Source organism: Psychrobacter sp. 1U2 (assembly GCF_051847575.1).
On record NZ_JBPYDC010000001.1, the window covers coordinates 115,343 to 173,013 of the forward strand.

The 57,671-nt window shown below is 44.8% G+C and carries 50 protein-coding genes and 1 pseudogene (2 of these 51 running past the window's edge); 27 read left to right on the forward strand and 24 right to left on the reverse strand.

The features are described from left to right. The 8 genes from ACS8FD_RS00445 to ACS8FD_RS00480 form a co-directional block, all read left to right on the forward strand. Positions 1-1,311: the 3' portion of a TonB-dependent receptor domain-containing protein gene (locus ACS8FD_RS00445; RefSeq protein ID WP_439273928.1), read on the forward strand. 642 nt of this gene lie to the left of the window's left edge; only the last 1,311 of its 1,953 coding nucleotides appear in the window; its start codon lies off the left edge, out of view; its stop codon occupies positions 1,309-1,311. 310 nt (positions 1,312-1,621) lie between these two features. Beyond that, on the forward strand, positions 1,622-3,046 hold the full coding sequence (gene ahcY / locus ACS8FD_RS00450) for an adenosylhomocysteinase (RefSeq protein ID WP_439274043.1): 1,425 nt from the start codon (positions 1,622-1,624) through the stop codon (positions 3,044-3,046). Positions 3,047-3,063: 17 nt separating this feature from the next. Beyond that, positions 3,064-3,957 carry a methylenetetrahydrofolate reductase gene (locus ACS8FD_RS00455; protein ID WP_439273929.1) on the forward strand — a complete coding sequence of 298 codons (894 nt, stop codon included), beginning with the start codon at positions 3,064-3,066 and terminating at the stop codon, positions 3,955-3,957. Positions 3,958-4,081: 124 nt separating this feature from the next. Beyond that, positions 4,082-4,954, forward strand: a complete 873-nt coding sequence (locus tag ACS8FD_RS00460; RefSeq protein ID WP_439273930.1) for a 16S rRNA (uracil(1498)-N(3))-methyltransferase — start codon at positions 4,082-4,084, stop codon at positions 4,952-4,954. A 159-nt stretch (positions 4,955-5,113) separates the two neighbouring features. Next, positions 5,114-6,352 (forward strand): EAL domain-containing protein, encoded by a 1,239-nt coding sequence (locus ACS8FD_RS00465; protein WP_439273931.1) that lies wholly within the window; start codon positions 5,114-5,116, stop codon positions 6,350-6,352. 391 nt (positions 6,353-6,743) lie between these two features. Then, entirely contained in the window at positions 6,744-8,537 is a 1,794-nt protein-coding gene (locus ACS8FD_RS00470) for an acyl-CoA dehydrogenase C-terminal domain-containing protein (RefSeq protein WP_439273932.1), read from the forward strand. Between the two features lie 418 nt (positions 8,538-8,955). Beyond that, positions 8,956-10,740, forward strand: coding sequence for an acyl-CoA dehydrogenase C-terminal domain-containing protein (locus ACS8FD_RS00475; protein WP_439273933.1), 1,785 nt, complete (start codon positions 8,956-8,958; stop codon positions 10,738-10,740). A 300-nt stretch (positions 10,741-11,040) separates the two neighbouring features. Next, positions 11,041-13,545: a site-specific recombinase gene (locus tag ACS8FD_RS00480; protein WP_439273934.1), complete on the forward strand. Its 2,505-nt coding sequence runs from the start codon at positions 11,041-11,043 to the stop codon at positions 13,543-13,545. Positions 13,546-13,629: 84 nt separating this feature from the next. Here ACS8FD_RS00480 and ACS8FD_RS00485 read toward each other — a convergent pair whose 3' ends face one another. The 3 genes from ACS8FD_RS00485 to pdxA all read right to left on the reverse strand — a co-directional run bounded on the left by ACS8FD_RS00485 (position 13,630) and on the right by pdxA (position 16,709). Next, a complete protein-coding gene (locus tag ACS8FD_RS00485) occupies positions 13,630-14,466 on the reverse strand; it encodes a symmetrical bis(5'-nucleosyl)-tetraphosphatase (RefSeq protein ID WP_439273935.1) in 837 nt (278 codons plus the stop codon). Between the two features lie 114 nt (positions 14,467-14,580). Next, the gene (gene rsmA, locus ACS8FD_RS00490; protein ID WP_439273936.1) at positions 14,581-15,450 is read right to left on the reverse strand and encodes a 16S rRNA (adenine(1518)-N(6)/adenine(1519)-N(6))-dimethyltransferase RsmA; all 870 of its coding nucleotides are present in this window, start codon (positions 15,448-15,450) and stop codon (positions 14,581-14,583) included. Positions 15,451-15,599: 149 nt separating this feature from the next. Next, entirely contained in the window at positions 15,600-16,709 is a 1,110-nt protein-coding gene (gene pdxA, locus ACS8FD_RS00495; RefSeq protein WP_439273937.1) for a 4-hydroxythreonine-4-phosphate dehydrogenase PdxA, read from the reverse strand. A 310-nt stretch (positions 16,710-17,019) separates the two neighbouring features. Here pdxA and dnaB point away from each other — a divergent pair, with 310 nt between their 5' ends. From dnaB to argF, 3 genes are all read left to right on the forward strand, one after another. Next, positions 17,020-18,420, forward strand: coding sequence for a replicative DNA helicase (gene dnaB, locus ACS8FD_RS00500; RefSeq protein WP_439273938.1), 1,401 nt, complete (start codon positions 17,020-17,022; stop codon positions 18,418-18,420). Positions 18,421-18,509: 89 nt separating this feature from the next. Next, positions 18,510-19,664, forward strand: coding sequence for an alanine racemase (alr, locus tag ACS8FD_RS00505; RefSeq protein ID WP_439273939.1), 1,155 nt, complete (start codon positions 18,510-18,512; stop codon positions 19,662-19,664). Positions 19,665-19,847: 183 nt separating this feature from the next. Continuing rightward, positions 19,848-20,771 (forward strand): ornithine carbamoyltransferase, encoded by a 924-nt coding sequence (gene argF, locus ACS8FD_RS00510; RefSeq protein WP_439273940.1) that lies wholly within the window; start codon positions 19,848-19,850, stop codon positions 20,769-20,771. A gap of 130 nt (positions 20,772-20,901) precedes the next feature. On the opposite strand, the gene rpiA is transcribed toward argF, so the two are convergent. From rpiA to ACS8FD_RS00535, 5 genes are all read right to left on the reverse strand, one after another. Next, positions 20,902-21,561, reverse strand: a complete 660-nt coding sequence (gene rpiA / locus ACS8FD_RS00515) for a ribose-5-phosphate isomerase RpiA (protein WP_439273941.1) — start codon at positions 21,559-21,561, stop codon at positions 20,902-20,904. Between the two features lie 163 nt (positions 21,562-21,724). After that, positions 21,725-23,035 (reverse strand): arsenic transporter, encoded by a 1,311-nt coding sequence (locus ACS8FD_RS00520; protein ID WP_439273942.1) that lies wholly within the window; start codon positions 23,033-23,035, stop codon positions 21,725-21,727. Between the two features lie 43 nt (positions 23,036-23,078). Then, on the reverse strand, positions 23,079-23,837 hold the full coding sequence (gene arsH, locus ACS8FD_RS00525; RefSeq protein WP_439273943.1) for an arsenical resistance protein ArsH: 759 nt from the start codon (positions 23,835-23,837) through the stop codon (positions 23,079-23,081). Then, positions 23,821-24,231 carry an arsenate reductase (glutaredoxin) gene (gene arsC / locus ACS8FD_RS00530; RefSeq protein ID WP_439273944.1) on the reverse strand — a complete coding sequence of 137 codons (411 nt, stop codon included), beginning with the start codon at positions 24,229-24,231 and terminating at the stop codon, positions 23,821-23,823. Before arsC ends, arsH begins: the two co-directional genes overlap by 17 nt. A 43-nt stretch (positions 24,232-24,274) precedes the next feature. After that, positions 24,275-24,637 (reverse strand): ArsR/SmtB family transcription factor, encoded by a 363-nt coding sequence (locus ACS8FD_RS00535; RefSeq protein ID WP_439273945.1) that lies wholly within the window; start codon positions 24,635-24,637, stop codon positions 24,275-24,277. 256 nt (positions 24,638-24,893) lie between these two features. Here ACS8FD_RS00535 and ilvA point away from each other — a divergent pair, with 256 nt between their 5' ends. The 8 genes from ilvA (at position 24,894) to ACS8FD_RS00575 (ending at position 31,582) form a co-directional block, all read left to right on the forward strand. Further along, positions 24,894-26,447 (forward strand): threonine ammonia-lyase, biosynthetic, encoded by a 1,554-nt coding sequence (gene ilvA / locus ACS8FD_RS00540; protein WP_439273946.1) that lies wholly within the window; start codon positions 24,894-24,896, stop codon positions 26,445-26,447. A gap of 132 nt (positions 26,448-26,579) precedes the next feature. After that, positions 26,580-26,948, forward strand: coding sequence for an excalibur calcium-binding domain-containing protein (locus ACS8FD_RS00545; RefSeq protein ID WP_439273947.1), 369 nt, complete (start codon positions 26,580-26,582; stop codon positions 26,946-26,948). A 116-nt stretch (positions 26,949-27,064) separates the two neighbouring features. Further along, entirely contained in the window at positions 27,065-27,505 is a 441-nt protein-coding gene (locus tag ACS8FD_RS00550) for an RNA-binding S4 domain-containing protein (RefSeq protein WP_025646595.1), read from the forward strand. 295 nt (positions 27,506-27,800) lie between these two features. Then, the gene (locus ACS8FD_RS00555) at positions 27,801-28,298 is read left to right on the forward strand and encodes a low molecular weight protein-tyrosine-phosphatase (protein WP_439273948.1); all 498 of its coding nucleotides are present in this window, start codon (positions 27,801-27,803) and stop codon (positions 28,296-28,298) included. A 208-nt stretch (positions 28,299-28,506) separates the two neighbouring features. Further along, positions 28,507-29,637, forward strand: a complete 1,131-nt coding sequence (gene murB, locus ACS8FD_RS00560) for a UDP-N-acetylmuramate dehydrogenase (protein WP_439273949.1) — start codon at positions 28,507-28,509, stop codon at positions 29,635-29,637. Next, entirely contained in the window at positions 29,627-30,397 is a 771-nt protein-coding gene (locus ACS8FD_RS00565) for a YdcF family protein (protein WP_439273950.1), read from the forward strand. Before murB ends, ACS8FD_RS00565 begins: the two co-directional genes overlap by 11 nt. A 75-nt stretch (positions 30,398-30,472) precedes the next feature. Further along, on the forward strand, positions 30,473-30,703 hold the full coding sequence (gene ccoS / locus ACS8FD_RS00570; protein ID WP_439273951.1) for a cbb3-type cytochrome oxidase assembly protein CcoS: 231 nt from the start codon (positions 30,473-30,475) through the stop codon (positions 30,701-30,703). Positions 30,704-30,778: 75 nt separating this feature from the next. Further along, on the forward strand, positions 30,779-31,582 hold the full coding sequence (locus ACS8FD_RS00575) for a sulfite exporter TauE/SafE family protein (RefSeq protein WP_439273952.1): 804 nt from the start codon (positions 30,779-30,781) through the stop codon (positions 31,580-31,582). Between the two features lie 117 nt (positions 31,583-31,699). On the opposite strand, the gene ACS8FD_RS00580 is transcribed toward ACS8FD_RS00575, so the two are convergent. Both ACS8FD_RS00580 and ACS8FD_RS00585 read right to left on the reverse strand, forming a co-directional pair. Beyond that, positions 31,700-32,854, reverse strand: a complete 1,155-nt coding sequence (locus ACS8FD_RS00580; protein ID WP_439273953.1) for a DEAD/DEAH box helicase — start codon at positions 32,852-32,854, stop codon at positions 31,700-31,702. A gap of 293 nt (positions 32,855-33,147) precedes the next feature. Next, positions 33,148-33,363 carry a cold-shock protein gene (locus tag ACS8FD_RS00585; protein ID WP_025646588.1) on the reverse strand — a complete coding sequence of 72 codons (216 nt, stop codon included), beginning with the start codon at positions 33,361-33,363 and terminating at the stop codon, positions 33,148-33,150. A 421-nt stretch (positions 33,364-33,784) separates the two neighbouring features. Between ACS8FD_RS00585 and aroQ the strand changes: the two genes are divergently transcribed. Together aroQ and ACS8FD_RS00595 are read left to right on the forward strand one after the other, a co-directional pair. Beyond that, complete coding sequence (gene aroQ, locus ACS8FD_RS00590) at positions 33,785-34,279, forward strand: type II 3-dehydroquinate dehydratase (protein WP_439273954.1); 495 nt, start codon at positions 33,785-33,787, stop codon at positions 34,277-34,279. Positions 34,280-34,387: 108 nt separating this feature from the next. Then, complete coding sequence (locus tag ACS8FD_RS00595; protein ID WP_439273955.1) at positions 34,388-35,776, forward strand: ABC1 kinase family protein; 1,389 nt, start codon at positions 34,388-34,390, stop codon at positions 35,774-35,776. Positions 35,777-35,817: 41 nt separating this feature from the next. Here ACS8FD_RS00595 and ACS8FD_RS00600 read toward each other — a convergent pair whose 3' ends face one another. Next, a complete protein-coding gene (locus ACS8FD_RS00600) occupies positions 35,818-36,648 on the reverse strand; it encodes an ion transporter (RefSeq protein WP_439241169.1) in 831 nt (276 codons plus the stop codon). Between the two features lie 227 nt (positions 36,649-36,875). Here ACS8FD_RS00600 and ACS8FD_RS00605 point away from each other — a divergent pair, with 227 nt between their 5' ends. Continuing rightward, positions 36,876-37,628 carry a YebC/PmpR family DNA-binding transcriptional regulator gene (locus ACS8FD_RS00605; protein WP_439273956.1) on the forward strand — a complete coding sequence of 251 codons (753 nt, stop codon included), beginning with the start codon at positions 36,876-36,878 and terminating at the stop codon, positions 37,626-37,628. Positions 37,629-37,724: 96 nt separating this feature from the next. Here ACS8FD_RS00605 and ACS8FD_RS00610 read toward each other — a convergent pair whose 3' ends face one another. Then, positions 37,725-38,312 (reverse strand): methylated-DNA--[protein]-cysteine S-methyltransferase, encoded by a 588-nt coding sequence (locus ACS8FD_RS00610; protein WP_439274044.1) that lies wholly within the window; start codon positions 38,310-38,312, stop codon positions 37,725-37,727. 62 nt (positions 38,313-38,374) lie between these two features. Further along, a complete protein-coding gene (gene ftsY / locus ACS8FD_RS00615; RefSeq protein WP_439274045.1) occupies positions 38,375-39,286 on the reverse strand; it encodes a signal recognition particle-docking protein FtsY in 912 nt (303 codons plus the stop codon). A gap of 924 nt (positions 39,287-40,210) precedes the next feature. Between ftsY and ACS8FD_RS00620 the strand changes: the two genes are divergently transcribed. The 3 genes from ACS8FD_RS00620 to ACS8FD_RS00630 all read left to right on the forward strand — a co-directional run bounded on the left by ACS8FD_RS00620 (position 40,211) and on the right by ACS8FD_RS00630 (position 43,641). Then, entirely contained in the window at positions 40,211-40,402 is a 192-nt protein-coding gene (locus ACS8FD_RS00620) for a hypothetical protein (RefSeq protein WP_439273957.1), read from the forward strand. A gap of 71 nt (positions 40,403-40,473) precedes the next feature. Beyond that, entirely contained in the window at positions 40,474-41,958 is a 1,485-nt protein-coding gene (locus tag ACS8FD_RS00625) for a M16 family metallopeptidase (protein ID WP_439273958.1), read from the forward strand. Between the two features lie 75 nt (positions 41,959-42,033). Then, a complete protein-coding gene (locus tag ACS8FD_RS00630) occupies positions 42,034-43,641 on the forward strand; it encodes a M16 family metallopeptidase (protein WP_439273959.1) in 1,608 nt (535 codons plus the stop codon). 118 nt (positions 43,642-43,759) lie between these two features. On the opposite strand, the gene ACS8FD_RS00635 is transcribed toward ACS8FD_RS00630, so the two are convergent. Continuing rightward, positions 43,760-44,314: a hypothetical protein gene (locus ACS8FD_RS00635; RefSeq protein WP_439273960.1), complete on the reverse strand. Its 555-nt coding sequence runs from the start codon at positions 44,312-44,314 to the stop codon at positions 43,760-43,762. Positions 44,315-44,538: 224 nt separating this feature from the next. After that, on the reverse strand, positions 44,539-45,468 hold the full coding sequence (locus tag ACS8FD_RS00640) for a D-Ala-D-Ala carboxypeptidase family metallohydrolase (protein WP_439273961.1): 930 nt from the start codon (positions 45,466-45,468) through the stop codon (positions 44,539-44,541). Between the two features lie 308 nt (positions 45,469-45,776). Here ACS8FD_RS00640 and rodA point away from each other — a divergent pair, with 308 nt between their 5' ends. Both rodA and ACS8FD_RS00650 read left to right on the forward strand, forming a co-directional pair. Further along, on the forward strand, positions 45,777-46,919 hold the full coding sequence (gene rodA, locus ACS8FD_RS00645; RefSeq protein ID WP_439273962.1) for a rod shape-determining protein RodA: 1,143 nt from the start codon (positions 45,777-45,779) through the stop codon (positions 46,917-46,919). 791 nt (positions 46,920-47,710) lie between these two features. After that, a pseudogene (locus ACS8FD_RS00650) lies at positions 47,711-48,052 on the forward strand (septal ring lytic transglycosylase RlpA family protein); the annotation flags it as partial. Positions 48,053-48,178: 126 nt separating this feature from the next. On the opposite strand, the gene radA reads toward ACS8FD_RS00650, so the two are convergent. The 9 genes from radA to mutL all read right to left on the reverse strand — a co-directional run. Beyond that, positions 48,179-49,621 (reverse strand): DNA repair protein RadA, encoded by a 1,443-nt coding sequence (gene radA / locus ACS8FD_RS00655; protein WP_439273963.1) that lies wholly within the window; start codon positions 49,619-49,621, stop codon positions 48,179-48,181. 229 nt (positions 49,622-49,850) lie between these two features. Then, positions 49,851-50,597, reverse strand: coding sequence for an LPS export ABC transporter ATP-binding protein (gene lptB, locus ACS8FD_RS00660; RefSeq protein ID WP_439274046.1), 747 nt, complete (start codon positions 50,595-50,597; stop codon positions 49,851-49,853). A 175-nt stretch (positions 50,598-50,772) separates the two neighbouring features. Beyond that, a complete protein-coding gene (gene lptA, locus ACS8FD_RS00665) occupies positions 50,773-51,255 on the reverse strand; it encodes a lipopolysaccharide transport periplasmic protein LptA (RefSeq protein WP_439274047.1) in 483 nt (160 codons plus the stop codon). Positions 51,256-51,479: 224 nt separating this feature from the next. After that, a complete protein-coding gene (lptC, locus tag ACS8FD_RS00670) occupies positions 51,480-52,076 on the reverse strand; it encodes an LPS export ABC transporter periplasmic protein LptC (RefSeq protein ID WP_439273964.1) in 597 nt (198 codons plus the stop codon). Positions 52,077-52,082: 6 nt separating this feature from the next. Then, a complete protein-coding gene (locus ACS8FD_RS00675; protein ID WP_439273965.1) occupies positions 52,083-52,658 on the reverse strand; it encodes a KdsC family phosphatase in 576 nt (191 codons plus the stop codon). A 54-nt stretch (positions 52,659-52,712) separates the two neighbouring features. Then, positions 52,713-53,705: a KpsF/GutQ family sugar-phosphate isomerase gene (locus ACS8FD_RS00680; RefSeq protein ID WP_439273966.1), complete on the reverse strand. Its 993-nt coding sequence runs from the start codon at positions 53,703-53,705 to the stop codon at positions 52,713-52,715. Positions 53,706-53,908: 203 nt separating this feature from the next. Further along, on the reverse strand, positions 53,909-54,457 hold the full coding sequence (gene hfq, locus ACS8FD_RS00685) for an RNA chaperone Hfq (RefSeq protein ID WP_439273967.1): 549 nt from the start codon (positions 54,455-54,457) through the stop codon (positions 53,909-53,911). Between the two features lie 223 nt (positions 54,458-54,680). Then, positions 54,681-55,844, reverse strand: a complete 1,164-nt coding sequence (gene miaA, locus ACS8FD_RS00690; RefSeq protein ID WP_439273968.1) for a tRNA (adenosine(37)-N6)-dimethylallyltransferase MiaA — start codon at positions 55,842-55,844, stop codon at positions 54,681-54,683. A 42-nt stretch (positions 55,845-55,886) separates the two neighbouring features. Then, on the reverse strand, positions 55,887-57,671 hold the 3' portion of the coding sequence (gene mutL / locus ACS8FD_RS00695) for a DNA mismatch repair endonuclease MutL (protein WP_439273969.1). Its footprint extends 15 nt past the window's final position; 1,785 of the gene's 1,800 nt are visible here — the last part of the coding sequence; the start codon falls outside the window, past its right edge; its stop codon occupies positions 55,887-55,889.

The window sequence follows — 57,671 nt, forward strand, 5'->3', positions numbered from 1 at the left end:
GGTGTCAGTCGCAATGAAACGGATGGTTTTAATGCGATTGCCAACTCTGACTCTTATGATTACAACGATGATGACGATGGCTTTGAGTCTACTAACGCAAGTTTGGTCTTACAGCATCGGTTCACTGACGAATTAACTGCAGGAGTCAGCGGTTTATACTCAGACTCTACAACTGAGTTTGATTCAGGAGGAAATGCTTTTCCTGATGTTCATTCAGATCAGAAAAATGGCAGTGCTAATGCTTTTGTTCAGTATCAAACTCCATTAACGATTACTAAGCTCAGCTATGGTCAAAGTATAGATAAATCTACCTCTTATGATGCTAATTCCATTGATTACAACGAGGGTAGCCAGTTTGATACTACTCAAGAGCAGGCACGCTTAGAGACTAGCATCAATGCGCAACCTGGCACAGTTATCGTTGGCGCAGAATGGTTATCGCAAAAATTGGATGCCTCAGACGTATTGGTCTATCCCCCTTACCCTGACACTACTCCTCCTGTTCAAACCGCATATAACCCTGATGACAGAAAGGTAAAAAGTGCTTTTGTTGGCTATCAATTAGCAGATACGTATTATGACCTGCAAGCTAACTACCGCGTTGATGACAATTCACAATATGGTAATGAAAGTACTTACAATATAGGCGCGGCTATTCTTCCGTTAGACGGTGTGCGTATTGGTGCTAGCTACTCTACAGGATTTCGCGCGCCAACTTTCAATGATTTATATTATCCCGGCTATAGCAACCCAAATTTGAAGCCTGAAACCAGTAAAAATACAGAAGTGTTTGTCGAATATAACAAAGGCAATCAGGTGTCGCGTCTGACAGGCTATCATACCGATGTTGAAGATTTGATTGGCGGCAATACTAACACTGCTGAAGCAAAAATTAAGGGGTTGAGCCTGACATCAGATTGGCAGGTTAATTCTTTCATTTTTGGCTTGGGCTATGATTACCTAAAAGCAGAGAATAATACCTCGGGAAGTTCTAATAAAGGTAACGAGCTTGTCTACCGTCCCAAAAATAGTGGTTTAATCTATGTTGGTTATCAGCAACCTAGCTATGATTTGCGTCTTGAAGCTAAGCATACTGATGATAGGTTTTCAGACGTAGCCAATCAAACCAAGCTAGATAGCTATACCCTAGTCAACTTGAGTAGTAGTGTTTATATCAATCCTAATCTTCGGGCTAATCTACGTATAGATAATATCACTGATGAGGACTATACCCTTGCCAGTCAATTCGGTAATGAATATGCCACAGAAGGTACTAGTTATTTCACCTCACTAACCTATGACTGGTATTAAGCTTACTTAGCACCGGTTAAAACTTAGTTTATCAAGAATAAAGGCTATCACTCGATAGCCTTTATTTATGCTGGTTAATGCCATAAGCGTTCACTAATTATATCCACCAAAAGGTGACAATCTGCAGCGCATATATTACAATAACGACCTCCGAGAGGTGTTGCACCATAAAAGCTGATTCGTAATTTTAACTTTTAAAACTATGCTAATAGCTCTTTATGTTAGGCTCGGTAGCTTTTTATCAAAAGCATGAACAACGGCACCTGCGTTTTATTTTTTATCATACATCTATTAACAATAGGAGCATATGATGGACGCAGTGTCTAATACCCCATCTGTCCACACCATCGACCCCACTTTCACTGACTATAAAGTGGCTGACATCAGCCTTGCTGATTATGGCCGCCGTGAAATTACCCTTGCCGAAGCTGAGATGCCTGCCCTTATGGGTCTGCGTCGCCGCTATGAGGCCGATCAGCCGCTAAAAGGCGCAAAAATTGCCGGTTGTATCCACATGACCATCCAGACTGCCGTGCTTATCGAGACGCTTACTGCGCTTGGTGCCGAAGTACGCTGGACCTCTTGTAACATCTTCTCGACCCAAGATCATGCAGCGGCCGCTATTGCAGCAGCTGGTATTCCGGTGTTCGCTTGGAAAGGCGAGACTGAAGAAGAGTACGAATGGTGCCTGCGTCAGCAAATCCACGTTGGCGGCGAAGAATCAGGACAGCTTTGGGATGCTAACTTGATCCTAGATGATGGTGGTGACTTGACCGCCCTTGTGCATAATGACTATCCGCAAATGCTAGATATCATTCATGGTATCTCTGAAGAGACCACCACTGGTGTACACCGTTTGGTTGAGATGCTCAAAAATGGCACGCTCAAAGTACCAGCCATCAACGTCAACGACGCGGTTACTAAATCCAAAAATGATAATAAATACGGCTGCCGTCATAGCTTAAACGATGCCATCAAACGTGGTACTGATATGTTTTTGGCGGGCAAACGCGCTCTAGTCATCGGTTATGGCGATGTCGGCAAAGGCTCTGCCCAAAGCCTGCGCCAAGAAGGCATGATCGTACGCGTCTCAGAAGTCGATCCTATCTGTGCTATGCAGGCTTGTATGGATGGCTATGAAGTGCTATCGCCATATATTGATGGCGATAATACTGGTGGTAGCGACAGTATCAACACGCGTCTGCTAGAAGACACTGATTTGATTGTTACCACTACGGGTAACTATCACGTTTGTGACAAACACATGCTAGCGGCACTAAAGCCTGGCGCTTTGGTTTGTAATATTGGTCACTTCGATACCGAAATTGATACCCAGTTTATGCGTGATAACTGGCGCTGGAGTGAGGTGAAGCCACAAGTTCATCAAATTTTCCGCTCGGATGATGAGAACGATTACCTTATCTTGCTTGCTGAAGGCCGCTTGGTCAACTTAGGTAACGCAACCGGTCACCCATCACGAGTGATGGATGGCTCCTTTGCCAACCAAGTATTGGCTCAGATGTATCTATTCGATGAAAAATTTGCGGATCTGCCCGTTGATGAGCGTTTTGACAACTTATATGTCAGAGTATTACCCAAAAAGCTTGACGAAGAAGTCGCCGCTGCTATGGTAGCAGGCTTCAACGGCACGCTGACTAAGCTGACTGAAAAGCAGGCAGAATACTTAGGCGTACCAGTCGAAGGTCCGTTCAAGCCTGAAGAATACAAATACTAAATCCAAGGAATGTGACTATGAGTAAGCCTGCTTTCTCCTTTGAGTTTTTCCCCGCCAAAACTGAGCAGGGACATGAGAAGCTAATCGCTACTTTTGATGAGCTTAACCAGTTGTCACCAACGTATTTTTCAGTGACCTACGGTGCTGGCGGCTCGACTCGTAGTCGCACTTTAGATATAGTACAGGCGCTATGCAAGCGCAGCGATACGCCAGTGGCTCCGCACATCTCTTGTATCGGTGATGATAAGGTAGAGATTGCTGAGCTGCTAGATCTTTATAAAGGTCTAGGTATCAACCGTTTAGTGGCGCTACGTGGCGACTTGCCTTCAGGACAAGTCGGCATGGGCGAGCTACCGTTTGCCTTGGATTTAGTCAAGTTTATCCGTGAGCACTCAGGCGATCATTTTCATGTTGAAGTCGCGGCATATCCGGAGATGCACCCGCAAGCCAAAAGCTTTTTATTCGATATTGATAACTTAGTCAATAAGTATAAAGCGGGCGCTGATACGGCGATTACGCAGTTTTTTTATAACGCCGATAGCTACTTGTATCTGCGTGATGCGCTTGAGCAGCGCGGTATTGACACTACTGCTCAGCCCTTGGTCGCCGGTATTATGCCGATTACCAACTCAAGCAATCTCATACGCTTTGCAGATAGCTGCGGCGCTGATATACCGCGTTATGTGCGCAAACAATTAGCGGACTTTGGCGATGATCGCAAAGCCATTCGCGAGTTTGGTTTTGACGTTGTCTATCGTCTCTGTGAGCGCTTAATAAGTGAGGGCGTACCGGCCATGCACTTCTATAGCATGAACAAGGTTGAGCCAAATAAGCGCTTGGTTGAAGCTTTAGGCCTAGGCTCTGAAACTTTAGGCTCTAAAACCTTGGCCTCTGAGACCGCTAGCGTATAAAGCTATAGATAGGGTCGCTCATTGCTATATTAGCTTAAGCAAGTATAATTACTGGTACTCTTGGAGTGCCAGTTTTTTTTGCTACTTTTTATATCGTATTTTATCCTAACAGGAATCTTTTAGCGTGCGACGTTTTTTTTATGCCACTAACAATAATGAGTATCCAAAGCTTAGCAGCATAGCCGTAGGTCAAAGCCTTGAGCTGACTGAAGCCATCACTCATCATTGGTGCCGTGTACTGCGAGCCAATATTAATGATCAAGGGATACTGTTCGACGGTTTTGGCGGCGAATACCAAGTCCAGCTACAAACCATTAGCAAGAAACAAGCGACAGCTATTCTACTCTCTTATAATGACATCGATCGCACCGCACCAGTAATGACTAAAATCGGCTTGGTTATGAGCCGCGGTGAGCGCATGGATTATGCGATCCAAAAATCAACAGAGCTTGGCGTGAGTGCGATTCAACTGCTCAGCAGTCAGCATGGTGAAGTCACTCTCAAGCCGGCGCAAGTCGACAAGAAGCTGGCACACTGGCAGCAGATTGCTATTGCCGCCTGTGAGCAATGCGGCTTGAATCGTGTGCCACTGATCTTAGCTCCTTTACCTATACAGCAATGGCTAGTACAAAGCGCGGCTGATAACGGTAGCGACGCCGCACAGACGCCTTTATCAGCAGCAGTCAGCGCCAGCGTCTCCACCTTAAGCCAAGATAAGTATTATCAGAAACTAAAGCGCCCAGTAGATTTACGTTTGCAGCTGAGTGTACCTGCTGCCGACCAACCCTCGACGCCAGTGGCACTTAGTGAAGTGTTAGCGACACAAAACCCTTATCTTCAGCTCCTTATAGGCCCTGAAGGAGGGTTAAGCGCAGCGGAATGCCAGCAAGCAGCACAAGTCGGATTTTTGCCATGGCAAATCGGCGCGCGCGTACTGCGTACTGAAACCGCGCCTGTCGTAGCGCTGTCTACTTTGTATGCATTGTCTCAGCCGTAACAGACTTTATCTTAAAGGTATAGACTAGCGTGTTTTTATCACGATAAACCCTTTATGATAAAACAGTATTTCGTTAAATATACAGCAACATCTATAGCGACCTTTTTGCTTATAATGATTATTTAATATAAAGCCTTTGTTTTTATCACGAGATTCGCGATGACTCCCTTTGAGCTTCTCTCCTCTACCTACAAACAACAACTGCTTACTAATTACTATCAGCAGTTAGATCAGGCCGTCTTTATTTTGGATGCTGATAAGCGCTATTTATCGATGAATAGTGCTTATGAGAGGTTAACCGGCTACCGTGAAAACCTGCTGATTGGTTACCCTTTTGGCACTTTTATCACTCAGTGCTTCACAAAACACAAGCCTGAGATTTTAAAAGATTTGGCTGGTCACCTGCAAGATAACAACAGTTATCAAAAGACCTTTGCCTTACCAAATAAAGACCATCAAATCTTACATTATCTTATCGTCTTTCAAAAGTTCACTGTCGACGATAAGGTTTTTTATATTGGTACGTTACAAGATTCTGTCACTGACGTAATTGAAGAGCCGCGATCAGAGTATTTGCTAGATGAAGACGAGATGGAATACTCTTCTATAAATAATAAGCTCTCAGTAAGTCTACCTGATCAAAAGCAACTCTTAGCAAAAGCTATTGCTGATAACCAATTCGTCGCTTATTATCAGCCTAAATTCAATCTAGAGACTAAATCTATTGTTGGTTTTGAGGCTTTAGTACGCTGGCAACATCCGACGCGCGGCCTTTTAAAACCTAAAGACTTTATCGCTGATATTATCAGTTACGGTCTCTCATTCGCACTATTTTCTCGGCTATCAGAACAAGTCGCCCAGATGTTAGTCAAATGGCAGAGTATGGAGTTTGCTCAACATATTTGTATCAATGCTGATGCCGCCGAATTTAGTCATCCTGACTTTAATAAGGTGATTAGCCAGTTATTAACTCGATATCATATCGACTCGCATCGGCTGCATATAGAAATGACTGAATCATCGCTACTGCCTAGTAATAACAATATAAAACAGCGGCTCATCGAGCTCAAAGCACTCAAAGTTTGTTTAGCGCTAGATGATTTTGGTACGGGCTACGCTTCTTTAAGTTATTTACAGCAATACCCTTTTGACTTCATAAAGATCGATAAAAGCTTTGTCTCAGAGCTTGGCTCGAATCAGACTCAGCAAGCTATTGTCCAAGCGATATTAGACTTAGCGCTCGCTTTGGATATGCAAGCGGTCGCTGAAGGCATAGAAACTGAGCAGCATTATGAGCGGCTGCGTGAGATGGGCTGCTTATATGGACAAGGGTATTGGCTAGGCCATCCGGTTAATGCAGAAGCTGCCACTTCGATGCTCAGCGGCTCAAATAACTAGCAAAAGCTGCGCTATGTTAATAAAAAACTGTCGCTAATGCTTATCCTATAAAGGTTGCAAGGCAGGTTGATGACTTATCAGTATTAGCTCAAAACTTGTATAATTGCTTATGAAAGCCTATCTTTTAAGGGTAAGCGTTGAAGGCCGAGTGATGCTTTCACTGGCCTATTTTTCAGACCTCTATTGTTATCATTATAGTTATCCCTCTTTGATGGTTATCGTAGCGATTTTAGAGAGCTGCCATAAGCCTTTTTAGTTGATAATTGGCTGCCTATATCGTCTGCTAAACAGCTTTCAATCAATAGATTTTAATGACCAAAATATAACGACCAAATAACTGTAGCGGCGATAAGCCGTCATTAGTTATACCCAAAAAAAAGGACAGGATACCATGCAATATAAAGCCCCTATTCGTGATATGAAGTTTGTCATGCATGAGCTTCTAGATAGCACCGCCCATTATCAAACTATGGATGATTACTCTCATATCGAAGCGGATATTGTGGATAGCTACTTAGAAACCGCAGCTAGCTTCGCCGAAAATGAGCTATCGCCCTTGAACCAAAGTGGTGACGCTGAAGGTTGTCATTTTGAAAATGGTGTAGTCACTACTCCTAAAGGCTTTAAAGAAGCTTATAAGCAGTACTGTGAGCTTGGCTTTACCTCTTTGACAGCTGAAGAAGAATTTGGTGGGCAGAATATGCCAATGTCGCTTAACTCAGCTATTTCTGAGTTTATGGGTACTGCGAACTGGTCATTTGGTATGTATCCTGGTCTCTCTGAGGGCTGCGTAGCTACTCTTGAGCATCACGGTACTGATGAGCAAAAAAATAAATACCTACCAAAATTAGTCTCTGGCGAATGGACAGGAGTCATGTGTTTGACAGAGCCTCAGTGTGGTTCTGATCTAAACTTAGTGCGTACCAAAGCTGAGCCTAATGATGATGGCAGCTACAATATTAAAGGTAGCAAAATTTGGATCTCAGCTGGCGAGCACGATATGTCTGAGAATATCGTCCATATCGTTTTAGCGCGTCTACCCAATGCTCCAGAAGGCACCAAAGGTTTGTCATTGTTTGTAGTCTCCAAGTTCATGGTCAATGATGACCAAAGCTTAGGCGAACGCAACGCCGTCTCTTGCGGCTCTATCGAGCACAAAATGGGTATCAAAGCTTCAGCGACCTGTGTAATGAACTATGATGGCGCAACGGGCTGGCTCATTGGCGAAGAAAATCGCGGCCTAAACGCTATGTTTACCTTCATGAACGTGGCGCGTATCGGTACCGCTATTCAAGGCGTCACTGCAGCTCAGTTTGCCTTCCAAGGCGGCTTAGCTTTTGCAAAAGATCGCTTAGCCTTCCGCTCACTCGATGGCGCAAAAGCACCAGAAAAGCCAGCTGACCCTATCATTGTCCATCCTGCAGTTCGTGATATGTTATTGACCACCAAAGCATTTGCTGAAGGCGGCCGTGCGCTTATCAGCTATATGTCTCAGTTTGCTGATATCGTCGCCAAAGGTAAAGGCGAGGCGCAAGAATACGCCAATCAGATGTTGTCATTGTTAACGCCAATCGGTAAAGCTTTCTTAACCGAAACTGGCTTAGAGGCGGCAGGCCATGGCGTACAAGTTATGGGCGGTAGTGGTTTTTGTACGGAATATGGCTTAGAGCAAAACGTCCGTGATAGTACTATCTCTTGTATCTATGAAGGTACTACGCAGATTCAGTCGCTTGATTTGATTGGTCGTAAGGTCTTAGGCTCACAAGGTAAATTGCTAGCCAACTTCACTAAAGTTATTACTGATTTTTGTGAAGAAAATAAAGACAATAGCGACATGACTCAGTTTACCCGTCCGCTGATGCAGCATGTTAAGCAATGGGGCGAGCTGACTAAAGAGATTGGTGAGCAAGCAGCACAAGACCCACAAGCAGTAGGTGGTGCTGCGGTTGATTACATGTACTTTAGTGGTTATGTCACTCAAGCTTATTTATGGGCTCGTATGGCCTTAGTGGCACAAACTGAGATTGCTAACGGTAATAGCGAAAAAGCGTTTTATGATGCTAAGGTCAAGACCGCTCAGTTCTTCTACACTAAGCTGCTACCACGTACCAGCACCTATGCTCAACGTATCAGCACTGGTGCTGAGCCGTTTATGAGTATGGATGCAGAACAGTTTGCTTTTTAAGCTGACCGTACTTTTGAGCTAATGTCATAAAATATTGAGTTGAAGCGAGCTTTTGCTTACTTTACAGAGCAGCGAGATACTTAGGTATGTCGCTGTTTTTGTTTGTTTCTGCAAAATATTGATATAAAGTGCTTTAATTAGACTATCTTTAATTATACTACGAGGCTTTAAGCCTAAATTAAAGACCACAAGGCTATTGTGAAACTTTTGGTGCACCCAGTATTCACGAACAAACACACATGATAATGCGCTAATTTGCTAAACTTTAATGATTGTAATGCTCTTAGTATTTTTGATAATCGATATACCGGCCTAGCTTGTCACACTTATCAACACTAGATTTTAAGCTAGACGCTAGGCCCGTATCGCCACTGATACTTGCCGATTTTTCTACTACATTTGAATGAAAGGATTTTTTATGGCTGTTTATAATGCCCCTCTTAATGACATGCGCTTTATCTTAAACGATGTCTTTCGTGCCCATGAATTTTGGCAAAGTACTGATAAGCTTGCTCATGTTGACACGGATACTGTCGATATGATCTTGGAAGAGATGGCAAAGTTATCAAAAAATGTTTTATTACCCATCAATCGCAGCGGTGATGAAGAAGGCGCAACTTTTGAAGGCGATGGCGTAGTAACGACCCCTACTGGCTTCAAAGAAGCCTATAAGCAATATGCTGAATCTGGTTGGGTGGGATTAAGCGGTGATCCTGAGTACGGTGGTCAAGGCTTTCCTAAAATGGTGACGATGCTGACCGAAGAGATGATCTTTACTACTAATCAATCTTTTGCCCTCTACCCTAACCTAACGGTTGGCGCGACGCTATGTATGAACGCGGCGGCCAGTGATGAGCAAAAAGAGACTTATCTTGAGAAGATGTATAATGGCGAATGGTCAGGTACGATGTGCCTCACCGAGCCCCATGCTGGTACAGACTTAGGTATTATCAAAACCAAAGCCGTGCCTAATGATGATGGTAGCTACAAAATCTCTGGTACTAAGATTTTCATCACCGGCGGCGAGCATGACCTGACTGACAATATTATTCACTTAGTATTGGCCAAAACGCCAAACGCACCAGAAGGCTCAAAGGGTATTTCGTTATTTATCGTCCCTAAATTCTTGGTGAATGAAGATGGTAGCTTAGGCGAGCGCAACACCTTAGCCGTCGGCTCTATCGAGCATAAAATGGGCATCAAAGCCTCAGCTACTTGTGTGATGAATTTTGATGACGCCAAAGGCTGGATGGTCGGCGCTGAAAACACTGGCTTATCTTCAATGTTTGTAATGATGAACTACGAGCGCGTGACTATGGGCTTGCAAGGTCTTGGTGGCTCTGAGCTGGCTTATCAAAACGCCGTTATCTATGCTAATGATCGTGGTCAAGGTCGTAGCGATACTCAATTGCAAAGTCCTGAAAAACCTGCCGATGCAATTATCCATCACGCCGATGTGCGCCGTATGTTACTTAATGCCAAAGCCAACTCAGAAGCGTCACGCTGCTTTGCGATGTATGTCGCACAGAATCTCGACAAAGAAAAGTTCAGTGATGATCCGGAAGTTGCCAAAGCAGCAGCAGCTCGTGTGGCTTTATTGACGCCGGTTGCCAAAGGTTTCTTAACCGATAAAGCGCTTGAAGCTACCATTGATTGTCAGCAAGTGTTCGGCGGTCACGGCTATGTCCGCGAATGGGGTATGGAGCAAATCGTTCGTGATACGCGTATTGCTCAGATTTATGAAGGCACTAACGGTATCCAAGCCCTCGATTTATTGGGCCGAAAAGTGGCGCGTAATAATGGCAAATATATCAATAACTTCTTAAACGAAATTCGTGATTTTGTGAATAACATGCAAGCGGATCATAAAGTTAAGCGAGCGACACTAGCAGCGGCTGACAAGATTGAGAGCTTGACCACAACGGTACTCGCCAACATCAGTGAGCGCAAAAACGAGATCAACGGCTGTGCCGTAGACTTTATGCATGCCTTTGGTTATCTATGCTACTCTTATATGTTCGCGATGATGGTCGAAGCCGCTGATGGTAAGGAAGGTGAGTTTTATACCAATAAAGCGAAGCTTGCAGATTATTTCGTTGGCCGTATTTTGCCGCGTATCGATGCCCATGTACAGATGGTCGAAACTGGCAGCGGTCCGATGATGGACTTTGATCTTGCTTATTTTGACACCGCTACTAGTTAATACAGCTATTCGCTAAACAGATAACGTAGCATTGTGTATTTTCAAGCTTTATGCTTGTATGACTTAGTACCATAAGTAGTACCATAAATTTTATAAGAAGAAAGGACAGTTTTGAACTGTCCTTTTTTTGTCTGTATTAATTTTTTAGCCCTATAAATAACTGCTAACAAAATAATTAACCTTAAACCATGGGTTCCGATTAAAATATCGTGTGAGTATTTGTAGATCAGCAACTGACTTAATGCTTGCTAATTTTTATTCCTTAACGGCTTACTCTATAAAAATAACTAAGGGTACCATGTGTCTGAAATAAAGCGTATTTTACAGCAGATTACTGCCTTAAGTGATGTGCCAGAACCTTCTGTGCTTAAACGCTTAATCGATGAGCTGCGAGTGACTGATAAAGAGCCTGCGCTTGCCAATCAGAAGATACAGGCACTTATTGATATCTTGCAAAAACATCCAGAGTACGGAGACGGGCTTGCCAGCTTCGTGATCAAGCTGATCATTGAGTATCGTCAAATTGCCTTGTATACCGATACCGGCATCATGTCAGATCAGGGATTTTTTAGCAGTTTACGACGCCTCATAGGACATAGATTCTTACCTCTGCTGCCACAAGAGGATTCAGTCGTTGAGCTGGTCGGCTATCTGTTTGATAAAAGCACTGATGAGCGCTGGCTTGCCCATATCGATAAAGATAAATGGGATAAGCTGGTTGCCCTTCTCGAAATCAAAGAGGAGCATTTATATTTAGTTGCTACCGCCAAAAACAGCATATTAAACGCTATTATTATCCTCTCCTACCGCGTCAGCGGCATAGGACTACATCCCGAACTGATGGAATCCTATCCACAAATATTGAATTACTCCGCCTCTTTTGTGGCTCAAAATCAAGAAGCAGTGCTGTTTGTCAATCAGTATCGTCAAGCGCATGAGCTCGATACCTTAACTGATATCACCCCTGAGCAAGCAGTGGATGCGGCGCCTTTATTGGTTATGTTAGAGCAATGTGAAGAGGTAGTAGCAACCGTTCGTAAGCGTATCTACAAGACGGGTATCTCTATTCGTCTGACTAATATGATGATGCGTCTTGAACAAAGTCTGCAGCGTATTCGTATCTTGACAGAGCTGGTTTCAGATGTAGACCATAAGCGTGACGGCGCTATCATTGAGCTGATTCAATCACTTATCAGTACCGCCAGTCGTCGTTATAGTATCGGCTATCTGATCGATAATAATACTAAACTGCTCTCCAAAAAAGTTACCGAAAATGCCAGCCGCGTTGGTGAGCATTATATTAGCACTGATAAAGCCGGTTATAAAAAGATGTTCAAAAAGGCTTCCATCGGTGGTTTCTTTATTGCTTTTATGGCGACTTTGAAGATATCCGCTTATCACTTAGCCCTTGCCCCGATGGGTCGCGCCTTTATTAATAGCATGATCTATGGCTTAGGATTTGTCTTTATCCACGTCGTCCATGGTACGGTGGCAACCAAACAGCCGGCGATGACGGCAGCGGCTATCGCATCTACTATCTCTGATGGCTCCGGCAAAAAATCCCATCAGCTGACCAAGCTCTCTGAGTTGGTCGTCGATATTTTGCGCACGCAGTTTATCGCTATCATGGGTAACATCATGCTAGCGATACCAGTCGCCCTGCTTATCTCTTTTGCTTGGTGGCAATACAGTGGCGTGCCGATGATCGATCCTGATAAGGCAGCCAGCTTACTTCATGATCTCGACCCCTTTCGCTCTCTTGCGCTACCTCATGCTGCCATTGCTGGGGTGTATTTGTTCTTGTCGGGCCTAATCGCTGGCTACTATGATAACTTGGCGGTTTATAACAATATAGGCGCGCGTATTCAGCGTCATAGGTTGCTAAATTTCGTCTTACCAAAATCTTGGCTCATACGTTTAGGCGGTTTTGTGGAAGCCAATCTCGGGGCGATTATGGGCAACTTTTTATTTGGCGTATTCTTAGGCAGTACGGCAACGATCGGCTATATTTTCGGTCTACCTATCGATATTCGCCACATCGCCTTTGCCTCAGCCAACCTTGCCCATGGATTGTTTAATTTACCCGCTGCTGATATGAGCTGGGGTCTAATTGCGATCTCGATTTTGGGGGTTGCCTTAATCGGTATCGTCAACTTGATGGTGAGTTTTTCATTAGCGCTGTTTGTGGCTTTACGCTCAAAAGAAGTACGCTTCTTTGAATGGAGTCGCCTCACACGGCTTGTTTTCGGTCATGTGATAAGCCATCCTTCTGACTTTTTTTGGCCCCGCCCCAAGCCAATGAGTTATGCTCGTATCGATAGACAAGGACATATGATATTTGAGGACAGCTCAGCGCAAAAAGGTAAGCAAGCCCTACCAAGCAACTATGTGATAAGACGGCTGTCTGATGTCAAAATATCACCAGAGGTGGTGCAATCAGTCGCGCAAGAAAATACCGATATTCATTACACTAACCCTGCTTCTACTATGCGGGCAGACGTTACAAAAAATTCAGCGCAACACAGTACACAAAATACAGCGCAAAACACAGGCGCTAATAGACTTAAGAAAGTTATCGATTTGGACGATGGGCTAAAAGATGAAGAGCTAAATAGTGTGCCTTATGCTGATGATATTCAATATGAGCAGGTGACTAAGACTTTAGAATCTGAAACCTTAGAGTCAGAGACTCTAGAGTCTAAAACGGTACAATCTGAGTCGGTAGCTCACTCTGATGATAAAACCACTGGCAATGCTAAGTCGCCTCTGCCAAAACCCAAAAAACCGCCCAAATTACCTAATTGATAAAGATACTTTGGACGGTTTAGCTCTAGGCTTAAGATAACAAATGGAGATTAGACTATCTTTTATCCTTATATAGAAGCTGTGCTAAGGCTTAGGACAATGGGCGCTTGAGGTGATTACTTTGCCATCGCTCAATCGATAGGCTAGTAGATAATTACCCCAAACGCAGCCGCCATCAAGCGCGCGCGCATGCGGCAGATCCACATTGCCCTTTAGCGCGGCCCAGTGCCCAAAAAGGATCTTACGGGCACGGGGCACTTGCCATTCAAACCAAGGCAGATAGTCTGTTGGCATAGCCTCCTCTAATTTACCGGTAAAGCTAAATTCTAAGCTGCCGTCTTGCTGACATAAGCGCATGCGCGTAAAGTAGTTACTAATAGCACGCAGTCTGGTATAGCCACTGATATCATCGTGCCAAATGTCAGCTTTTTTGCTATATAAATTCGGTAGTAGCTTATCAAGCTTCTCTATATTGCCTTGCAGCTGTGCTTCTAATTCTCTAGCGTAGCCTGCCGCTTCGTCAATCGTCCAGTGCGGTGGAATACCTGCGTGTACTAGCACCGTTTGCGCGTTGGGATAAGTTAAAATAGGCTGATGACGCAGCCACTCTAGTAGTTCATCCTTGTCCTCTGCGGCAAAGATAGGCGCGGTTTTATCTTTTTTCTTAAGTTTTGCCGCGCCGCGCCATACCGCGATTAAATTGATATCATGATTACCCAGCACGGTGGCAGCAGCGCCTTGCTCACACAGCGCTTTGACCTCACGCAGCGTATTGAGCGAGTCTTCACCGCGCGCGACTAAATCGCCTGCAAACCATAACCTGTCTTGTTTTGGGTCAAAATCTAAAGTCTTTAATAGTTGCTGAAAAGCTTTATGGCAACCTTGTAAGTCGCCGATAACATACTGATGACGAAAACTCATAAAACCTCAAGAGTCGATTATTATTTTTGGAGCTGAGAACTCATCTTCTAAAAGGTAAATTCTAAAAAGCTAAAAAACGCTGATATCTTGCGCTATTTTATTACTTTGTGCGCATTACTCTGCTCTCAATAAAGTGCCAGAGCGATTACTAAGGGTGACAAAGTCGCTAACACTCAACGTCTCAGGCCGCGCTTGCGGGTTAATCTCACAAGCTGCAAAATCATCTTCGCTTAGCGTTGGTAGTAAAGCCGATTGTTTAAAGATAGCGCGGAGCGTTTTACGGCGATGATTGAAGGTTTCGCGAACAACAATAGCAAAGTGTTCTTCATCTTCAGCGACCACAGGTTTGGTAGTGTGCGGCGTCAGACGAAAAACTGCGCTTGTCACCTTAGGCGGCGGATTAAAAGCACCGCGAGGTACCGTGAGTAGATAGTCGGTCTCGCAGTGATACTGCATGATCACTGAAAGACGCCCATAAGTCTTGCTACCGACATCCGCAGTAATACGCTCAACCACTTCTTTTTGTAGCATAAAATGCATATCTTGAATAACATCAGCGTAGCTCAATAAGTGAAACAAGATGGGAGTCGAGATATTATAAGGTAGATTACCAACAATGCACAGCTTGCCGCGCTCGGTGCTATAAAGCTCTCGGTAGTCAACCTCCATCGCATTGGCTTTAATAATCGTAAAGTTGGGATGGCTGTTGGCACCGATACGGATGCGTAAGCTATCTGCTAAGTCGCGATCGAGCTCCACCACCGTCATAGCATCCACCTCCGCTAGCAACGGCTCAGTCAAAGCGCCCATCCCAGGACCAATTTCGATCAAATTATCATCATGTTCTAGACGTATGCTATCGACAATTTGACGGATAATGCTGCTGTCATGCAAAAAGTTCTGACCAAAACGCTTACGCGGTTGGTGTTTGGCAGTGCGCAAACTGGCCGAGAGGGTTTGAGCATCGAACGAAGGTTTTGACATAAAGGTTCTTTATTTAGAATGAATAAGTTTAATTTTTGGGTAATTGAGCTGTATTAGTCCTGTCATTTAACGTGATCAGAATTATAACATAGCTCATATTTAAGCTGTATTAGCATCCTATAGTTTATAGCGCTATCGTAATCCGCTAGCTATAGAGCTTTATCTGCCATCTCGCTTGCCATCAACAGCGCTTGGTAGAGACTGCTATCATTAGCGCCGCCTTTCCCTGCTAAGTCAAGCGCGGTGCCATGATCGACTGACGTACGAATATAAGGCAATCCTAAAGTTAAATTCACCGTATCACCAAAGCCGTGCGACTTAAGCACTGGCAAGCCTTGATCGTGATACATAGCGATAACCGCATCGCAGTTGTTTAAATGTCGAGTGGTAAACAGCGTATCGGCTGGCATCGCCTCAGAGATATCAACTCCAGCATCGATAAATTCCTGCAATACTGGATTGATAATATTAATCTCCTCAAGCCCCAAATGACCACCCTCGCCAGCATGCGGATTAAGACCGCAGACTAAAATGCGCGGATTATTTATACCGAACTTAGTACGCATATCATCGAGGACGATTTGTACCGTTTGCCTCACGTTATCTGGAGTAATCGCAGCGGGTACGTCTTTAAGCGCTAGATGAATAGTTACTAGTGCCACTTTCATGGCTTGATTGGCTAGCATCATTACCACTTTGTCGCAGCCACTTTGCTGCATAAAAAATTCAGTATGCCCGCTGAACATGGTGCCATCGAGCAGCTTAATATCGGCATCTATCAGCGCTGACTTTTGCAGCGGGCCTGTGACAATAGCGGCGATTTGTTTACTAGAGGCAAGCTTGTGCGCTAAGGTAAGCTGCTGAGCGACCATTGCTGAATTATTAGTATCGATACGACCTGCCACTACCGGTGCATGACAAGGTATATTGATTAACATAAAACCGCTATTATTTGGCTTAGTTTCGGCGCCTGCTAACGCTGCTAGATTACTTTCATTGTTAACTCTATTATCGTTATCGGAATCGTCTTTTAGTTGCCAATCGACAACCTGCCATTTAGGGCATTTTTTTATTGTGCCCGCTTTTATCAATTGCTCAGCGCGCGCGGCCATCGCCTCGTTATCAGCGGTGACCCAAATCGGCCGAGCAAAGTCTCGTAGCTTACCGGCGTCAGCAAGCATCAATACGATATCCATGCCTATGCCAGCAGGCTCTCCTATGGTGATTAGTAAGGGTCGCTTTGGTGATAAATCTTGCATATCAAACAATCCTTTTATTTTAAATAACTGATTCTATTTAATTTTTTATTATATTTCTTCTACCTTAGTTTAAAACTTAAAAAACAATATGACGATGATTAGCGACTGATTAAGATAGAGATAGTTAACGTTTAGGGCTAAAAAAAGGGCATAATGTGTTAAACTTCGCTGTTAATTGTAGCATCAATAAGCTAAATTTTATTTTTCGTTTTAGAAGACTCAGCAATTCTCACTTATAAATAATTGACTCAAAACCTATAGTAGTTATTGCATCATTTTGTATTGTTTTTCATTTTAATATTAGGCACTCATGGCAGATAACGACAAAACCGACGACTTACTCAATCAGCAGCCCCCACACAATATTGATATCGAAAAGGCTTTGCTGGCCTCTTTGATGAGTATTGAGGAGGCGTACGACAAGATTGCCGATATCGTGACCAAGGACGATTTTTATGCTGGGCGTCACCAACATATTTTTGCCGCTATCGCTCACTTAGCCGCAGTGAATGAGCCTTATGATACAGTGATGGTGCATGATTGGTTAGAGGCGCAAAAGCTGCTTAAGAGCGCCGGCGGTGATAGCTATCTAGCTGACATTTTGAGCCAAAGCCCAGCGACATTATTCAACCTGACCGCTTATGCTCAGCGCGTCCGCGAGCTGTCAACTTTACGTCAATTAATTGCCGCTAGTAACGATATGCTCAGCCTCGCCTACAATCCTAAAGATCAATCGGTCAGCGATATCTTAGACAGCGTTGAGGCGACTATTTTTAGTATCAATGAGCAGCATAATAAACGCGCCGAACAGCGCGGCCCTGTCGGTATCACCTCCGTACTGACCAATGTCATCGACAAAATCCAAGAGCTCAAATCCAATCCGGACGGTATGATTGGTTTGCAAACGCCATTTGCAGAGCTCAATGGTAAAACTCAAGGATTGCAGCCTGGCGATCTAATCATTGTCGCGGCGCGCCCCTCTATGGGTAAGACGACTTTTGCGATGAATTTAGCTGAAGGGATTTTATTCAACGAAGATTTGCCGGTGGTAGTTTTTTCGATGGAGATGCCCGCCGAATCTATCGTCATGCGTCTGCTGTCTTCTTGGGGCGCGATTAATCAGACGCATCTGCGCTCTGGACAGATGAATGAAGATGAGTGGGCGAAGATGATGAACGCCATTCAGCATCTGCAATCCAAGCATCTATACATCGATGACAGTACTGCGCTACCGCCCTCAGAGCTGCGTTCGCGCTGCCGCCGTATTGCCAAAAATCATGATGGTCGCTTGGGCGCTATTGTTGTCGATTATCTGCAGCTGATGAAAGTACCTAGCCTCGATGGCAACCGCGTTGGCGAGATCTCGGAGATTTCTCGTAGTCTAAAGGCGCTTGCACGCGAGCTTGAATGCCCAGTCATTGCGCTCTCGCAGCTTAACCGTAGTCTAGAAAACCGTCCTAACAAGCGTCCGATTATGTCAGATCTACGTGAGTCCGGCGCTATCGAGCAGGATGCCGATTTGATTATGTTCATCTATCGTGATGAGGTCTATAACGAAAACTCTGATCATAAAGGTGTGGCTGAGATTATCATAGGTAAGCAGCGTAACGGCCCGATTGGTACGATACGTTTAGGCTTTGAGGGTCAGTTTACCCGCTTTATCAACTTAACGCCCGAACACTTTCAAGGTGTTACTTTTGATGATGAATAATCTAACGATATCTTTGTCAGCTATTATCAAGATCGTTGTTCATTCCCATTACTCATTTTAGTTAATCATTCCAGAAAAAGAAGTCTGTCATGCGCACCGCTACCGTTACTATTTATCCTAATGCTCTTGCCCATAACCTGTCACAAGTCAAAAAACTCGCGCCTACCTCAAAAGTGCTAGCAATGGTAAAAGCCAATGCTTATGGTCATGGGGTCGCTGCTGTGCTGCCAGCTTTACAGCAGGCGGACGGTATTGGAGTGGCAAGCTTCACTGAGGCGTTTGAGGCGCGGCAATTGGGCTGGGAGAAAAGCATTGGTTTAGTCGAAGGGGTGTTTAGCGCAAATGAGTGGCAACAAGCTATCGACTATGACTGTAGCTGCGTGATTCATCATCAGCCGCAGCTTGATTGGGCGCTTACTCATGTCCCTAGCCCTGATAGTGCCACTCGCAGCGTTTGGCTCAAATATAACACCGGTATGAATCGTTTAGGTTTTGATTATCAGCAGACGATTACAGCGGCAAAACAGCTACATCAAGCCGGTTTCCAGGTTATTTTAACCACGCATTTTGCCAATGCTGATGATCGCGAGCATCCGTTAAATGCGCTACAGATTCAGCGCTTTGATGAGATGCTGACGTTATTGAAAAGTACGGTTAATGAAGACATCCAAGGCTCATTATGTAATTCAGCAGGGCTAGTGAATTTCCCTGACTATCAGTATGATTGGGTGCGCCCCGGTATTATGCTCTATGGCAGCTCGCCAATCATTGATAAGTCAGCATCCGAGTTAGAGCTGCAACCGGCTATGGAATTTAGCGCCCGGATTATGGCTTTATCGACAGTCCATACCGGCGAGGCTATCGGTTATGGTAGCCGCTGGATTGCAGATAAGCCCACTAAAACAGCACTCGTCAGCATCGGCTATGGCGATGGCTATCCTCGCGTTATAAATGATGAGGCGCACGTTTGCGTACTGGTTAAAAGTAAAACAGAAGACTCAGAGCAAAACCATCAAAGTGAGCAAGACTATGAGAGCTATCTTTGCCCGATACGTGGACGCGTGGCGATGGATATGATAGTCATCGATGTCAGTAGCGTCCCCGACGATATTACTTTAGATAGCAAAGTGGTCCTTTGGGGCGATAGCCCTCATGTCGATGACGTTGCCTCCCAAGCAGGGACTATCGGCTACGAGCTCCTCTGCCGCTTGAGCGCACGGCCTGCGCGTATCCAAACCCTCTAGCCTTTCTAGTTTTTGAGCCTCATCTTATTAGGCTCAATCAGCAAAAATTGGGCATTTACATTAAGAGTAATTACGCTATACTAAAAGTTTGTTATCACCGCGGTCAGTGTCCTGAGGCACTACTATCAACACCGGCTGATAGCCCACCATTCTAATTGACCGTGATCGACTGCTAGGACTGCTATGAGCTTGCGCCATTTTCTGACTTTATCTGATTTAAGCAAACAAGAACTAGAAACCCTAATCAAACGAGCCAGCGAGCTGCGTAAAATGCAACATGCAGGCGAGATTTATCAGCCTTTTGTTGGCCGGACGCTTGGGATGATATTTGAGAAATCCTCTACCCGTACGCGTATTTCATTTGAGACCGGTATGGGCCAGTTTGGCGGCAGTGCGATTTTCTTATCACCAAATGATACGCAATTAGGTCGCGGCGAGCCTTTAGAGGATTCAGCCCGCGTCATCTCTAGTATGGTCGACATCATTATGATTCGTACCTTTGGTCACGAAAAGGTCGAAACTTTTGCTAAATACTCTAGCGTACCTATTATTAACGCTTTGACCGATGACTTTCACCCTTGTCAGCTACTCGCTGATATGCAAACCTATTATGAGCATCGCGGTAGTATTGAAAACAAGACCGTCACTTGGGTGGGCGATGGCAACAATATGTGCGCCTCCTTTATGCAAGCGGCAAGTCAGTTCGGCTTTGAGCTGCGCGTGGCAGCGCCATACGGCTTCGAGCCTGATCCTAAGCTGATGGAGCGTTTCTCGCATTGCGTCAGCTTAGTCGAAGATGTACAAGATGCAGCAAAAGACTCGCACCTTATCGTCACCGATGTTTGGGCCAGCATGGGTCAAGAGTCCGAGCAAAACACTCGTGCGCGCCGCTTTGCCCCTTACCAAGTGACGCCTTCCTTGTTAGATAAAGCCGATCCTGAAGTGGTATTTATGCACTGCCTGCCTGCGCATCGTGGCGAAGAGATATCACACGACATGCTCGATGATCCACGCTCTGTAGTCTGGGACGAAGCCGAAAACCGCTTACATGCACAAAAAGCACTGATGGAGTTTTTGCTCAAAGATAAGATCAAATTATCGGTTTAACTGATCGATAACCGATTCGTTTGAGAGCAAATGTTTTTTTAAACAGACAGCAAAAAGGCAGATTACTATAAGTAATCTGCCTTTTTTTAGTTTTAAGCTTTAAAAGTTTAACGATAAACAATGATGCCTATTAACGCGTTATCGTCTCAACCCCATTACTACTGGCTTTTAATAAAACATCAGCTTGGTTGGCCGCAAAAATCCCATTACAGACCACGCCGACAATATTATTAAGCTCTTTTTCAAGAGCGATAGGATTGCTCACATCTAAGTCGTAAGTATCGAGAATGACATTGCCATAGTCAGTGACAAAATCCTCACGGTACACAGGCTCACCGCCCAAGGCTACTAGTTGACGCGCCACATAGGAGCGCGCTTGCGGCAAGACTTCGATCGGTACAGGAAACGACCGGCCTAGTATATCGACGCGTTTGCTTTCATCGACCATACAAACGAACTTATTAGACGCTGCAGCGACGATTTTTTCACGCGTCAGTGCTCCGCCGCCGCCTTTAATCAGTTGCAAATGCGCGTTAACTTCATCAGCACCATCAATATAGACATCAAGCTGGCCTGCAAAGTTTAGATCGACAATCTCGATACCCAAAGCACGCAATTTATCTTCTGTCACCTGTGAGCTAGCCACCGCGCCAGCAAGCTTGAGGGTCGGCAATAGCTCAATCAGGCAGTTCACTGTACTACCCGTCCCTACGCCAAGTATCATGTCATCTTCGATATAACTTAGAGCAGCTTTGGCTGCGGCTTGCTTTTGTGCTTGCTGATCACTCATCATAAATCCTTGGCAGAACAAACGTATCGTCTTAAAAAAATTAAAGGCTAAAAAAGCTAAAATGCGCGGCTATTATAACCGATGACTTTGCTATATGTCAGCGTAAAACCGATTCTAATAATGAGGTATTCTTGCCGTAATTGATAACTAATATAGATGACTTTTAAAACCCAGAGACATGAGGCAACCAAAACACCAAAGCCAACAGTGTGGCTAGTAATACTGGCGGCGTGATGAGCAGGCCGATTTTCATATACTGTCCCCAGCTGATTTTATAATCCTTTTCTGCTAAGACATGTAGCCATAACAAGGTCGCAAGACTGCCAATAGGCGTAAATTTTGGCCCCAAATCATTGCCAATCACATTAGCATAAATCATCAGCTCGCGAGTGGCAGCAGGTACTTGCGCGCTATCGATAGCCAGTGCACCTACCAAGGTCGATGGCATATTGTTCATGATAGAAGCTACAATCGCTGAAAGAAATCCCGTGCCTACTGTGGCGATGATATTGCCCTGCTGCCCTAGCCAATTAAGTATTTGGGCACCATAAGCCGTCAGTCCTGCGTTACCCAAGCCATACACCACCAAATACATACCGACCGAAAACAAGACGATTTGCCAAGGCGCGTTGCGTACGACATCAGGCACCGAAACAACCGCCTCTCGCCCGCCCTGCCACCAGCGGCCTGCGATGGCCATTAATACTAATGCCGCCGCACCAGTGACGAGGGAAATAGGCACACCTAGTGACTCAGTGGCAAAATAAGCAACCAATAACAAAGCAAGTAGCGGAAAAGCGGCTTTAAACACCAGCGGATCTTCAATAGCGGATGCGGGTGCGCTAAGATTGGCAATAGAATAGTGTGTTGGGATTTGGCGGGCATAGACCACCCACAGCACTGCTAATGTTGCGATGACAGAGACAATGTTTACCGGCACCATGACCGCCGCATAACGTCCAAAGCCAATATCAAAATAATTGGCGCTGACGATATTGACCAGATTAGACGTCACTAACGGCAGACTTGCGGTATCAGCAATAAAGCCCGTGGCGATGATAAAAGCCAATGCCGATGGCGGTGAAAACTTAAGCCGTAGCAAGATAGCGATGACGATCGGTGTCAAAAGTAATGCCGCGCCATCATTGGCAAAAAACGCCGAGATAAACGCGCCTAGTATGACAATCATAGGGAACAACAAGCGTCCTTGCCCATTGCCCAGTCTAGCCACATGTAGCGCCGACCAACCAAAAAATCCCGCTCTATCTAAGATAAGCGAGATAATGATAAGCGCTACAAAGGTAAAGGTCGCATCCCAGACGATATCCCACACCACAGCGACATCGGATAATTGCACCACGCCAAAAGCCAAGGCGACTAAGGCGCCGCCCAGCGCGCTCCAACCAATGCCCAAGCCTTTAGGCTGCCATATCACCAACACCAACGTCACGATAAAGATAATGAATGCAAGCATGGAACAACCTTATTTACAGCGTGTTGATTATAACTAGGAAATATTACAGCGACTTTTGATTGACGCGCTGTGATAGCTCTTCAGCACTTTCCACCCGTTCAGAGTATCTATCGGTCAGATAGGCTGAACGTGCACGAGTCAGCCATGTAAACTTCACCAACTCTTCACAAACATCAACGAGGCGCAGATATAAAGGCGACATATCCATACGATTGTCGTCATTAAATTCTAAAAAGGCTTTCGGGATAGACGATTGATTGGGGATAGTAATCATGCGCATCCAGCGCCCCAAAATGCGCAGCTGATTGACGGTATTAAAGCTTTGACTGCCACCGCTGACTTGCATCACTGCCAAGGTTTTACCTTGAGTTGGGCGTACGCCGCCCAGTGCAAGCGGTATCCAATCGATTTGTGCTTTCATAATGCTGGTGATACTGCCATGACGCTCTGGACTCACCCACAGCATACCCTCTGACCACTGCGCCAGCTCGCGCAGCTCTTGCACCTTCGGATGATCGCTATCAGCGTCATCAGGCAGCGGCAACCCCGATGGATTAAACATCCGCACCTCGCAGCCATACCAACGTAGTAGCCGACTTGCTTCCTCAGCCGCCAACCGTGAAAATGAGCGCTCACGTAATGATCCGTATAGCACCAGTATCTTTGGCGGATGACGTGGGTCAGTTGGCGCAATCAGCGACTCAGTATCGATCGGTTGTAATTGACTGGCATCAATATTAGGCAAGTCATCTAGCTTCAATGAATCCTCTGCGTGAGGCTGATTTTTATTGGCTTTTGTCATGATAAATCGTCTCGCCGTCTTCTTTCATAAAGCTGCTCACTGGATTTTCTAACAATTCAAACACCCGCTCTGATGGTCGGCATAGCGCTGCGCCTTTACCCGTGACCACGATAGGACGGTTAATTAAGATAGGATGCGCCATCATCGCATCAATAATGTCGTCATCAGACAGCGCAGGATTGTCTAAACCCAGCTCATCATTAATGGCTTCTTTACTGCGTAATAGCTCTCTTGGCGAGATGTTCATTTTCGATAGTAGCTCAACCAACTCGGCTCGGCTCGGCGGGTTTTTTAGATAATCCACCACTTCTGGCTGCTCGCCTGATGCCTTTATGATAGCAAGCGTATTACGAGAGGTACCGCAGTTTGGATTATGAAAAATTAATGGTTTCATAGCGATTTCACCTATTTTTTGAATCTAGTTATTAGGGTGTGTTTTACAGACTGTCTTGTTTATCAGATTTGGCAGCCTCACAGCCGCTTAAATTATCTATCAGCGAAGCACATAGCTCTGGATGTCCTGCGCAGCAGTCTTGCAACAAAAACTGCACGACCGCCTCCATATGCGACAGCGACGCACGATAAATGATTTGCCGACTTTGGCGTTTTGACACCACCCACCCTGCTCGTGCCAGCACTGATAAGTGCGCCGACATAGTGTTATGCGGCACAGACAATTGACGGGCTATTTCACCCGCAGGTAAACCTTCAGGCTCTTGGCTGACCAGTAGTTTAAAGGCTTTTAAACGAGTGTCTTGAGACAGTGCAGCAAAGCTTACGATAGCAGTTGTTATTTCCATATGTCTAATAATACAGACATATCAGAATAATTCAATAAGTTTCGTCTATACCCAGTCAGATTATCGCCCTGTGCTATCAGATACCCAAGCAAGCTGACTATCCTTTAACCGCCAAACACTCATTCATACCCAGCTCAGTATGAAACCGCCACAAAACTGCAATTGAGTCTTGCAAGATAAGCAAAATCAGCATAGGCTAATCTATTTCGTTTTTATTGTTATTTATACTTTTTATCTACCATTTCTAGGGATCATTATGCTATCACACTGGGTACGAGCCATCTTGCAAGCCACCGTCTATGACGTTGCTATTCAAACGCCACTAGAAACTGCCCCCAAGCTGACCCAACGTTTTGCTAATGACATTCGCTTTAAGCGTGAAGATCTGCAACCGGTTAAATCCTTTAAATTGCGCGGTGCTTATAATCGCATTAGTCAACTGTCCGATGAGCAAAAAGCACGCGGCGTCATTTGTGCCTCTGCTGGCAACCACGCACAAGGGGTTGCTTATTCTGCACGCAAACTCATGCTCAATAACATTATCGTCATGCCTACTACTACGCCAGACATCAAAGTCGCTGCCGTACGCGCTTTAGGCGGTAATGTCGATTTACATGGAGATAGCTTCGATGAAGCCAACCGCTATGCGATCAATCGCGCTGAGACTGAGGGCCTTACCTTTATCCCCCCTTATGATGATGAGCTGGTGATTGCCGGACAAGGCACCATAGGCCTTGAACTTACGCAGCAGTGGCGCAACATGGACTATGTATTTGTGGCTGTTGGCGGCGGTGGTCTGATCTCAGGAGTTGCCGCGTTTTTGGGAGAGGTCGCACCGCATGTCAAAGTCATCGCTGTAGAAGCGGAACAATCAGCCTGCCTAAAAGCAGCACTTGGGACTGGTGAACGCGTCAAGCTTGAGCAAGTCGGCCTGTTTGTCGATGGTGTGGCAGTGGCCCAAATTGGCGAACTACCTTTTGAGGTAATACGTACGCAAAAAAGCGATCGCTCAGGGCCTATCGTCGAGCCTGAAGTGGTGACTTGTAGCAACGATGAAGTGTGTGCAGCTGTCAAAGATATCTTTGAAGAAAATCGCAGTATCGTTGAGCCAGCCGGTGCTCTGTCGGTTGCTGGGATGAAAAAATACATCAAAGCGCATGATTTGCAAGGCAAAAACTGCGTCGGCATCATCTGCGGCGCCAACATGAACTTTGACCGCTTGCGTTATATCGCTGAGCGTACTGAGATTGGTGAGAAAAAAGAAGCTATCTTTGGCGTGACCATTCCTGAGCAGACTGGCGCTTTCTTAAACTTCTGCCGTAGCCTACATGGACGTAACATCACCGAGTTTAACTACCGCGCCGATAGTCAAAAATCACCAGACTCGATGGAACCTGCATCAATCTTCGTTGGTATCGCCTTAAAAGAAGGAGAAAAAGAGCGACACACCATCAGCAAGCAGCTGGCAGACGATGGTTATACTGCTCACGATTTGACCGACGACGATATCGCCAAATCACACATCCGTCACCTCATCGGTGGTCATGCCCATGTCGAAAACGAGCAGCTTCTAAAAGTAGTATTTCCAGAGCGTCCTGGCGCACTACTGTCCTTTTTAGAAAAGCTTGGCGATGATTTTAATATCACCTTATTCCATTATCGCAATCATGGGGCGGCTGAAGGGCGCGTTTTGGTCGGTTTGCAGGCTTCGACAAGTAACTCGCGCCAACTGCAAGATGCGTTATTAGATATCGGCTATGACTGTACTATGCTTAATGATAATGTCGCTTATCAGCTGTTTTTGAAATAGCTGTCAGAGTCAGTTGTTCAAAATAGCTACACCTAGTTCAAAGTAAGCTAGACGATTACTATATGTTTGGATCATCTAGCTTATATCTTATTCTAAGCCAAAATTTTGTATTGATACATGATGTGAGCCTGCATGAAACCTATCGTTATAATCGTAGCAGCATTATTAATAGCTTTTTTCGCTTATATTTATCTACAGCCAAAAGTCTTTAGCAATGATGCTATTACTTCACCTGATAGCGCTGATAGCATTGATAAATTTACATTTAGTGAAGAAGAGCTTGCAAACATACCGCCAACTTACAATGACTCCGTGCCCGTTTCAATTACTGAACCTGTTGAGTCCACTACGCAAACTCAGGCTTTTGTCTGCGATGGTCGCAAGCACTGTTCGCAAATGACCTCTTGTGCAGAGGCGACTTACTTTAGCAACAACTGCCCTACTACTAAAATGGATGGTAATAACGACGGCGTTCCTTGTGAACAACAGTGGTGTAATTAGGTTTATAACGGTATAAGAAACCGCTAGATTCTCTAACTATTTGCGGCATCACACTCTTTTAATTGTTAAATAAATCACCATTTATATCTTAATATACTGATATCAATGAGGTTTTGATGCGTAAACATAACAAAAACCATAACCGGCCTAGCCATAGCCAACCTGAAGCGGTACGTATGCGTATTGATAAATGGCTATGGGCGGCGCGCTTTTATCGGACACGTACGCTCGCCAAAGAAGCGATTGAGAGCGGACGTGTGCATTATGCTGGTAGCCGAGTCAAAACCAGCAAAGAGATTGCCGTTGGTGATGAGCTACAGATTCGGCAGGGATCCGCGACAGCAATGACTGAAAAAACGGTCATCGTTGAAGCCCTAAGCGCCCAGCGCGGTAACGCCTCTGCTGCGCAAATGCTCTATTCAGAGACGGATGAAAGCACTGAGCGCCGCGCCTATTATGCTGAGCAGCGTAAACTGGCCAATTTAGCGCGTCCTGATAATAAGCCTAATAAAAAGCAGCGCCGAGAGTTGCAGCGGTTTAAAGACAAACAAGACTAAATCAGCTTTTAATAACGTCAGTAACCACTGATACTTTAGCACTACAGCCCTTATTATTACTAGCGTTTATCTCTTCGCTCTTCTTGCCTTTGTCATCATTTATCGTTACGCTAGTGGCTATTTTATAACAGTGTGATTGATCGTTACGTTTTTACTTAAGCACATTGTTGCTCAGTCATAGCACTATTCCATAATTCGTTTTATATTGAAAGTAGACGCCAGCTGCTCTTTTTAGGGGAGCTTGCGCGCTATAGAGTCAATACATAATCAATATGCTGATAAAAAAGGTTATTTTATGCCAATTAAAGCCTCTGCCCCCTCGTCTGTACTCTTGGTTTGTTTGGGTAATATTTGCCGCTCGCCTACCGCTGAAGAGATTTTTCGTCAACAGGCTGCTATAGCTGGTCTAGATATCAAGATAGACTCAGCCGGAACCGGCGATTGGCATATCGGTCACGCTCCTGATACGCGCGCGCAGCGTCATGCCAAACTCAACGGCTATAACATTAGTAAATTAGTGGCTCGGCAAGTGACTGCCGATGATTTTCAGAGTTTTGACTTAATTTTGGCTATGGACACTCAAAATCTAGCGGATTTGCAAGCGATAAAGGACGGGATAGATGAGCCTGAAGAGACCTTAGCAAAACTAGCTTTGTTTAGTGAAGAAGATCCTACTTATGGCGGTGATGATGTGCCTGATCCTTATCAAGGGGAAAGCGAAGCATTCGAGGACGTTATTGAACGTATAGAATCTAGTACGCAAGCCTGGATTGAGAGCTGGAAGACCAATTAAGGTGCTTAGAAATTGACTGAATTTTGCTGCTATTCGTTTTTCGCAGTCATAGTCAAAAACCCAGTGAAAAACTATTCTTAATTGAACTATTTTAGCTCCTTTGGTAAGACTTATCCTCTATAATACCCTGCCCTTAATGGCTTGGTTTTCTGATAAGCTTTTTCAAATTTACTCTTAGATCACTCCCTTTAGTCGCATAGGACTATTTATGGCCTCAGCTTTACCTCATAGCCAAAGCGTTAGTGCAGATGACTTATGCGATTTATATGATTTGGCGCATGATTTATCACATGCTAATACTATGGCGCTAGCTTGCGTAGCGGACAAAGCAGTCGTTATCACTGAAGAAACTCAGCTAGATACGTTTATGATTCATTATCATCAGCAATCTAGTAAGCTACCTTTATTTGTCTTGTCAGGCGGTAGTAACGTCTTGCTCCCCTCACAGCTCAATGCTATCGTGCTGCGTCCCTTTATGCGCGGTATTGAGGTAATCCAACAAACAGCAGAATATGTCGATATTGAAGTGATGGCAGGTGAAAACTGGCATGAGTTAGTGACTTATACGGTCGCTCAGGGCTGGTATGGCTTAGAGAATTTAGCCCTTATTCCAGGCTTAACAGGCGCCGCTCCCGTCCAAAATATCGGTGCCTATGGAGTACAATTAGAAGATTGCTTACAATCGGTGCGAGCTTACCATCTTCCTAGTCAAACTTGGCATGACTTATCCATTAATGACTGTCAATTTGGCTACCGTGATAGTGTGTTTAAACGCGCACCTAATACTTGGCTCATTAGCCGGGTGGGCCTACGTTTGCATACTGATGCGGCGCGAATATCTGTCAATTATGGTGATGTCAAAGCAGTCGCGCAAAGCTTTGCTGAGCAGCAGAACCGAGCTGAGCCTGCGCCTCACGATGTGATGCAGGCCATTATTCATATTCGTCAACAAAAAATACCCGATCCTAAACAGCTTCCCAATTGTGGTAGCTTCTTTCAAAACCCTATCATTGGCAATGAACAATTCGCCGACTTACAAAGCCGCTATCCTAAGATAGTGGGCTACCCGATGCCAGAACAAAAGGTTAAAGTTGCTGCTGGTTGGCTGATTGAGCATGCTGGGCTAAAAGGTGGCGGAATTGCACCTATTATCACTCATCAGCAGCAAGCATTAGTATTGACCAATCAGCAGCCCTACCAAGCGCAGCAAATAGATGTCGCAAAGTCCCAAGATTTCATCAGCAGCCAAGTCTATGATAAGTTCAAGGTGACTTTAACTCGTGAACCTATTTGGGTCAATGCTAACGCTAGTATTGGACAGAGTGCATATGCGGAATAAGCGACCATTATCAAAACGTTTATGGCGTTATTATCTACGTTCCGCTGAGCGTATGGTCAAAGTCTTTCGTATTATTAATATCACCTTTTTAGTAGGTTCTACTACTGTTGTTTTAGTCCTTATTAGCTTATTTACGCCACTGTTTTCGCAAGCTGTCGTCTATGTACTTACGCGCCTGCCTCTCCCCACTACGGCCCCATCGACTATGAGTTCGCCGCCAACCGCTTACGTGGTACTAGGCGGCGGGTTAACTAATGATAATAATAATCAGATTGTTCTTAATGGCTATAGCCTCAATCGGGCGCAAACCGCGGCTACGGCTTATCATGATCTACCCTTACCTATTGTGCTTAGCGGCGCTGAGGCTCCTTGGCTTGGTCAATGGCTGCTTGAGCACGGCATCGATGGTTTGATTAGTGAAAACGCCAGTATGAATACTTGCGAAAACGCACGTTTTACCGCTAAACGTGTGCCTTTGCATCACGTATATTTGATTACTGATCGTTATCACATGCCGCGTGCGCGTAGGCAGTTTGCTCTAAATGGTATTAATAGTACTGCTTTGAGCGCCCCGTTGCCGGTTAAGCGTGATTGGATGGAACCGGCGCAAAATTTAACCCATTCAAGGCGCGCGGTCTATGAGATTGCAGCCTACTTACGCGATATTATTCGCCCGCAAACTAATTGCCGTGACGCTAAAGAGATGAGCAATGAGGAGCTATTGACTCCTAGAGGTGAGGCAGTAAAAACTTTTAATTAGGCACTCACCTGATTAAGCCTTATTAAGCGTATAATAACAGCTGATAAATGTCTTTTAGAGTTATCCCAGAGGTTTATGATGCTCAGTATCTTTTTGTTGATTCCCTTAAGTTTAATGCTATTTGTTGTGGCCATTTGGGCGGTGCGTTATGCGGTAAAATCCAATCAATTCGAGGATTTAGATAACGCCTCTCAGCGTATTATCCTAGAGGATCGTCAAGAGCGTCGTCAGGTGATTCAAACCCATGAAGAAGTTACGAAAAAACCGTCTGATGTCGATAACACTAATAATAACAAAGATGATTAGCACCCTAATTTCTAATTTTTATTTACCCTCAGATTCAAGATTAATAGTGCTCTTGTTTGGTAGGAGAGGTTCTTTATGACCACAGCTTTACTTATTGCGGCATTATTTATGGGTTTTTTTGGTTCTCCGCACTGTTTAGGCATGTGTGGAGGTTTGGTCGCCGCTTTTAGTCTATCGATGAAGGATGTCAGTCCCGCCAAACGCCGCGCCCTAATTGCTACTTATCATTTTGGACGCTTGACCAGTTATGCCGTATTAGGTTTAGTCGCCGGACTGATTGGTACCACAGTACTGGCTCCTTTGATGATAGGCAATAGCATGCCGCGTATTCTATTAGGGCTGGTTTTGGTGTTTGTTGGTGCGACCATGCTTGGACTGCCATTTTTGACTAAGCTTGAGCGCGTCGGCATGCGCTTTTGGCAATTCTTAAGTCCAATACGCCAAAAAGTATTTCCACTCAATACTTATCCGCGCGCCTTAGCAGCGGGTCTATTATGGGGTTATTTGCCTTGTGGCCTGGTCTACGGTGCCCTACTGATCGCTGTCGTCGCTCATGATCCTCTTAGCGGTGCCGCTTTAATGTTCGTATTTGGCTTAGGCACTATACCGATGTTGGTCGCGACGCACAAAACGGTGAGCTGGCTACGTGGTCAAATCGGCCGTTTGCGTTTACGCCAATTCAATGGCGCTATTATGGTGCTGTCAGGCTTAGCCGTTGTCTTTGTTCCTATGGTGATGGCCAGTATGCATGGTGGCGGACACGGCGATGCTCATAGCAACCCGCAAATGTCCCATTCTAGTCCTAGTTCGATGACATCCAACCTTAGCAATAGTCATCAAAATATGAGTGATAATGAGCATAATATGGATAGCCATTAAGCATTAAGTAATGAGACTTAATACTTGTTAAATATCTAAAAAAACCTTCTACAAAATAATTCTTGTAGAAGGTTTTTGTTTAGGCTTTAGAGTAAGAGCGCAAAGTTTGCCCTATTACTACTCCTGCCACTGCTCAAGACTAAACTTAGTATCCAAATGCTTCTCTAAGGCGGGCAAATTAAAAGCATCGTCTTCGCTCACGAAGCTGATACTAATTCCCGTTTGTCCGGCGCGTCCGGTACGACCAATACGGTGCACATAATCATCTGGCTGATCGGGCAAAGTATAATTGACCACATGACTGATATCGTCGACATGGATACCGCGCCCTGCAACATCAGTCGCTACCAAAATCGAAGCATGGCCGTCTTTAAAACGCTGCAAATACTTCTCACGTTTTTGTTGGATGACATCACCCGACAGCATGACGACTTTATGGGATTGGCGCAGCTTATGATAGAGACGCTTCACCTGATCTTTACGATTAGCAAAAACAATCACTTTATCAACGCTATTATCTGCAATAATACGCTGCAAAGCGGCCAGCTTTTGCTCTTCAGTCAATAGATAAAAATGCTGCTCGACCAGCTCGCTAGTTTTGTGCTCAGGCTCAATCTCTACAAACTGCGGCTCATGCAACCAGCGATAGGCTAGATTCATCACGTCTTGATTGAAAGTCGCTGAAAACAGTAGACTTTGACGATCGCTATTAGCAGGCATCCGGCCGACTAGTCGCTTGATATCAGGGATAAAGCCCATATCGAGCATGCGATCGGCTTCATCTAACACTAACACCTCTACCCGATCCAAATAGACCATACCTTTAAGCATCAGATCAATCAGTCGTCCGGGAGTAGCAATTAATATATCGATATGCTTACGCTCAAGCTCATGCTGCTGAGTATCATAGCTCGTACCGCCCATAATACAAACACTATGCAAGTCAGTGTATTTGGTCAGCTCCACACAATCATCAAATATCTGCTGCGCAAGCTCCCGCGTCGGTGCCATGACCACCGCCCGCGGCTCCCCCAGATAACGCTCCTCATCATCGCCAAAAGGTCGATTAAGTAGCGCTTCCATAATAGTAATCAAAAACGTCGCCGTCTTGCCAGTACCCGTTTGTGCCTGACCAATAGCGTCTTGATGCGCTAAAGTATGAGGCAATATTTGCGCTTGAATAGCGGTAAGCTGGGTGAAGCCCAAATCTTTGATCGCGCGTAAGGTCGGCGCTGATAATGGTAAGTCTCTAAATGTCGTGAAATTACTCAAAAAATTATCCTTATAGGTGAAGCGTCTTTCTATCAAAACGCCTACAGCCAATGCTAGTCAGCACCAACACTACGATTACTTGGAGAGTAATGATAGCGTTTGCTAGTGTTAATGCAAAGCAAAAGCGAATATCCTAGCTATAAAACACAAAAAAGCCAAACCTAGTGGCTCATCTTTACCTGTATATGTATACGATAATACATACAATATAGGCTAGATAAGACAGGTTTGACTCGATAGTATAGCGTAGTTGATACAAATATTATGACAAAATGCCATAACGTCTGCCCCGACTACTCTTCTAGTTTTCTAACTTCTTCAGCTTGTAGGCCTTTTTCGCCTTCAACTACACTGAACTCTACTTTTTCACCATCTTTTAAGGAGCGGTAACCATCGCCTTGAATCGCGCGGAAATGGACAAAGATGTCCTCGCCGCCATCACGTTGAATGAAACCAAACCCTTTTGAGTCATTAAACCACTTAACGATACCTTGCTCACGAGCTGACATAATAAAACTTCCTAAACAGTGCGCTTAGCCCCAAATTCCTTTGCAACATTGCATATAAACGGGTACTAAGATAATAATATTAGAATTACAGATCCATTAGTTTGTATCAGATAGCTATAAAGATACGCAGTAATGGTAGGCAGGCGACGAAAATTATTATTGAACTCACCAGTAATAAATTTGTAACCTATGTTGCTTGAAAATATCATAGCACGGGTTTTTAGTAACTTAAAGACTTTTAGCATGATTTTTGCCGGCTAAAGACTTTTTGGATAAATTTTTAGTAATAATCACCTAAACTGTTATTATAATTGGCTACTAGCAAGTCAGATCTTAGTAGCTACTGTTTTTCATCTTGTATTATTTACTCTCTATATTCTTTACTTATTACCATTGTCTATTTTAATTTACCGAGGCCATTATGAATGCATCTACTCATAACCATAAACTACTAGTAGTGAATGGCGTCAATCTAAACTTATTAGGCAAACGCGAGCCTGAGATATATGGCCATATCACTTTGGCTGATATCGAGTCTAGGCTAAAGACACAAGCGGCGAAACATCATATTGAGCTGATTTGTATTCAGTCCAATCACGAAGGACAACTCGTCGATGAGATCCAGCACTATGGTTTATTAGCGGATATAGCAGCGCAAGTCGATGCTATCATTATCAACCCCGGCGCATTTACTCATACTTCAGTGGCGCTTCGCGATGCCCTACTCGCCACCAAAAAACCTTTTATAGAAGTGCATTTATCCAATGTCCATAGCCGTGAGCCGTTTCGTCAGCACTCCTATCTGAGCGATATCGCAACTGGCGTCATCTGTGGCCTTGGACATTTAGGCTATCAGATGGCTTTAGAGTACTGGTTGGCACATCTATACAAGGCAAACTTAGAGGATTCAGTATAAATATTCAAGCCTGAACCTTTATGACTAATACAACTAGGATCGCTTGATTAAAACAAAAATGCCTTAATAAAAAGGTAATGACTCAATACTCGATAGATGGTGATATGAATGGCAAAAACGTCCGGAAAACGCTTTATGAAGCTTGCAGGTATGACCGCGAGCATTGCAGGCAAAGCCGCTAAAAACTCCCTAAAGCATCTCTCCAGCGACGAAGAAAAGCGTTTACAGGCACGCTCAGAGTTGATGCAAGATGTCGGTATTCAAATCGCTGATACACTAGGCGAGATGAAAGGTGCGGTGATGAAGGTGGGTCAAATTGCCTCACAATACAAAGACGTCTTTCCTCCGGAGGTTGCAGCGGCACTGGAGAAGCTACAAAAAGATGCACCGCCTATGCCCTACTCGCAGATACGCTCGCAAGTAGAGCGCGAGCTAAAAGCGCCTATTGATGAGCTATTTATTGAGTTTGCAGAGACACCTTTTGCTGCTGCCTCTATCGGTCAAGTACACAAAGCGACTTTGGCTTCCGGTCAAAACGTAGTGGTCAAAGTACAATACCCGAACGTTGATGAGAACTGCGATAGCGACCTAAAACAGGTGCGTATGGCGCTAAAAATCGCCGGCGTGCTCAATATGAGTCGCGAGCTGCAAAATCAGCTATTCGATGAGATTCGTAAGAGCTTATATGATGAGCTTGATTATATTAAAGAAGCGAGCAACCTAAGAGTGTTTGGCGCATTTCATGCTAGCGATACCGGACTTATCATTCCCAAAGTGATCGGTAGTCATTCCTCAAAGCGTATTTTGACTTTGACTGAAGAGATGGGTGAGAGCTTAGCGGTGGCTGCTACTTGGGATAACGCCGTTAAGCAAAAAATCGCTGAGCGCTTATTTCATTTTAGTGCCGGGCAGCTTTTTAGCTTGTACCGAATGCACTGCGATCCGCATCCAGGTAATTTTGCATTTCGCCCAGATGGCAGCGTCATTGCTTACGATTTTGGCGGTATTCGTAGTTATAGCGATAATGAAGTTCAGCTGTTTCGCCGCTTTGCTCAGCATGCCGTGCGCAGCGATGTGACCGCGCTTGAACAGGACCTTATTGCGCTAGGCATACGCCGTAACGATGATACTGATATTCCAGGAGAGTTTTATAAACAGTGGCTAGCTATCGGTCTTAAACCTTTATCTATTACCCCTTATCACGAAGGCGATTTTGACTTTGCTAACAGTCAAGTCCATCACGAAGCGATCACGCAAATGCGGACTTCTTTGAAGTATTTTAGCCAGTTTCAGCCCTCAGCGACGACGATGATGCTCGATCGTACGGTGTCGGGACAGTACTGGAATTTGGTGAATCTTGGGGTGGAGATTGATTTGTCGCCTTTGGTTGATGAATATCTAGAAGCTGCTAAACCAGAAGCCTCAGCGGCGAATCTAGCCAAAGTAGAGCCAGAACCGACAAAATCGCCGCAGCTTACTGAGACTCAAGACCAGTAAACTTTGGCAATAAATCTGGTGTCAATCACTCCGATAGTAGATTAGACATGTAGCGCGTGACCACAACGATCACAGTATTCAGCTCCTACTGCATGGCCGAATTTACCACAGTTCGGACAAGTAATGGGGTTTAGCTGGGGACGCATGTTACGCGCCAGCTCCGCGGTAAAAATACCTGTAGGTACGGCAATAATCGCATAACCGGTGATCATCACCATAGATGCAATCGCCTGCCCGATTGGCGTTTTCGGTGACATATCGCCATAACCGGTAGTCGTTACCGTCACTACCGCCCAGTAGATCGAGAGTGGAATACTGGTAAAGCCATTTTCTGGGCCTTCGACCACGTATACCACAGAGCCAAATATGGTCACAAGCAGTACTAAAGATAAAAAGAAGACGGTAATCTTTTGCTGACTGGTCTTCAATGCTGAGGCCAGAAAGCCCGCTTGCTGCATATAAGCTTTGAGCTTTAGCACCCGAAATACGCGTAAGATCCGCAAGATACGGATCACTAACAGATACTGCACGCCCACAAACAGTAAGCTTAAATAGCTTGGGAGTACTGACAGTAAATCAACGATACCAAAAAAGCTAAAGACGTATCGAAAGCGGTTAGGCGCTGAAAATAAACGCAGCAAATACTCAATGGTAAATAAAATAGTAAAAAACCATTCAGCATAAAAAAATAAGGTGCCATATTGCAAACGCATATAAAGCACGCTATCTAGCATCACCACGGCTACACTGGTCAAAATAGCAATCAGTAACACGATATCAAAAAGCTTACCCAAACGCGTATCTGTGCCCTCGATGATGACGTGAATACGATTACGCATATGAGTGATAGCTTCAGCGGTTGGTTGCTTCATAGAATTTAGGGCTTAAGTAGGAAAGGGATTCTGATAAATAGACTCATTGCCAAAGGGGAGTTTTGTCAAAATAGCCATAAGTGGTTTATAATATCGCTCATTCACTAAGGCTAATTTGCGTACCAACCCACAGTCAGGTTGTCACAGTGTAGCAAAAAATAGCTTTTAACAATATACAAATCGCACACTTAGACATCAGCCGTTTAGGTAAACTTTAAGGATGTAACATGGCAGGTCATTCAAAATGGTCCAACATCAAGCACAAAAAAGCCCGTCAAGATGCAGTAAAAGGTAAAATCTTTACTAAAGTCATCCGTGAGATTGTTTCAGCTGCTAAGCAAGGGGACGCCGATCCTGATAAAAACCCACGCTTGCGAGCTGCTGTCGAAAAAGCGCTTTCTGTCAATATGACCCGCGACACTATCAATCGTGCTGTCGATCGCGGCACCGGCGGCGGTGACAATGAAAACATGGAAGAAGTTAGCTATGAGGGCTACGGTGTCGGCGGCGTAGCGGTACTCGTAGAAACGATGACTGACAACCTTAACCGCACGGTCAGCGAAGTTCGTCATGCTTTTACTAAATTTGATGGCAATTTGGGAACGAGCGGTTCCGTCGCTTATCTTTTTACTAAGCGCGGCGAGATTCGCTTCGATGATGTTAGTCTCGAAGATGAAGTGCTGCTAGCTGCGCTTGATGCTGGCGCGCTCGATGTCGAAAATGATGGCGAGTCATTACTAGTTATTACAGAATGGGAAAGTTTCGGTCAAGTTAAAGACGCGCTTAACAAAGCAGGCTTAGTTTCTGACAGTGCTGAGGTGACTATGGCACCTTCTACTAGTGCTGAGATTGACAATGTTGATGACGCCGAAAAAGTGATGAAAATGATCGATATGTTAGAGGATATCGACGATGTGCAAGAGGTTTATAGCAATGTGCATATCTCAGATAACGTTATGGCGCAGCTGGAAACAGAATAACTAAGCTTGGTTAGACTCCAATACTTATTCCAGTACTTATAAAGGCTAAACGTGTACAACGTTTAGCCTTTATTTTTATATAAACTAACCACAATTTTACATCTTACATTTTACGCCTTCGAGTGCTAGCAGATACTCTTTTTTATCAATGCCACCCGTATAACCGCCAAGCCTACCATCGCTAGCAATCACTCGATGACAAGGAATAACGAGGCTAAAAGGGTTTTTGCCGTTAGCATTGGCGGCCGCTCGAAAAGCTTTGGGGTTACCGATGCGGCGAGCTAAAGTAGCATAGCTTATGGTTTCGCCATGCTTAATCTCTTGCAGCGCTCGCCAGACCTGCTGTTGAAACTCAGTCCCTAGTGATAAATCGAGTGGCAAGTCAAAGACTGTTCTTTCTTCTAACGCATACTCATTGATTTGTTTAATGGTCTTAATCAACAGTGCTTGTGCAGGATCGTCTATGCTTAGGCTATTTTTTTCAATAAACTTAAAGTCACTATCTGCCAGTTGATAGTGTTTTTTGAGCTTAGTAAATGATTTTGAGTCCGTCCACCACTGATCCTGCGACAGCCAACTGACTTGCACCAGCCTAGGCTCGTCTTTGTCAGCTGAGCTGATATCACTTTCAGTGACCATCAAAACGAGCATATAGGTTTGTAGCTTTGTCGTGGTCACTAGCATCATTATTCCTTATTCTCACAAACCAATATTTAGACGTTAAGCACCAGCACCAACATCAGCTCCTACTCTTTATCATCAGTCTCAAATAAAGCCGCGACAAACTGTTTAGGGCTAAAGGCGCGCAAGTCATCAATAGACTCGCCAACGCCAATATAGCGAATAGGCACCTCAGTGGTCTCAGCAATATTGAAGACCACGCCACCTTTGGCAGTACCGTCAAGCTTAGTAACTGTAATGCCGGTCAGCGGTACTACTTTATTAAATAGCTCGACTTGATTGATAGCGTTTTGACCAGTACCGGCATCGAGTACGATCATGCCTTCGTGCGGCGCCGTTTCATCTGCTTTACGCATGACTCTTACGACTTTTTCAAGCTCACTCATCAAATGGGTTTTATTTTGCAAGCGCCCAGCGGTATCGGCAATCAGTACATCGATGTTTTTTGCCTTAGCCGATTGCATCGCATCAAAGATAACCGAGGCACTATCAGAGCCATGACCTTGCGCCACAACGGGAATGTGATTGCGCTCACCCCAAATTTGTAGCTGTTCAGTCGCTGCTGCCCGGAACGTATCGCCAGCAGCGAGCATCACTGACTTGCCCTCGCCTTGCAGACGTTTGGCAAGCTTACCTATAGTCGTGGTTTTACCGACCCCATTGACCCCGACGACCAAGATCACGAAGGGCTTTTTGCTGGTATCAATCACCAGCGGTGCGACTTTCGGCGTTAAAATATCGACCAGCTCGCTTTGTAGGGCTTTATAGAGAGAATGCGCGTAAATCAAATCGCCACGAGCGGTCTGCTCAGTTAAGCTTTTGATAATACGGTTAGTGGCGTTTACCCCAATATCCGCAACGAGCAACTGATCTTCTACTTCCTCTAGCAGCTCATCGTCAATCTCTTTACCACCGATAAGAATACTGACCATACCCTCAGCTAGATTCTTACGCGACTTGCTTAGACCCGACTTCATTCGGTTGAACCAACTGCCTTTTTGACGACCTTTGGGCTCAGTAGACTCTTTAGTTTGTAGATCGTCTTGCAATATAGACTCTGCGGTTGTCTCTGCATGAGTACTCTCTTTGCTAGCGTTTGTCGCCTCCCCCAACTGCGCTTGCAAGGGCATTTTTGGCACTTCAATCTTAGAGGTCTTATGATGAGATGAGACATTATTAGCTACTTTGTCACTAGAAGCGCTATTTGTGTCATTATCAGTATTAGCATCATAATCATTAGCCGCTACGTCCACGGACTGGTTTGGCGATTCGCTATCCGCATCAGGCGACAAAATGGGTGAGCCTAACGCTATATTACCCACCTTAGTAGCATTGTCGGCTTTATCTGAAGCGCTTTCAACAGCCTCATCGATAGGCTCATTAGGAGTCGTGTTCGCACTCTGCCCCTCATCAACGATAGCCACCGATTGCACCGGCAAACTGGGTAAGGTAATATCATCGTCATCTAAATTATTTAGATCACCATCTAAATTAATAACCACGCGATTGGGATTGTCAGCATTATTCATAAGTTTGCCCTAAAATTGATCAAAGTATTATTTAATTTTTAACAAATTGCATTTTTATAAGAAGCGTTATAGTTAGCAGCATCTAAACGTCAGATGGATTTACCTTAGTTTAGCATAATTCGGCGATGGCTCATTAATGGTAGTTGTCTAAGCTGATAAAAAACAGACCGACTTTATGCAGTCTAATAAGATGCCATAGCAAATATGATGATAGTGGTAATCTCATTCAATAAAGGGCTATGCAAGCTTAGCTTAAGGTTTAGACACAAAACTATGACCTCAGTTTAAATAAGATTGGCCTATCCTTAGCCATTGGTTTATTTAGTGCCTTTATGATCAAGTATGATCAGGCTTTTATTATTAGGAACGCTCATGTCATCTACTCTATCAACTCAAAAACGCAATAAAAAACTTCAGCCGAAAACTACTGCTTCTAAGACAATCGTGACTAGTAGTTTAGCCATAGTTATCGCAGTGTCCGCTTTGGCGACTAGTGGTTGTAACACTACGCAGGGTTTTAAGCCTACCGCTAGCGTGATGGTTGGTGGTCATAAATCTATCTGATTAAGCCGTTTAAGCCGTACTTTTATCTTAATATTTGAGCCTATTTATCGTTTTTATACTTTGAGAATACTATGCTTGCTAAGCGTCACCACTTTTCATCCAAACCGTCTCGTTTATTATGGCGCACTGCTTGCGTACTAAGCTTATCAGCCACGCTTGCCGCTTGCCAGACCACAACAACTGCCCCTTCAGCAGCGCAAACTGCTACCCCACCAGTCATAGATAGCGAGGTGGCTAATAGCGCCTCTGATCTGCAAATGGATCTCTCAGGCCGTCATGAGTATCTATTAGATAATGGCCTCAAAGTCATTATTAAAGAAGACCATCGCGCTCCTGTCGCCATGACCCAGATTTGGTACCGCGTCGGCTCGGCAGATGAGCCAGTGAATAAAGGCGGTATCTCGCATTTACTTGAGCATATGATGTTCAAAGGCACCGCTGACGTTTCAAGCGATGACTATGAGCGCCTAATCGCTAAGTTTGGTGGCTCGAATAATGCTTTTACTAGCTACGATTATACTGGCTACTACGAGCTCTTTCCGGCCAATCGTTTGCCGCTAGCATTAGAGCTTGAAGCTGACCGTATGACTAACTTACTGTTCGATGAAGAAGCCTTTGCCAAAGAGCATCAAGTGGTCATGGAGGAGCGCCGCCAACGCACCGATGATAATCCGCTAGCCAAAGCTTATGAGTCGTTTCGTCTACTGGCCTTACCTGATAGCCCGAAAGGCGAGTCGGTGATTGGTCCTATGGATGAGCTCGAATCTATCAAGCTTGGCGAGCTCAAAGACTGGTACCAAGCTTGGTATGCTCCTAATAATGCCACGTTAGTCATCGTAGGAGATGTACAGCCCGAAGCGGTATTGTCACAAGTCAAACGCTACTTTGGCAAGCTTAAGCCAAGCCAGCTGCCTGAGCGTCCGGCGGTGCGACAACGAGGCTTTCGTGGCTATCAACAAGTCGACTCAGTACAAGCGGTAAAAGTGCCAGTGTTATTAATGGGCTATAACGTGCCTAGTCTGCTAACCGTTGATTCAGGTAATCAAAACCAAGCTTACGCCTTGTCCTTAGCGCAAGATGTGCTAGATGGTGGCCTCTCTGCCAGGCTTGAGAGCCGATTAATACGTGAGCGTAACTTGCTCACTAGCGTCGGTACTTCTTATGATTTGTTTGATCGCGGCGATGGTCTGTTTCTTATTCAGGCGACCCCGCGCGAAGGCGTCAGCTTAGAGGAAGCTCAGCAAGCGATCACCAATGAGATCGATAAGCTAATGCGCGATCCTATCGAGGCTGATGAGATTGCACGGGCAAAGACTAATACCGTAACGGGTCTCGTCTACGCACAAGACAGTATGGCAGGGCAAGCGCGTATGATTGGCTCGCTACAAACGATTGGTCTTGACGATAGGCTACTTGCCACCCTACCCGCTAAGCTCGATGAGGTTTCTGTAGCTGATATTAAGGCCGCTAGTCAAAAGTATCTCGTCAAAGATAATTTAACTGTTATGCATATCGTGCCACCTTTAGATAATACTGACGATACTGATAAGAAATAACTGACTATTGATGTCCAATGACTGAAATCAAATCACTAAAAAAAACAAGCAGATAACTCTATCAAGAAGCCCATTATGATCAATAAAACCGTTCGCTTTACTACTACTACTAATAATAAGTCGTCGAGCCCAGTGATAAATAAAAAGTCGAATACTACTAAAGCAGCTAATAAGGCGACTAACTCATCACGCTCTTTTTTACTTAGCATCGGTATCGCTTTGGGTTTGACTACTATCTGTGCTCCTGCTTTCTCTGAAGTAAATAGCGAGGGTTATCCAGGCGCAGAATATCGAGCGCCTAGCGCTGTTGATAACAGCGTGCCTATTGCCGCTTTGTCAAAGCTAAGCAGCTTAGATAATGTCGATCCGCTAAAAGTATCCGTTCCTGATATTGAACACTTCAAGACTAGCGCTGGCGTTCCAGTCTCCTTCGTCCGTACCACCGCCTTGCCTATCGTTGATATCGATTTGCGCTTCAATGCAGGTAGCGCCCGCGATGGCAATATTCGTGAGCAAGGTTTTGGTATCGCTAACATGACCGCTACTATGCTCACGCAAGGCACCAAAACAAGGGACGAAAATAACTTCACTCGCGCGGTTGAGACTTTAGGTATCACTTTAAATAGTAGCGCTTATAAGGATATGTTTATCGTCTCGCTCAGAAGTTTGTCTGATGATGAGCATTTACTACCCGCCATTGACTTAATGACCCAGATTCTCACTCAGCCTACTTTTGATGAGCAAATATTGGCACGCAATAAAGCCAGACTTCTAGTCGGTCTACAGCAACAAAAACAAGACCCAGGTAGCCTTGCCAGCCTCGCTTTTAATAAAGCTCTATATGGCACGCACCCCTACGCCCACCCCTCCTCTGGTACGCTTGAGACCGTACCGACTATCAGCCAAAAAGACTTGCAAGATTTTCAGGAGCGCTATTTAGTCGCGAATAATGCTTCTCTTGCGATGACTGGTAATTTGACGTTAGCTCAAGCAAAACGGCTGGCAAATGATATTACTAATAATTTACCGAAAGGCAAAATGGCGGCGAGCTTACCAGAGCCTAAGCCTCTAACGCAGTCGCAAAATATTCATATTGACTTCCCTAGTACGCAAACGACCGTATTGATGGGACAACTAGGTACTAAGCGTGCCACTGATCCTATTGCCCAACAGCAGCAAACCAACTTTGCCGTGGGTAATGAGGTCCTAGCAGGCGGGGATTTCAATGCTAGGCTAATGACTGAGATTCGCCAAAACTTAGGCTACACTTATGGCATCTCAGGTTCAATGAATCCGATGCTCGCTCGCGGTCCCTATCAAATTGGCTTTTCAACTCGCAATGATAAGGCTCGCGCGGCCATCGATGCCAGTTTAGGCGTTATTGACAACACGTTAGAGGAAGGTATTACTAAGGATGAGATGCTTCTCACGACCGATAATCTAAAAAACAGCTTTCCTATGAGCTTTGCCAGTAATGCAGGAATCAACGGCTTGCTTGGTATGATGAATTTTTATAACTTGCCAGACAGCTATCTGAGTAACTATATAAGCCGCATCAATAGCGTCAAGCTAGCAGAAGTTAACGAGACTTTACGCGATACGCTTGAGACCGATAAGTTTTTGATTGTGACTGTAGGGGCGGATGACCCTTGGCAGGATAAAGGCGATAGCGTTAAAGAATAAGGCGTGATAAAAAAGATAGACAAATAATAATCAGTAAACCACCGCTAGCAAGCCTCATGGTTATTGATAGCTCTTACGGTTAGTTTTATGACTACTCATTTTTTACTAAAAAGACAGCTTACTCTTTGATTGCTATCGTTACATCATAACTGAAATGCTCAGGCTTATAGCCTGCGCCATTATAGGCTAGGCGTATCACGTGCTTATCATAAGACTTCACTTCATAGTCACCATTGGCGAAATTATAAGTTTTTGGGGTGATTAATAACGCTTCAATTTTATTATTGTTGAGACTAACCGCTATATTCTCGCCGACTTTAGGGTATAAGAAGTAATCACAGCTGTTATTTATCATAATTTCAGCCTTGCGTTCGATTACGGTATTATCTATCTCTTTTTGCACGAGCTTTGGACATAGATGCGATTGCTGAGAAGCAACGCGGGCATACGAGTTGACAATTTTATCTTCAATATCAGATTGGACTTGCTCACTTGGTGCCACTTGTTCATCTGCTATAGGCACTTGGTGGTTGTCAGGAGTGCAAGCAGCAATGAAGAGTAGTCCTGCACTAATTGCCAGAGCCAGAGATATCAAGCGTTTCTTGGCTAGCCCTACCCGATTACTTTGAGCCGAAAAGCGATTCGCTGCTCGAGGTGTTTTTTTATCTGACACTGTTATACCCTTTGCGTTTTTAGCCTCTTTAAGCGCTTTAACCTTAAGACAAAATATTTTATTGCTAGCTTTGCCGTTTTGACAATACTGATCATTGATAACAGAAGGAAAAACTCATTATCTCTGCTAGGTAAGCTAAACATTAGAACATACTATAGGTTTTTATTAAGCGTTATTAAATGACTAATAGGTCCAAAAAGCAAACAATTATTTAGAATAGAGCGCTAGTAGCGACAAGACGAGCTACTACTGGCATTATTAAACCCCCATTTGCGATAGCCTTGCGAATCTAAATGCACCGCTCCTGTCGAATACAAGCCTAAGCCAAAGTCCATAGCTTGCCCTTGATATTGCCAGAACTGGCATAAGCTATCTTGCATACGGCTAAGCTGCCATAAGTCCCCATCATATTCAGGCACCCAGATATCGATCGCGCCCGCAGTCATATGCTTACTGTTAGTAGCGCCGCCTGCACAGGCGTTGAGGTTAGGGCTGCGGTAGACAGAACGAATCTCGGTACTGGCTGGCAGCACGCCTTGATTTTTTAGCTGACTATATAAACGTAGCGTTGGTACCATATTTGACCAAAGCTCTTGCGGCGGCAGCTGAAAAGGCTCATAGCCACAGCGATCCCAGCTGCGAGCAGTAGTCAGCAACTGATCCATCGGCGGCACGTTTTGCGTCCCCAACTGTGAGCTTAGATAACGCTGATAGTTAGCGACTTGCTGCGCGCGATAGCGATTACTATTTGACCAAGTATTAAAGTCTGTAGCGCTATCACCATAGTAGCTGCCGTTGTTACTACTCGGGCGACTGTACTGAGTATTATAAGGCGTGTTGTAAGAGGTGTTATAACGCGGTGAGCGACTGGGCGTGATAACCCGCTGACTCTCCTCGATAGACAGCTTAGCATCGAAGTTGTACTGCCGGTTTTTTTGGGCAATAAGCCCTTGCATACTATCGCCCCTAATGACATTTGTATTTGCAGGGGAAATATAAACCTGACTATTAGTAGTATTACTGCCTTGACGCACTTGAATACGGCGCTCGCTACTGTCATTTAAAATAGCGGCATTCGCATAAACACTAGTCATACAAGCCAGCGTTATCAGCGATAATTTACTGAGAGCTGCAATATTTTTTTTGTTCATCATATGCAATCATTACCACTAAATATTTATCAAATTTATTAGGACACAGTGCCTGTCGCTATACTATCAAGCCAATATAGATAGCAAGCGTTAGCAAAGAGTATTGAGTCTATTGCTGTAGTATAGTTTATGGATACTATCAAATTTTGAGTAAGCAGGCTAAAATATCGGCTGTCATAATAGGCAATAGCCGTGCTTTTAACATTTATCATCATAATTTTCATAATCACGTGACTTTTGCGTCTCCTCTATAGCTTCGCGTTATCAGTGGCGTCTTATAGACTTTTCTTTCTTCAGTATCGGCTTTATCTATGTCCTCTAATTTGCAATATCGTTTTTCACGCCAAAGCCATCACCTCGGCCAGCGTCATGAGCCCAATATTTGGCAACGCATCCATATTGATCCTTGGCTGACCTTATTACTGCTGGCGGTGTGCTGTATCGGTCTGACGATTCTATATAGCGCTTCTACTCAGAACGTAGATATGGTCATGCGCCAGATGATCAGTTACGTCGTAGCCTTTGCTGTGATGTTCACTATGGCGCAGATACCGCCGACTATCTACCGTAGCTTTACTCCTATATTTTATGTGCTAGGGCTGTTTTTGTTAGTGCTAGTCGATATCATTGGCGAGGTACGTATGGGGGCACAGCGCTGGATCAACTTACCAGGCTTTGGTAGCGTGCAACCCTCTGAGTTTATGAAGCTTGGCATGCCAATGATGTGCGCTTGGTTTCTATCAAGACGTGAGCTACCGCCTTCAACGACTAGTATCGCAGGAACGCTGGCGCTTATTATTATTCCTGTTTTATTAATCGCTAAAGAGCCCGATCTAGGAACATCGCTGTTGGTCGCTGCTAGTGGTATTTTTGTGTTGTTTTTAGCGGGTCTATCGTGGTGGATGATTGGCGGCGCTGTCGCACTATCGATACCGCTGGTGACTTTCGCTTGGTATTTTTTATTACACGACTATCAGCGCACGCGAGTTTTGACTTTGCTTAATCCGGACGCAGATGCGCAAGGTGCTGGTTGGAATATCATTCAATCTAAGACTGCTATCGGGTCTGGCGGTATAACGGGTAAAGGTTATTTAGATGGCACTCAATCGCATCTGCATTTTTTGCCCGAGGGTCATACAGATTTTATTATTGCGGCATTCTCAGAAGAGTTTGGCTTAGTCGGCGTCATGCTGTTGATGTTTATATATGCCTGTTTACTAAGTCGTGCTTTATTCATCGCTTTTACTCATACTGACAGCTATAGTCGGTTGTTGGCAGGGGCTATCGCTATGTCATTCTTTGTCTACGTATTTGTCAACGTCGGCATGGTGGGTGGAATTTTGCCTGTGGTTGGCGTTCCGCTACCTTTTATCAGCTATGGGGGTACAGCAATCGTCACTCTGATGGCAGGTTTTGGTCTGTTAATGTCTATCCATACGCATAGAGCCACTTAGTATTTTTTTACTTAGCCGCTTTTTTTATAGTTATTCGATACCCTTATTTCTACAGCCCTCATTAGTATATTAAGGCGATCAAGACATAAATAACTTTATAAAAGAAATGCTTCGATTAGCTCAACTTAACTAATCCTGTAATTTGTGTAATACTGCAAGGTTTTTATACTTGTCATTACGTTTTAATTGCGTTAACCTGTTTAAATCGTAATATGGTACATAACTTATACAGAGCTGCTAAGCAACTTTTCATAAGTATATAATAAAGCCATAACTTGCACGTATAGTCCGATGTTGATTATAGTATTTGTTATTGAATTGTTTATATAAAGACAAACTTACCCTACTTTAAAACTAATGGCCTTGATGCTTGCTACCGCTACAAAATCACAGTAGCAGCATCACTCTAAAAAGCTAGCGCGATTAAAGCCGATTTATGGTCTATTAATAACCGACATAGGTTGTTATTTTTTAATATTTTTGCGCGCAAGTTTAGAGTATAAGCCGAAGAGGTATATATGAATAAGCGTCTATCTGGTTTACTTACAATGTCAGTGGTTCTGTTTACTGGCTCTGCTGTAATCTCTAACGCTCAAGCAGCAGATACGAGCCCTGCCCTATCCGCATTGTCTCAAGATAACGCCTCTCATATTGATCGCGTATTAGGCGAGTTGACTCGTCAACATGATAGTGCATCGAGTTTAGTAAAATCAGCCCGCCAACCCACTTCCTTGGCACTGAATAGTCCACTGCTTACTAGTGATAGCTCACAAGCAAGTAATGACGAAGATGTGCTAGAGCGTCTGACGGCTGTCGCTTCAAACTCTGTCGGCAAATTTAAGCAAACGGGCCTAGCGTCGTGGTATGGTCGTAAGTTTCATGGTCGTAAAACGGCTAGCGGTGAAACCTTCGACATGAACGCGTTAACCGCCGCCCATCGCTCACTGCCACTGAACTGTTATGTCAAAGTGACGAATAAAAACAACGGTAAAAGCGTCGTTGTGAAGGTTAATGACCGTGGCCCTTTCCATGGTAAGCGGGTCTTAGACTTATCTTACGGTGCAGCTAAGCAATTGGGTATCACCAGTAAAGGCGTAGGTAACGTCTCCATCGAACGGGTTGCAGGTCCCTAATCTCTAATCTTAATTAGCTGTTATTACTTTTGCAGCTGATAGCTTGATAACCTAAAAAGAGCGCCTAGTTTAATGAACTAAGCGCTCTTTTTGTTGCGTATAATCAACGGACACGGAGCTGGGTACCTAAAAGTCTATCTCAAACGCGCTTTCAATAGCATCATCGAGACGCTCTACGGCTATGACATTGATGCCCTTAAACTGTGCCGAGTTAGCAGCGGGTGCATTTGACTTAGGAATAATAGCATGTTTAAAGCCATGTTTCATCGCTTCTTTTAAGCGCTCTTGTCCATTCGGCACAGGACGTATCTCACCGGACAACCCGACTTCACCAAACACTGCTAATGACGAAGGTAGCGGCTTCTCTTTTATACTAGAAGCACAAGCTAGTAGCACTGCTAGATCAGAGCCTGTCTCAATCACCTTTACGCCGCCCACGACGTTGACGTAGACGTCTTGACCACTTGTATGGATACCGCCATGCCGGTGCATCACCGCTAGTAACATAGACATTCTTTGATAATCAAGGCCTAAGGCCATGCGCCTTGGCTGCCCTTGTGAATCATCAACTAAGGCTTGCACTTCAACCAATAATGGCCGAGTGCCCTCACGGCTCACCATAACCACAGACCCTGCCACCGGTTTATCGTAACGGCTTAAAAATATCGCTGATGGGTTGGCAACTTCTTTGAGACCCATATCCGTCATACCAAAAATACCCAACTCATTCACTGCGCCAAAACGGTTTTTGACTGCGCGAATCATACGAAAGCGCGAGTCGGACTGCCCCTCAAAATACAGTACCGTATCAACCATATGCTCAAGTACCCTAGGTCCTGCTAAGGTACCTTCCTTAGTCACATGCCCCACTAAGAATAGCGCCGTTCCCGTTTGCTTGGCATAGCGAGTCAAGATCGCCGCTGACTCACGAATTTGACTGACGCCGCCTGGAGCCGAATTAATGGCATCGGTATAAATAGTCTGAATAGAGTCAATAATGGCGATAGCAGGCTGCTCTTGAGTCAAAGCTGCACAAATTGTCTCCACATTAGTCTCAGCCAATACTCGCAATCTATCTGCTGGCAAGTCTAAACGTTTGGCGCGCATAGCGACTTGTGCGAGCGACTCCTCACCGGTGACATACAGCGCGCTACCAGCCAACGAGTCCGCCTTGGCCATATTCGTCGCTGTTTGTAATAAGATAGTGGATTTGCCAATGCCAGGATCGCCGCCGATAAGCACGACCGACCCTGCTACTAAGCCGCCGCCCAATACACGGTCGAACTCACTGATGCCAGTTGGCAGGCGCGTATCTAAAGTCACGCTCACTGCATTCAGTGGCATCACTGCACTATGCGTTCCTGAATAGTTACCTGCAGGTGCGCTAGTGGCGCGAGGCGCAGCTCGACTGGGTGCTGATTTTGCTGAGCTTTTATTATGGTGCGGCATACTGACATTTGGCGCCTCGACTAAGCTATTCCATTCGCCGCAGTCGCCGCACTGCCCCGCCCACTTACCAAAATGAGCACCACAATTTTGGCAGACGTAGCTGCTTTTGTTTTTTGCCATAGTATATGCACCTTAAGTGAACCGTAAGCTCAATTGAATATAAGCCCAAAAGTTTAGGAGTAAAAGATGAATCTGTGGTTTGCTGAATAAGAAAAATAGTACAGATAGGAGATGGTAGCCAAGACAATTGCCTTGGTTAAGATAAGCCGTTTGATAATCGATCAAAAAAGCCGTCATAAAGGATAAGACATGACAGAGAAAACGCTAGCCCGTTATCAGTAAGATAACCTTAGACCTGAAAGTCTTTGCCAAGATAGACGGACTTGACTAACTCGTTCTCTAACACCTCAGAAGAAGTGCCCTCAGCGATAATGGCTCCTTCTGAGACAATATAAGCCTTTTCACAAATCGCTAGCGTCTCACGAACGTTATGATCAGTGATCAGTACACCAATACCGCGATTCTTTAATGTTAGTATCACCTCTTTAATATCACCAACAGATATAGGATCGACACCAGCGAAAGGTTCATCCAATAGCACAAACTTTGGATCTGCCGCTAAAGCTCGAGCAATTTCACAGCGGCGACGCTCGCCCCCCGAAACACTCATACCCAAAGAGGTACGGACATGCTCTAGATGGAACTCAGCGATCAGTTTTTCAAGCTCTTGGCGCTGCTCAGTTGCGGACAGTTCGCTGCGCGTTTGCAGAATAGCCAATATATTATCTTCGATAGAGAGCTTACGAAAGATAGAGGCCTCTTGCGGCAAATAGCCGATCCCTGCCCGCGCTCGCTCATGCATAGCGTATTTGGATAGATCCATTTTCCCTAAGCTCACGCGGCCTTTATCCATATTGACGAGGCCGACTACCATATAAAAGCTAGTGGTCTTACCGGCGCCATTTGGGCCTAACAAGCCAACCACTTGCCCTTGTTCAACAGAGAAAGACACATCTTTGACAACCCAGCGTTTACCGTAGCGTTTACCTAAGTTTTGCATCGATAAGCGCAGTGGTACTGCCGCTACAGGGCTCATCACTGATGAGGGATTGATCTCATTATTGTCTATCATAACTTACTCATGCTCTATTCAGGTCTTATACACTTAAGCGCTTATTTAGTCGCTTCAATTTGAAACGTTATGGACGACTAAGACGGACTATCTACTGGGATAACATAACGCCTCACTCGTCTTTAGTAGCGGTTATAAGCTAACGTATACCAGTCTGATTGGTATTATTATTGGGCGGGAAGATTAATTCTACACGCTGATTACCACCCGCCGTTGCCTCGACATCCCCTGCTTTGAGACTATAGCGAATCACGTTACCTGCAAAGCTTGCGCCATTTTGCGTTAATTTTGCATTACCTGTCAAAGTCATGATACCAGTGGCGGCATTGTAGTCAATCTTATTGGCGCGACCTTTTGCCAAGCCTTTATCGGCGGTCACTACTTGCTGCATAGTCGCCGGTCGGCCGGTTGCAACGGCTGATTGGATACTGCGCTGCTCTGAGAGATTGACGGTAATATTATCCGCCGTCAATTTGAGCGTTCCTTGGGTAATAACAACCGTTCCTGAATAGCTAGTTACGCCAGTACTCTCGCTATAAGTGGCGCGATCGGCAAGTAACTTGATAGGCTGATTGGCATCAGAAGGCAGTGCATGGCTATAAACAGGTAAAGCTAGCAGCATGACCACTGGTAATGAGCGTATATACGATGCTGCTGATAGCTGAGGCGCTAGCGCACGAACTATAGGCAAAAAACTTGATTTCATGTTTGGATACTCTTCTTGTGATAGGTATTAAAAGCGGCAGTATTTAGTGGTTAATCAATAACGGTTTTATACTTTGAAAATCTTCATAACTAAAAGCATTTTATAGTTAAAAACGTTTTATTGTTAAAAACAATACTTAATTAAAAAAGCGCTTTATCCTGACGCTCAGCAGGAGTAAACATAACGGCTACTTGCTCAAACTCATACTCGCCAGTTTCTAGATTGGCTGTCATCGTCGCAGCCTCAAAACGATTATCGCCTTGAACGACTTGTACGGGTTGCTCGCTATAGACTAGCTTTGATTTTGTGTTACCTTTTAGCGCTTCACCTGTCACGGTTATAGGTGCTATCTTTTTGCCATTCTCAGTCGTTTTTTGCTGATCTTCGCTGGCTAAGCTAAAGCCACCGTATAGATGCAGCTCGCCGGTTTCTTGATTAACCGTTGCCGTTCCAGACTCGATACGATAAAGCTGCTCAGCTGATGGCTCCCAATTCATAGTAATACCGGACATGATATCCTGATTGGTATTGGGATCATGTCTCAGCGATTCAGCGTTGAGCTCATACTCTGTTTCGCCTTGCTCATTGGTCTGTACCGCTTGAATATCAGTAGCTTCGTAGTCCACTTCTGAGGGACCGATACTAACTGGAGGCGTCACTTCTGCCTGCTGCTGAAAAAACCAACCCGCGATACCAGCGATGATTAAGGCCAAAACGATTAAGACACGAGTATTCACTATAAGTTATCCTACTGATGACTCTGTTTTTTGGGGAGCGCTACCCTCTAAGGTATAGCCTGCAATATATTCTTCGTAATGTCCGTGACCCTTTAAAATAAGGTCACATATCTCACGCACCGCGCCATAACCGCCAGCGCGCGTGGTGACCATATCACTGCGATTGATAACTTCGGAGTGAGCATTGGGTACTGTGGCCGCAAATCCAACTGTCTGCATCGCTTTTATATCTGGCAAATCGTCCCCCATGTACGCGCAGTCGGCTGTAGTGATATCAGCAGCTTTATCCACCATGGTCATCAACTCTTTTAGGGCCACAACTTTATCATCACGGCCTTGTACCACATAATCGATACCTATCTCTTTGGCGCGTTTGTCTACCATAGGGCTACGACGACCGGTAATAATCGCTGTCAAAATACCATAACGCGCTAATGCCTTGATACCTACGCCATCTTGTACCGAAAAAGCTTTCGTTTCAACCCCGTTCGCATCATAAATAATCTGCCCATTTGATAAAATACCATCGACATCTAGTACTAGCATTTTAACTTTACCTGCTTTTTTGATTAAATCTTGCATAGGCTGCCTCTTATTATTGGTTTTTATTTATGATGTAAGCTGGCTGATAAGCTGTTATTTTACCCCTGCTTGCAATAAGTCATGAACGGTAATAATAGCATCTAAGTGACCTTGTTCGTCCATCACTAATAGCTGGCTAATTGCATTTTCGTTCATCACACTTAAGGCATCGGAGGCGCGCATAGTTTTACTGACATGACGAGGGTCTATAGTCATAATCTCGCGCATCGGCGTGGCTAAATCGATACCTTTTTCAAGTCCTCGGCGCAAATCGCCATCCGTGAACACCCCTACTACTTTATCTTTATCATCGACGACTACCGTCATACCTAAACGACCATTGGTCATAGTGAACAGCGCTTCGTTGAGAGAAGCTTTTTGATTGACTAAAGGCAGGTTTTCACTACCGGTGTGCATCAAATCTTCAACTCGCGTCAATAACTGACGCCCAAGTGCACCTGCAGGATGTGATAAAGCAAAATCCTCTGAAGTAAAATTGCGCGCATGCACCAAAGCGACCGCTAATGCATCACCCAAAGCTAGCGTTGCAGTAGTACTCGAGGTTGGCGCTAAATTGAGCGGGCAAGCCTCTTGCGACTTACCCAAAGTCAAGACGATATCAGCGGCTCGTGGCAACATGCCCCGCTTGTCGCGACTGATGCTGATCAGCGGTATACCAAGACGCTTGACGACAGGTAGCAGCGTTTTTATTTCATCAGACTCACCTGAGTTGGAGATGGCTAACAACACATCACCGCGCACTAGCATCCCTAAGTCACCATGCCCCGCCTCTCCTGGATGCATAAAAAATGCTGGCGTGCCCGTAGAAGCAAAGGTTGCGGCTATTTTGCGACCGATCAGTCCGGATTTACCCATGCCGGTGACCACTAAGCGTCCTTGGCAGGCCAAAATAATGTCGCAAGCCTGAGCAAAACGATCGTCTATTTGCTCTGTTAGTAGAGCCAAGGCTGCTTTTTCCGTATTGATGGCTTCAATAGCAGTCGCTATAAACTGCTCATGAGTGAGATGACTTTTACCGCTGTTCATATATAACTCATTATCTATTATTCGATAGCCTATTTTACTATATTATCGCCAACTTTAGTAACCGTACTCTAAATAGGATGAATTAGATCTTGGCCTCATACAAAAAAGACCCACTGCATGAGTAGGTCTTCATTTCACAAAACATCTTGATAAAACTATCAGCCATACAAGCTGATGATAGAAAATATGATAAATAATAGCGATTACTGATTGTCGCTATCGTTAAAATCCTCTTTTGGAGTATCATTTAAACCAGTATTCTCACCTGGGTTTTCAAAACCGCGATCCTGACCAAAACCGCTACGATCAGAACTCTGTCCAAAGCCGCTGCGCCCTGAATCTTGACCAAAGCCGCCGCGCTCAAAGCCACGATCTTGACCAAAGCCGCTACGGTTAAAGCCACTACGATTTGAGGGAAAGCCACGCTCTTCGTAACCGCTATTCATACCGCCTGCTTGATTGTTACGATCAAACCCACCGCCTTGATAACTACCGGCCGCGCCTGAGGACTGTGCGCCGCTACTAGAAGCTGACGTTGTACTACTACGAGGATTGCGCGCTGGAACTACTGTCGATATAGCGTGCTTATAGACCATTTGGCTGACGGTATTTTTCAATAAGACCACATACTGATCAAAAGATTCGATCTGGCCTTGTAGTTTGATGCCATTGACCAAAAAGATGGAAACCGGAATACGATCTTTGCGCAATGAGTTCAAAAACGGATCTTGTAGAGTCTGTCCTTTTGACATAAAAATTCTCCTAATAGTTATTATTTTATTTTAATGTGCTGTGATTTCATACCAAGATAAATCAGTCTAAATTATAACAGTTAACGCTTTAACCTATTGTCGTTTATCGTTATTTAATATAATCGTTTCTTACGCAGTGCCACAAAGCAGATGCGAGCATACTATTTTTGCTCTAAAAGATATTGATACAAAAAATGGTTACTCGACATACTTATTATAGCGGCTACTGTAAATAATCTCTCACTTGGTTAATAGAAGTAAATGAGCTTATGACTATATTGTGTTGCGTATCCGTAAGGCTTGTATCACTTTGTGCAGGCGCTACAGTTGACTGATTTGCTGCAGCTAAGCCTCTCGATAATTTACGCAGCCAAGTGTACTGGCGCTTGGCTAGCTGTCTGGTAGCATATAATGCCTTATTTTGCATCGCTTCACAAGCGAGATGCTGTCGCTGGGTCATTGGTTTTGTAGAATTAAGAGGTACCGCTTGATCATCATCTTTTGCGCCTTTTATTTTATCCTCTGTACTGACAGCAAAAGCCTCATAAAATAGCGACTTATCTAAATGTGTGCGCTCAAATACTGGGTGGTTGATATGTACTAAATACTCGAGCACTTGCCGATAGCCCACGCAGCGCATAGCAGGCATATTCGGGGTCAGAGGATAACGCTCGAGTAAGCCAACAACCTCAGCAACTAAGCCTTCTTGCCACATGATATCTAAACGTTGACTAATGCGCTCATGCAACCACGAACGCTCCGGTAGCACGGACAAGACAAGCCACTGCTGGTTGGGATTATGGGCCAATGCTTGTTTGGGTTGACGCTGCCAGTCGCTTATTGGAATATTAGTTTGTTTATACACCTCGACAGCTCGCGTGATTCGCTGAGTGTCAGCGCGCGCTAAACGTTGATGGCTCTGAGGATCGATATCAGCTAGATAATCGTATAAAGCGCTAATACCTGCTATCTGTCGCCACTGCTCGACTTGCCTGCGTACCTGCTCATCGCTATCCGGAACGGGTGAGAGGCCTTCTATCAGCGCCATGTAGTACATCATCGTACCCCCAACTAACAGCGGAATTTTACCTTTTGCATGACATTCATTGATAAGGCGTTCAACATCGCTAACAAACTCAGCGACGCTATAGCTCTGCGTCGGGTCAATAATATCAACTAAGTGATGCGGATAGCGCTGCAATTCTGCAGCGGTCGGTTTAGCCGTGCCAATATCCATCTCACGATAAATAAGCGCTGAATCTACTGAGATGAGCTCATAACGTCCACTATCATAAAGCTCATAAGCTAAAGCGGTCTTGCCACTAGCCGTTGGCGCCATCAAGCAAATAACGCTATTATCTGGCACAGGATGAGGAGCGTCTAACATAAAGTTGCCTATAAAAAGAGTTTGATAGCGCTGAGCTAGAGATTATTGGGCTAAAGCGGATGATAATAATAACCCAATTAAATGCTTGCTGTCTGTCTGTACAATGGCTTTGGTCGTGAGTATTTCTATGATATCTGTGGTAAAAGCTTGCAAATCTGGCGTCGACATTTGCACAGCGTAATGGCTTATCTGCTCATTAATCTCTTGATTTATAGCCAAGTGGCTAGCAGACCTATTAAGCTGCCGATAATCGCTGGCGGTAAATAAGCGGGCAAACTGCTTATGCCAGTCAGCTTCTGTTATCACCAACAACTGTCCTTGATTGTGCACTGAAGCATAAAACAATAGCCAAGGTGACAATGCGCTAGGGTCATTATAGTTCACTGCGCCCGCAAGATCCTCTGAAGCTCCATGCGCATACTCTGATAACTCAGTAATCACCTCTAAACAGTAAGGTAAAGGCTTTGAGCGCTCATGATTTATAGTAGGTATCAGTGAGGGTGTATCAGCTTGCTTATCGCTTGCTCTCGTTATCGAAACGCTGTCACTATCCTTATCAACCTCACTGGCAACTGTAGCTGCCACTGGCTCTTCTGAACACTGATAAAAATGTTTAATAGACTGTACTTGCGGCTTAAAAGCCGAAAAATCATGCTCACTGTCATCAGGCTGATCATCGTTTATCTCGTCCTCTAACGATTCTGGACTCACGGATGCTAACGAAGGGCGGTCTATTACTGCGGTTTTGAGTTTGTTGCTAATAGCGTAACTCAGATGCGCCATAATGTTATTAAGAGAGCTGATTTTTATACGCTGTTTACTAGGATGCACATTAACATTCAACCAAGATAATGGCAGCTCAAAGTATAAAGCATACCCCATTGCCGCAATCCCAGTACTCAATGCCAATTGCCGGAGCTGATTGCTAATAATGGCTTCTTTAACTAGGCGTCCATTGACATAAAGCAGCTTAGGAAGATTGGGCTGCGGCTGTGCAGTTGGCCATAACCAACCCCTAACTTGCGCTTGCGTCGTTGTTGATGGAGTGACATTACTCGTGTCAACGTACTGCTGCTGTAAACTAGATAAATCCACAGCAACCTCTACAGCGTCCTTACGGAGCGCTAAACCTAGCGCTTGCTCCAAGCGAGAAATAGGGAGATAGTGGCTGATATTGACTGAAGAGGCGCTGCTAGTCGTGTTATCGTCTCGCTTTGCCGATAAGGTGATACGTTTTTTATTATCATGGAAAAGAACCAGCGTCACATCGGCACGCGCTAGCGCTACCTCACGGACAATCGTTTCAATATGGGCAAACTCAGTAGCGATAGACTTTAGATTACCGCGCCTAGCAGGCACATTGAAATACAAATCTTTGACCGTCACTGTGGTACCGCGGTTGTGCACCACAGGCGTCAATAGCGGCTTCTCAGCTAGTATTCCTGAGACTTGCAGCTGACGACCTATGCCGCTATCGTCAGGGCTGCTGATTAAAGTCAGACGTGAGACTGCAGCGGTAGCGGCTAAGGCCTCACCGCGAAAACCTAAAGTACGGATACCCTGCAGGTTGACCACATCAGCGACTTTGCTAGTAGCATGGCGCGTAATAGCCATCACCATATCATCTGGATGGATACCCACGCCATTGTCCGCTACCTGTATCATCCCCATACCGCCTTGAGTGATGTGCACTTCAATATGCGTAGCTTTGGCATCGATAGCGTTCTCAAGTAGCTCTTTGACTACAGCTGCTGGACGCGTCACGACCTCGCCGGCGGCTAATTGATTGATCAATAGCGGCGAGAGTTTTTTTATACGACTAATATC

Coding starts and splice junctions, on each gene's coding strand:
- ahcY (WP_439274043.1), top strand. CDS start 1,622: ATGGACGCAGTGTCTAATACCCCATCTGTCCACACCATCGACCCCACT.
- ACS8FD_RS00455 (WP_439273929.1), top strand. CDS start 3,064: ATGAGTAAGCCTGCTTTCTCCTTTGAGTTTTTCCCCGCCAAAACTGAG.
- ACS8FD_RS00465 (WP_439273931.1), top strand. CDS start 5,114: ATGACTCCCTTTGAGCTTCTCTCCTCTACCTACAAACAACAACTGCTT.
- ACS8FD_RS00470 (WP_439273932.1), top strand. CDS start 6,744: ATGCAATATAAAGCCCCTATTCGTGATATGAAGTTTGTCATGCATGAG.
- ACS8FD_RS00475 (WP_439273933.1), top strand. CDS start 8,956: ATGGCTGTTTATAATGCCCCTCTTAATGACATGCGCTTTATCTTAAAC.
- ACS8FD_RS00485 (WP_439273935.1), bottom strand. CDS start 14,466: ATGAGTTTTCGTCATCAGTATGTTATCGGCGACTTACAAGGTTGCCAT.
- rsmA (WP_439273936.1), bottom strand. CDS start 15,450: ATGTCAAAACCTTCGTTCGATGCTCAAACCCTCTCGGCCAGTTTGCGC.
- pdxA (WP_439273937.1), bottom strand. CDS start 16,709: ATGCAAGATTTATCACCAAAGCGACCCTTACTAATCACCATAGGAGAG.
- dnaB (WP_439273938.1), top strand. CDS start 17,020: ATGGCAGATAACGACAAAACCGACGACTTACTCAATCAGCAGCCCCCA.
- alr (WP_439273939.1), top strand. CDS start 18,510: ATGCGCACCGCTACCGTTACTATTTATCCTAATGCTCTTGCCCATAAC.
- argF (WP_439273940.1), top strand. CDS start 19,848: ATGAGCTTGCGCCATTTTCTGACTTTATCTGATTTAAGCAAACAAGAA.
- rpiA (WP_439273941.1), bottom strand. CDS start 21,561: ATGAGTGATCAGCAAGCACAAAAGCAAGCCGCAGCCAAAGCTGCTCTA.
- ACS8FD_RS00520 (WP_439273942.1), bottom strand. CDS start 23,035: ATGCTTGCATTCATTATCTTTATCGTGACGTTGGTGTTGGTGATATGG.
- arsH (WP_439273943.1), bottom strand. CDS start 23,837: ATGACAAAAGCCAATAAAAATCAGCCTCACGCAGAGGATTCATTGAAG.
- arsC (WP_439273944.1), bottom strand. CDS start 24,231: ATGAAACCATTAATTTTTCATAATCCAAACTGCGGTACCTCTCGTAAT.
- ACS8FD_RS00535 (WP_439273945.1), bottom strand. CDS start 24,637: ATGGAAATAACAACTGCTATCGTAAGCTTTGCTGCACTGTCTCAAGAC.
- ilvA (WP_439273946.1), top strand. CDS start 24,894: ATGCTATCACACTGGGTACGAGCCATCTTGCAAGCCACCGTCTATGAC.
- ACS8FD_RS00545 (WP_439273947.1), top strand. CDS start 26,580: ATGAAACCTATCGTTATAATCGTAGCAGCATTATTAATAGCTTTTTTC.
- ACS8FD_RS00550 (WP_025646595.1), top strand. CDS start 27,065: ATGCGTAAACATAACAAAAACCATAACCGGCCTAGCCATAGCCAACCT.
- ACS8FD_RS00555 (WP_439273948.1), top strand. CDS start 27,801: ATGCCAATTAAAGCCTCTGCCCCCTCGTCTGTACTCTTGGTTTGTTTG.
- murB (WP_439273949.1), top strand. CDS start 28,507: ATGGCCTCAGCTTTACCTCATAGCCAAAGCGTTAGTGCAGATGACTTA.
- ACS8FD_RS00565 (WP_439273950.1), top strand. CDS start 29,627: ATGCGGAATAAGCGACCATTATCAAAACGTTTATGGCGTTATTATCTA.
- ccoS (WP_439273951.1), top strand. CDS start 30,473: ATGATGCTCAGTATCTTTTTGTTGATTCCCTTAAGTTTAATGCTATTT.
- ACS8FD_RS00575 (WP_439273952.1), top strand. CDS start 30,779: ATGACCACAGCTTTACTTATTGCGGCATTATTTATGGGTTTTTTTGGT.
- ACS8FD_RS00585 (WP_025646588.1), bottom strand. CDS start 33,363: ATGTCAGCTCGTGAGCAAGGTATCGTTAAGTGGTTTAATGACTCAAAA.
- aroQ (WP_439273954.1), top strand. CDS start 33,785: ATGAATGCATCTACTCATAACCATAAACTACTAGTAGTGAATGGCGTC.
- ACS8FD_RS00595 (WP_439273955.1), top strand. CDS start 34,388: ATGGCAAAAACGTCCGGAAAACGCTTTATGAAGCTTGCAGGTATGACC.
- ACS8FD_RS00600 (WP_439241169.1), bottom strand. CDS start 36,648: ATGAAGCAACCAACCGCTGAAGCTATCACTCATATGCGTAATCGTATT.
- ACS8FD_RS00605 (WP_439273956.1), top strand. CDS start 36,876: ATGGCAGGTCATTCAAAATGGTCCAACATCAAGCACAAAAAAGCCCGT.
- ACS8FD_RS00610 (WP_439274044.1), bottom strand. CDS start 38,312: ATGCTAGTGACCACGACAAAGCTACAAACCTATATGCTCGTTTTGATG.
- ftsY (WP_439274045.1), bottom strand. CDS start 39,286: ATGAAGTCGGGTCTAAGCAAGTCGCGTAAGAATCTAGCTGAGGGTATG.
- ACS8FD_RS00620 (WP_439273957.1), top strand. CDS start 40,211: ATGTCATCTACTCTATCAACTCAAAAACGCAATAAAAAACTTCAGCCG.
- ACS8FD_RS00625 (WP_439273958.1), top strand. CDS start 40,474: ATGCTTGCTAAGCGTCACCACTTTTCATCCAAACCGTCTCGTTTATTA.
- ACS8FD_RS00630 (WP_439273959.1), top strand. CDS start 42,034: ATGATCAATAAAACCGTTCGCTTTACTACTACTACTAATAATAAGTCG.
- ACS8FD_RS00640 (WP_439273961.1), bottom strand. CDS start 45,468: ATGATGAACAAAAAAAATATTGCAGCTCTCAGTAAATTATCGCTGATA.
- rodA (WP_439273962.1), top strand. CDS start 45,777: ATGTCCTCTAATTTGCAATATCGTTTTTCACGCCAAAGCCATCACCTC.
- radA (WP_439273963.1), bottom strand. CDS start 49,621: ATGGCAAAAAACAAAAGCAGCTACGTCTGCCAAAATTGTGGTGCTCAT.
- lptB (WP_439274046.1), bottom strand. CDS start 50,597: ATGAGCCCTGTAGCGGCAGTACCACTGCGCTTATCGATGCAAAACTTA.
- lptA (WP_439274047.1), bottom strand. CDS start 51,255: ATGCTGCTAGCTTTACCTGTTTATAGCCATGCACTGCCTTCTGATGCC.
- ACS8FD_RS00675 (WP_439273965.1), bottom strand. CDS start 52,658: ATGCAAGATTTAATCAAAAAAGCAGGTAAAGTTAAAATGCTAGTACTA.
- ACS8FD_RS00680 (WP_439273966.1), bottom strand. CDS start 53,705: ATGAACAGCGGTAAAAGTCATCTCACTCATGAGCAGTTTATAGCGACT.
- hfq (WP_439273967.1), bottom strand. CDS start 54,457: ATGTCAAAAGGACAGACTCTACAAGATCCGTTTTTGAACTCATTGCGC.
- miaA (WP_439273968.1), bottom strand. CDS start 55,844: ATGTTAGACGCTCCTCATCCTGTGCCAGATAATAGCGTTATTTGCTTG.